General features: G+C 60.0%; 50 protein-coding genes and 8 pseudogenes. 28 read left to right on the top strand and 30 right to left on the bottom strand.

What is annotated here, in order from left to right:
- The first annotated feature begins 357 nt into the window (after positions 1–357).
- The 4 genes and pseudogenes from MTR72_RS35205 to istB all read left to right on the top strand — a co-directional run bounded on the left by MTR72_RS35205 (position 358) and on the right by istB (position 4168).
- Positions 358–513 (top strand): hypothetical protein, encoded by a 156-nt coding sequence (locus tag MTR72_RS35205; protein ID WP_341511994.1) that lies wholly within the window; start codon positions 358–360, stop codon positions 511–513.
- A 1246-nt stretch (positions 514–1759) separates the two neighbouring features.
- Positions 1760–1897 (top strand): hypothetical protein, encoded by a 138-nt coding sequence (locus tag MTR72_RS35200; RefSeq protein WP_280966421.1) that lies wholly within the window; start codon positions 1760–1762, stop codon positions 1895–1897.
- 118 nt (positions 1898–2015) lie between these two features.
- Positions 2016–3311, top strand: a complete 1296-nt coding sequence (gene istA / locus MTR72_RS35195) for an IS21 family transposase (RefSeq protein ID WP_280966422.1) — start codon at positions 2016–2018, stop codon at positions 3309–3311.
- A 20-nt stretch (positions 3312–3331) separates the two neighbouring features.
- A pseudogene (gene istB / locus MTR72_RS35190) lies at positions 3332–4168 on the top strand (IS21-like element helper ATPase IstB).
- Positions 4169–4613: 445 nt separating this feature from the next.
- Here istB and MTR72_RS35185 read toward each other — a convergent pair.
- Together MTR72_RS35185 and MTR72_RS35180 are read right to left on the bottom strand one after the other, a co-directional pair.
- Positions 4614–5387 carry a metallophosphoesterase family protein gene (locus MTR72_RS35185; RefSeq protein WP_280966423.1) on the bottom strand — a complete coding sequence of 258 codons (774 nt, stop codon included), beginning with the start codon at positions 5385–5387 and terminating at the stop codon, positions 4614–4616.
- Positions 5366–6349: a hypothetical protein gene (locus tag MTR72_RS35180; protein WP_280966424.1), complete on the bottom strand. Its 984-nt coding sequence runs from the start codon at positions 6347–6349 to the stop codon at positions 5366–5368. The genes MTR72_RS35185 and MTR72_RS35180 overlap by 22 nt, the downstream gene beginning before the upstream one ends.
- 959 nt (positions 6350–7308) lie before the next feature.
- Here MTR72_RS35180 and MTR72_RS40620 point away from each other — a divergent pair.
- The 4 genes and pseudogenes from MTR72_RS40620 to MTR72_RS35165 all read left to right on the top strand — a co-directional run.
- Positions 7309–7488 (top strand): annotated as a pseudogene (locus MTR72_RS40620) (hypothetical protein); the annotation flags it as partial.
- Positions 7489–7545: 57 nt separating this feature from the next.
- Positions 7546–8027, top strand: a pseudogene (locus MTR72_RS35175) (SOS response-associated peptidase family protein); the annotation flags it as partial.
- Between the two features lie 903 nt (positions 8028–8930).
- Positions 8931–9173 carry a hypothetical protein gene (locus MTR72_RS35170; protein ID WP_280966425.1) on the top strand — a complete coding sequence of 81 codons (243 nt, stop codon included), beginning with the start codon at positions 8931–8933 and terminating at the stop codon, positions 9171–9173.
- A gap of 405 nt (positions 9174–9578) precedes the next feature.
- Positions 9579–9932: a hypothetical protein gene (locus tag MTR72_RS35165; protein WP_280971108.1), complete on the top strand. Its 354-nt coding sequence runs from the start codon at positions 9579–9581 to the stop codon at positions 9930–9932.
- A 33-nt stretch (positions 9933–9965) separates the two neighbouring features.
- Here the strand turns inward: MTR72_RS35165 and MTR72_RS35160 are convergent, their stop codons facing one another.
- The 4 genes from MTR72_RS35160 to MTR72_RS35145 form a co-directional block, all read right to left on the bottom strand.
- Entirely contained in the window at positions 9966–10238 is a 273-nt protein-coding gene (locus tag MTR72_RS35160; RefSeq protein ID WP_280966426.1) for a hypothetical protein, read from the bottom strand.
- 68 nt (positions 10239–10306) lie between these two features.
- The gene (locus tag MTR72_RS35155) at positions 10307–10483 is read right to left on the bottom strand and encodes a DUF3606 domain-containing protein (protein WP_280966427.1); all 177 of its coding nucleotides are present in this window, start codon (positions 10481–10483) and stop codon (positions 10307–10309) included.
- A 210-nt stretch (positions 10484–10693) separates the two neighbouring features.
- Complete coding sequence (locus MTR72_RS35150; protein ID WP_341511999.1) at positions 10694–10903, bottom strand: ATP dependent DNA ligase; 210 nt, start codon at positions 10901–10903, stop codon at positions 10694–10696.
- A gap of 1990 nt (positions 10904–12893) precedes the next feature.
- Positions 12894–13280, bottom strand: a complete 387-nt coding sequence (locus MTR72_RS35145; protein WP_341511993.1) for a hypothetical protein — start codon at positions 13278–13280, stop codon at positions 12894–12896.
- 726 nt (positions 13281–14006) lie between these two features.
- On the opposite strand from MTR72_RS35145, the gene MTR72_RS35140 reads away from it, so the two are divergent.
- Positions 14007–15425, top strand: a complete 1419-nt coding sequence (locus tag MTR72_RS35140; protein ID WP_280966429.1) for an FAD-binding oxidoreductase — start codon at positions 14007–14009, stop codon at positions 15423–15425.
- 289 nt (positions 15426–15714) lie between these two features.
- Here the strand turns inward: MTR72_RS35140 and MTR72_RS35135 are convergent, their stop codons facing one another.
- From MTR72_RS35135 to MTR72_RS35115, 6 genes and pseudogenes are all read right to left on the bottom strand, one after another.
- Positions 15715–18804, bottom strand: coding sequence for an ATP-binding protein (locus tag MTR72_RS35135; protein ID WP_341511992.1), 3090 nt, complete (start codon positions 18802–18804; stop codon positions 15715–15717).
- Positions 18805–18876: 72 nt separating this feature from the next.
- A pseudogene (locus MTR72_RS40615) lies at positions 18877–19002 on the bottom strand (double zinc ribbon domain-containing protein); the annotation flags it as partial.
- Between the two features lie 146 nt (positions 19003–19148).
- Positions 19149–19310 (bottom strand): CBS domain-containing protein, encoded by a 162-nt coding sequence (locus MTR72_RS35130; protein WP_280966431.1) that lies wholly within the window; start codon positions 19308–19310, stop codon positions 19149–19151.
- Positions 19294–19593, bottom strand: coding sequence for a CBS domain-containing protein (locus MTR72_RS40610; RefSeq protein WP_280966432.1), 300 nt, complete (start codon positions 19591–19593; stop codon positions 19294–19296). Before MTR72_RS40610 ends, MTR72_RS35130 begins: the two co-directional genes overlap by 17 nt.
- A 369-nt stretch (positions 19594–19962) precedes the next feature.
- On the bottom strand, positions 19963–20664 hold the full coding sequence (locus MTR72_RS35120; RefSeq protein ID WP_280966433.1) for a tetratricopeptide repeat protein: 702 nt from the start codon (positions 20662–20664) through the stop codon (positions 19963–19965).
- Positions 20661–21392: a winged helix-turn-helix domain-containing protein gene (locus MTR72_RS35115; RefSeq protein WP_280966434.1), complete on the bottom strand. Its 732-nt coding sequence runs from the start codon at positions 21390–21392 to the stop codon at positions 20661–20663. Before MTR72_RS35115 ends, MTR72_RS35120 begins: the two co-directional genes overlap by 4 nt.
- Positions 21393–21610: 218 nt before the next feature.
- Between MTR72_RS35115 and MTR72_RS35110 the strand changes: the two genes are divergently transcribed.
- Positions 21611–22057 (top strand): cupin domain-containing protein, encoded by a 447-nt coding sequence (locus MTR72_RS35110; protein WP_280966435.1) that lies wholly within the window; start codon positions 21611–21613, stop codon positions 22055–22057.
- Between the two features lie 195 nt (positions 22058–22252).
- Here the strand turns inward: MTR72_RS35110 and MTR72_RS35105 are convergent, their stop codons facing one another.
- Together MTR72_RS35105 and MTR72_RS35100 are read right to left on the bottom strand one after the other, a co-directional pair.
- Positions 22253–23092 (bottom strand): ABC transporter substrate-binding protein, encoded by an 840-nt coding sequence (locus tag MTR72_RS35105; RefSeq protein ID WP_280971109.1) that lies wholly within the window; start codon positions 23090–23092, stop codon positions 22253–22255.
- Positions 23093–23152: 60 nt separating this feature from the next.
- Positions 23153–24452 (bottom strand): annotated as a pseudogene (locus MTR72_RS35100) (IS256 family transposase).
- A gap of 51 nt (positions 24453–24503) precedes the next feature.
- Between MTR72_RS35100 and MTR72_RS35095 the strand changes: the two are divergent.
- Complete coding sequence (locus MTR72_RS35095) at positions 24504–24665, top strand: hypothetical protein (RefSeq protein ID WP_341512000.1); 162 nt, start codon at positions 24504–24506, stop codon at positions 24663–24665.
- A 210-nt stretch (positions 24666–24875) separates the two neighbouring features.
- On the opposite strand, the gene MTR72_RS35090 is transcribed toward MTR72_RS35095, so the two are convergent.
- On the bottom strand, positions 24876–25010 hold the full coding sequence (locus MTR72_RS35090) for a hypothetical protein (protein WP_280966436.1): 135 nt from the start codon (positions 25008–25010) through the stop codon (positions 24876–24878).
- A 569-nt stretch (positions 25011–25579) separates the two neighbouring features.
- Between MTR72_RS35090 and MTR72_RS35085 the strand changes: the two genes are divergently transcribed.
- Complete coding sequence (locus MTR72_RS35085) at positions 25580–26257, top strand: protein-L-isoaspartate(D-aspartate) O-methyltransferase (RefSeq protein WP_280966437.1); 678 nt, start codon at positions 25580–25582, stop codon at positions 26255–26257.
- A gap of 72 nt (positions 26258–26329) precedes the next feature.
- On the opposite strand, the gene rpsU is transcribed toward MTR72_RS35085, so the two are convergent.
- Positions 26330–26692 carry a 30S ribosomal protein S21 gene (gene rpsU / locus MTR72_RS35080; RefSeq protein ID WP_280971110.1) on the bottom strand — a complete coding sequence of 121 codons (363 nt, stop codon included), beginning with the start codon at positions 26690–26692 and terminating at the stop codon, positions 26330–26332.
- A gap of 354 nt (positions 26693–27046) precedes the next feature.
- Between rpsU and MTR72_RS35075 the strand changes: the two genes are divergently transcribed.
- On the top strand, positions 27047–27238 hold the full coding sequence (locus MTR72_RS35075) for a hypothetical protein (RefSeq protein WP_280966438.1): 192 nt from the start codon (positions 27047–27049) through the stop codon (positions 27236–27238).
- Positions 27239–27506: 268 nt separating this feature from the next.
- Here MTR72_RS35075 and MTR72_RS35070 read toward each other — a convergent pair whose 3' ends face one another.
- Positions 27507–27632 carry a hypothetical protein gene (locus MTR72_RS35070; protein WP_280966439.1) on the bottom strand — a complete coding sequence of 42 codons (126 nt, stop codon included), beginning with the start codon at positions 27630–27632 and terminating at the stop codon, positions 27507–27509.
- 516 nt (positions 27633–28148) lie between these two features.
- Positions 28149–28970: pseudogene (gene ku / locus MTR72_RS35065) on the bottom strand (non-homologous end joining protein Ku).
- Positions 28971–29364: 394 nt separating this feature from the next.
- Between ku and MTR72_RS35060 the strand changes: the two are divergent.
- Complete coding sequence (locus MTR72_RS35060) at positions 29365–29571, top strand: hypothetical protein (protein WP_280971111.1); 207 nt, start codon at positions 29365–29367, stop codon at positions 29569–29571.
- A gap of 478 nt (positions 29572–30049) precedes the next feature.
- Here MTR72_RS35060 and MTR72_RS35055 read toward each other — a convergent pair whose 3' ends face one another.
- A complete protein-coding gene (locus tag MTR72_RS35055) occupies positions 30050–30670 on the bottom strand; it encodes a maleate cis-trans isomerase family protein (protein ID WP_280966440.1) in 621 nt (206 codons plus the stop codon).
- A gap of 633 nt (positions 30671–31303) precedes the next feature.
- On the opposite strand from MTR72_RS35055, the gene MTR72_RS35050 reads away from it, so the two are divergent.
- From MTR72_RS35050 to MTR72_RS35035, 4 genes are all read left to right on the top strand, one after another.
- Positions 31304–32743, top strand: a complete 1440-nt coding sequence (locus MTR72_RS35050; RefSeq protein ID WP_280966441.1) for an acetamidase/formamidase family protein — start codon at positions 31304–31306, stop codon at positions 32741–32743.
- Positions 32744–33002: 259 nt separating this feature from the next.
- On the top strand, positions 33003–34070 hold the full coding sequence (locus MTR72_RS35045) for an SDR family oxidoreductase (RefSeq protein ID WP_280971402.1): 1068 nt from the start codon (positions 33003–33005) through the stop codon (positions 34068–34070).
- 450 nt (positions 34071–34520) lie between these two features.
- Complete coding sequence (locus tag MTR72_RS35040) at positions 34521–35174, top strand: adenylate/guanylate cyclase domain-containing protein (protein WP_280966443.1); 654 nt, start codon at positions 34521–34523, stop codon at positions 35172–35174.
- Positions 35167–37875 carry an ATP-binding protein gene (locus tag MTR72_RS35035; protein ID WP_341511991.1) on the top strand — a complete coding sequence of 903 codons (2709 nt, stop codon included), beginning with the start codon at positions 35167–35169 and terminating at the stop codon, positions 37873–37875. The genes MTR72_RS35040 and MTR72_RS35035 overlap by 8 nt, the downstream gene beginning before the upstream one ends.
- Before the next feature lie 571 nt (positions 37876–38446).
- Here the strand turns inward: MTR72_RS35035 and MTR72_RS35030 are convergent.
- Positions 38447–39433, bottom strand: a pseudogene (locus MTR72_RS35030) (IS110 family transposase).
- Between MTR72_RS35030 and MTR72_RS35025 the strand changes: the two are divergent.
- Positions 39425–39583, top strand: coding sequence for a hypothetical protein (locus MTR72_RS35025; protein WP_280971188.1), 159 nt, complete (start codon positions 39425–39427; stop codon positions 39581–39583). The pseudogene MTR72_RS35030 and the gene MTR72_RS35025 overlap by 9 nt on opposite strands.
- Before the next feature lie 329 nt (positions 39584–39912).
- On the opposite strand, the pseudogene MTR72_RS35020 reads toward MTR72_RS35025, so the two are convergent.
- From MTR72_RS35020 to MTR72_RS35005, 4 genes and pseudogenes are all read right to left on the bottom strand, one after another.
- Positions 39913–41053: pseudogene (locus tag MTR72_RS35020) on the bottom strand (IS110 family transposase).
- A gap of 297 nt (positions 41054–41350) precedes the next feature.
- Positions 41351–43396: an adenylate/guanylate cyclase domain-containing protein gene (locus MTR72_RS35015; protein ID WP_280966445.1), complete on the bottom strand. Its 2046-nt coding sequence runs from the start codon at positions 43394–43396 to the stop codon at positions 41351–41353.
- Between the two features lie 218 nt (positions 43397–43614).
- Positions 43615–44247 carry a tyrosine-type recombinase/integrase gene (locus MTR72_RS35010; RefSeq protein ID WP_341511990.1) on the bottom strand — a complete coding sequence of 211 codons (633 nt, stop codon included), beginning with the start codon at positions 44245–44247 and terminating at the stop codon, positions 43615–43617.
- Between the two features lie 218 nt (positions 44248–44465).
- Positions 44466–45203, bottom strand: a complete 738-nt coding sequence (locus tag MTR72_RS35005) for a Crp/Fnr family transcriptional regulator (RefSeq protein ID WP_280971112.1) — start codon at positions 45201–45203, stop codon at positions 44466–44468.
- A gap of 572 nt (positions 45204–45775) precedes the next feature.
- On the opposite strand from MTR72_RS35005, the gene MTR72_RS35000 reads away from it, so the two are divergent.
- The gene (locus MTR72_RS35000; protein ID WP_280971113.1) at positions 45776–47029 is read left to right on the top strand and encodes a transglycosylase SLT domain-containing protein; all 1254 of its coding nucleotides are present in this window, start codon (positions 45776–45778) and stop codon (positions 47027–47029) included.
- Positions 47030–47340: 311 nt separating this feature from the next.
- On the opposite strand, the gene MTR72_RS34995 is transcribed toward MTR72_RS35000, so the two are convergent.
- Positions 47341–47679, bottom strand: coding sequence for a cupin domain-containing protein (locus tag MTR72_RS34995; RefSeq protein ID WP_280966447.1), 339 nt, complete (start codon positions 47677–47679; stop codon positions 47341–47343).
- A 52-nt stretch (positions 47680–47731) separates the two neighbouring features.
- Positions 47732–48709 carry a Bug family tripartite tricarboxylate transporter substrate binding protein gene (locus MTR72_RS34990; RefSeq protein WP_280966448.1) on the bottom strand — a complete coding sequence of 326 codons (978 nt, stop codon included), beginning with the start codon at positions 48707–48709 and terminating at the stop codon, positions 47732–47734.
- Between the two features lie 124 nt (positions 48710–48833).
- On the opposite strand from MTR72_RS34990, the gene MTR72_RS34985 reads away from it, so the two are divergent.
- Positions 48834–49796 (top strand): LysR family transcriptional regulator, encoded by a 963-nt coding sequence (locus MTR72_RS34985; protein WP_280966449.1) that lies wholly within the window; start codon positions 48834–48836, stop codon positions 49794–49796.
- A 351-nt stretch (positions 49797–50147) separates the two neighbouring features.
- Here MTR72_RS34985 and MTR72_RS34980 read toward each other — a convergent pair whose 3' ends face one another.
- Together MTR72_RS34980 and MTR72_RS34975 are read right to left on the bottom strand one after the other, a co-directional pair.
- Positions 50148–51155 carry an IS110 family transposase gene (locus tag MTR72_RS34980; RefSeq protein ID WP_341511989.1) on the bottom strand — a complete coding sequence of 336 codons (1008 nt, stop codon included), beginning with the start codon at positions 51153–51155 and terminating at the stop codon, positions 50148–50150.
- Positions 51118–51552 carry a hypothetical protein gene (locus MTR72_RS34975; RefSeq protein ID WP_280966451.1) on the bottom strand — a complete coding sequence of 145 codons (435 nt, stop codon included), beginning with the start codon at positions 51550–51552 and terminating at the stop codon, positions 51118–51120. The genes MTR72_RS34980 and MTR72_RS34975 overlap by 38 nt, the downstream gene beginning before the upstream one ends.
- Positions 51553–51631: 79 nt before the next feature.
- On the opposite strand from MTR72_RS34975, the gene MTR72_RS34970 reads away from it, so the two are divergent.
- On the top strand, positions 51632–51826 hold the full coding sequence (locus tag MTR72_RS34970; protein ID WP_280966452.1) for a hypothetical protein: 195 nt from the start codon (positions 51632–51634) through the stop codon (positions 51824–51826).
- A gap of 41 nt (positions 51827–51867) precedes the next feature.
- Entirely contained in the window at positions 51868–52044 is a 177-nt protein-coding gene (locus tag MTR72_RS34965; RefSeq protein ID WP_280966453.1) for a hypothetical protein, read from the top strand.
- A 93-nt stretch (positions 52045–52137) separates the two neighbouring features.
- Here MTR72_RS34965 and MTR72_RS34960 read toward each other — a convergent pair whose 3' ends face one another.
- A complete protein-coding gene (locus MTR72_RS34960; RefSeq protein WP_280966454.1) occupies positions 52138–52290 on the bottom strand; it encodes a hypothetical protein in 153 nt (50 codons plus the stop codon).
- Entirely contained in the window at positions 52287–52904 is a 618-nt protein-coding gene (locus MTR72_RS34955) for a hypothetical protein (RefSeq protein ID WP_341511988.1), read from the bottom strand. Before MTR72_RS34955 ends, MTR72_RS34960 begins: the two co-directional genes overlap by 4 nt.
- A gap of 462 nt (positions 52905–53366) precedes the next feature.
- Here MTR72_RS34955 and MTR72_RS34950 point away from each other — a divergent pair, with 462 nt between their 5' ends.
- The 5 genes from MTR72_RS34950 to MTR72_RS34930 all read left to right on the top strand — a co-directional run bounded on the left by MTR72_RS34950 (position 53367) and on the right by MTR72_RS34930 (position 56489).
- Positions 53367–53600 (top strand): hypothetical protein, encoded by a 234-nt coding sequence (locus MTR72_RS34950; protein WP_280966456.1) that lies wholly within the window; start codon positions 53367–53369, stop codon positions 53598–53600.
- Positions 53601–53739: 139 nt separating this feature from the next.
- Complete coding sequence (locus MTR72_RS34945) at positions 53740–54189, top strand: hypothetical protein (RefSeq protein ID WP_280966457.1); 450 nt, start codon at positions 53740–53742, stop codon at positions 54187–54189.
- The gene (locus tag MTR72_RS34940; RefSeq protein ID WP_341511987.1) at positions 54186–54722 is read left to right on the top strand and encodes an ATP-binding protein; all 537 of its coding nucleotides are present in this window, start codon (positions 54186–54188) and stop codon (positions 54720–54722) included. The genes MTR72_RS34945 and MTR72_RS34940 overlap by 4 nt, the downstream gene beginning before the upstream one ends.
- Before the next feature lie 347 nt (positions 54723–55069).
- The gene (locus MTR72_RS34935) at positions 55070–55546 is read left to right on the top strand and encodes an ATP-dependent DNA ligase (RefSeq protein WP_280966459.1); all 477 of its coding nucleotides are present in this window, start codon (positions 55070–55072) and stop codon (positions 55544–55546) included.
- Positions 55547–56294: 748 nt separating this feature from the next.
- On the top strand, positions 56295–56489 hold the full coding sequence (locus tag MTR72_RS34930) for a hypothetical protein (RefSeq protein ID WP_280966460.1): 195 nt from the start codon (positions 56295–56297) through the stop codon (positions 56487–56489).
- Positions 56490–56624 lie beyond the last annotated feature (135 nt).

Raw genomic sequence — 56624 nt, 5'->3', positions numbered from 1 at the left:
AATGTCGACGGTGAAATTATAGGTCGCATCGCAAGCGCCTCTTTGCGTCACGAAAATGAGGCTCCAGGAACCGTCGAATGCAGAGCGGGCTTGCGCGACGGAGAGGAACGCCACCAGGCAGCCCACAGCCGCCATACACGTGAAAAGCTTTTTCATTGTTTGCTCCTAGTTCCGGTGGGATGTCTGCCACGGGCCCATGAGCAGACCAATGCATCCCACGGGCGCTCACCGTGTAGAAGATCAAATAGATGTTCGTGATGACTTTTGCACACCCGCAGACGCAGTGGTTCAGCGCGGCTCGGAGCTACCACAGATCGACAATTTGCGAGGTGATCATGTTGCCGCTTTGATAGAGGTATGCCTCGCCCTGTACGACGTCATACGCCCACCCACGCCAACGGCCGCCCCGTCAAGATCACCTTCGACGAGATGCGCATGGACGTGCGTGGCATCCTCGTCTATTGCGCCGACTATCGGTGCCGCCATGGCGTTGCGCTGAGGGCTGATCGATAGTCAGACGACGTGCTGCGGCTATCGGATCTTGAGTCGCGGTTCTTGTCAGGCTTGCGGTAGAGGAGGCGCCGAATCCGGCCGGACTTCGATTGGAATACGCCGACAGTGCCAGCTATGGGTTACCTGAAACTCACGACCGAACATCCGTTCGCTGACCGGAAGCGGCAGCCCGCAGGTTGATCGAGTTGGCTGCGGTATCGAGCCCGGCTCAAGACGGTCGCATCCACATCAAGAAAATCAATGCTTCTTTTTTCTACACGGTCAAGGCAAGTGGTGAGGAGTTCAGCGCCGGCACTGGCTCGAGATGCACGAGAGCGGCACATTCGTGCGGCTGACCAAAGCTGGCGCACACGAATAGAAACGGCCCCAGCATAACCCTAAATGCCGGGGCCGTTGGAGGTTTGCTTGGCGGTAATGGGGGCGCCAAGCACCGCGAGACTAGGAAAACACTGCGATTCGTTCTGTTCGCTTTCGAACGAAGGAGGAACACAGTTCGTCAACGTCAGCGCGGGCGACATCGATTCGTAAAATGTGCCCCAATTTCCTATCTTCGGCTCATGCGTATGGCGTACGAGCTCGGTCTGGGGCCGGCGGGGCCTGCGGTACCATGCCGGCTGGAGCAACTCGGGCGATAACCGGCAGCTTCTAGAGGATCGTTCGGGCGATTACCGAGTTTTCCCGGTACACCAAGGGTCTTGGCCCCAGCTCATCATCCCTGATGACCTCAGAGAGCTGGGGTCCTTTTTGTTAGATCGCTGGAGGCAGATTAGGGCAGTCCGCTGACGGTCAGGGATTGCGCGCCGTGGGACGCGGCGGTGCTCTTCTCGAAAATTGAGGGCACCGTTGATTCACATATGTGCTCGCCGGAACCGATGGCCGACCGGAGGAATAGCTATTTGAATTAGGAGAGGCCGATGGTTCAAATCGCGTTCTTGGCCGCTGCAGCCCTAATGACGGCGGCTTGGCTCTATGCTCTGACCAAAGCAATGATTGTCCTGGGCGGTTGGCTGCTATCCTAACAAGAGCGGCCACTCCGCCACTTTGGAGGCAATCTTTGAACGGGCCGCTGCGGGCTGGGCAGCGGTCCTTCATTTTGGATAGGAACGTTCGCGCCGTTGCCAGGTTTTCCCGATGCCCTTAGCCAAGGGCAACCCCGATTGGCCCCAGCTCGTATCTCCCCCTGTCGAGCTGGGGTCTTCTTTTGTTGGCATTACACGCATCCGCGCTTTCGGAGTTTTTCCTAGCGTTGGGTACGCTGGATCTCGAATCGCTCGAGGCGGCCGACGGCCGCCTGACGCTCGTGCTGAGCCAGCCAAATCTCGAAAAGGAACAACACGCCAGCGAGCCCGGCGAGCCCGAAGTAAAGTTTGATCATCGCCAGTGAATGCGCCGCGGGGGCCGATGTTCCTTTGACTGCAGCGCGGAGTGTCGCGCGCCATGGAAAACTGCCCCCTCGGCGTCACGAGGAATTGCCCCTCCTCGGATAGCTGAGGAGAGAGTGAATGAAGCAGGAACGAATCACGGAAGGCTCGCCGTGGAGTGATCCACGGGGGCAGGTGATGAAGACGCCGGATGACGTGGCGGAGATGTTGCGCCTGAGGGCGTGCGGGTGGGGTCTGAAGCGGATTGCGCGGCAGCTGGGCTGCAGCCATCACACGGTGAAGGACTACGTGGCGGCGGGCGGGGTGAAGTCGCCTGAGCGGCCGAAGCGTCTCGACGGCCTTGAGGGTTGGCTGCGCGAGAGGCTCATTCGGCATCGCGGCAATGCCGATGTGGTGCGCCAGGGCCTGTTGGCCGAGAAAGGCGTGACCGTCAGCCGGCGAACGCTGCAACGCGCCGCGCAGCCCTATCGCCAGGCGCTGAAGGCGGAGGCGCTGGCGACGACGCGGTTTGAGACGCCGCCGGGCCGGCAGCTGCAGATCGACTTTGGGGAGCGCCTGGTCGAGATCGGAGGGGCGAAAGTCAAGGCATTCGTGTTCGTGGCAACGCTCGGCCACTCGCGACGGCTCCATGTGCGTGCGTTCCGGGCCGAGAGGCAGGAGCATTGGTTCGCCGGGCTCGAGAGCACATTCACGACCTTCAGCGGTGTGCCGGAGGAAGTGCTGATGGACAATCCTCGGGCGCTTGTCGTGCGCCACGACGCGGTGAGCCAGTCGGTTCAGTTTAACGACAAGCTGATAGCCTTCGCAAAACATTGGGGCTTCCGTCCTCGCGCTTGCGCGCCATATCGGGCGCGCACGAAGGGCAAGACCGAGAACGGCGTCGGCTACGTGAAGAAGAACGCGATCGCCGGTCATTCCTTCCCAAGCTGGGAAGCATTCGAGGCGCATCTCGACAGGTGGGAGCGTGAGGTTGCGAACGTTCGTATCCACGGCACGACCGGAGAGGCGCCGATCATCCGCTTCGCGCGTGACGAGATACATCGGTTGAAGCCGCTCGGCGGGCAGCCGTCGTTCGGATCCTTGCGTGAACTGACCCGTGTCGTCGGCAATGATTGCGCCGTCGAGATCGACACGAACAGCTACTCGGTGCCGTGGCGCCTGATCGGCGAGCGCGTGGCGGTGACGATCGCGGCCGGCGAAGTGCGGATCCGCCATGGATTGCACCAGGTTGCGGTCCACAAGCAATCGGAGGGGCGCCGGCTGCGGATCGTCGACTCCGCTCATCTCGATGGTGTTGCTGGTTGCAATGGCGCGGTCCGCCGAGCGGAGATCGCGGCGGTGCTGGCGCCGTCTCCACCGCCCTCATTGTTACGCCCTCTTGCCGAATGCGAAGCCGTGGTCGGAGGAAGCTTCTGATGGCGCGGGCAAAGAAGATAATGGAAGCAACGGCCGATCCGCTCGATGCCATGCTGGCGCGATTGCAGCTCTCCGGCATCCGCGATCAGCTCGACAGCCTGCTCGACGAGGCGGCGCGCGCGAACCTGTCGGCGCGTGAGACGCTGATCCTGCTGTGCGAGCGCGAGATCGCGCGCAAGGATCATCGCCGCATCGAGTGGCGCTGAAGCTCGCACACTTCCCGGCCGTGAAGGAGCTGGCGGGCTTCGACTTCGAGGCGCAGCCGTCGATCGATCCAAAGCAGATCCGCGACCTGGCCGCGTCACGTTGGATCGCCAACGGCGAACGTGCTGCTGCTCGGACCGCCGGGCGTCGGTAAGACGCATCTGTCGATCGCGCTCGGGCGAGAGGCGATCCTGGCCGGGTACACGGTGCAGTTCACCACCGCGACGACGCTGGTCGCGGGCCTTGCCAAGGCGCATGGCGAACGGCGTCTGGACGAGAAACTTCTCGCGCTCTCGAAGCCAAAGCTACTGATCGTCGACGAGCTCGGCTACCTGCCGCTGGAACCTGACGCGGCACATCTGTTCTTCCAACTGGTCAGCCGGCGCTACGAAACTGGCGCCATGCTGATCACCTCGAACCGCAGTGTTGCCGAATGGGGCGCCGTGTTCGCCGATCCCGTGGTCGCCACCGCGATCCTCGACCGGCTCTTGCACCACAGCCACGTGCTGACGATCCGCGGCGACAGTTACCGGCTCCGCGCCAAGCGCAAGAGCGGCCTCATCCAGCCGCCGCCCGCCGGTGACGGCCCTCCGGTCGGCTCCGCCTCCCTCCGGCCCGTCACCGTCGGAAACAACCTTCAACCGAGATCATAACCCAGATAGTGGGGGCAGTTCTTCATGACGCAAAGGGGGCAGTTCCGGATGGCGTTTGACAATATCGTGGCCTGTAGTAGCGGGGGAGCGCTACTTACGTTCCCCCCGACAGGATTTGCCCCAGTTTCTGATCTCGGTTGCATAGTTTCGGGGCTCTCGCATCTTGCCCGGAGAGCACGGCTGCGATCTTTGGCATGTTTCGCCGGGCGCTCGTCTGGCAAATCCGGAGCATGACCTGAAGTGGATAGCCCTGGGCCACGACGGTCTGGAGCGCCGGATCAAGTCGGAACTCAGGCGCGCGGAGGTGACGCTACGGGGGTCGCCGCGCGTTTGAACGAAGCCATGACTTGATCTGCAGTCGGCTTCGATGGACCGGTAATTGTTGCAGAGCAGTCGGCTTAGGTGTGATCGGTGGGTCGGTCCGGCAGCCCTTATCCCCGTTCACTCACGAACGGCCGAGGAGCTTGCGGCGCCAGCTGTAGTACCGATCACGCCAAAATCCGATACGGTATCCGGCCATGGCGGCTTTCGCTTCCGTCAGAGCGTCATCATACGACACGCGCAGGAACTCGATGGTCAGCAGGACGCTATCGAATAGTGCAAACTCCGCCAATTTCGGTTGAGGCTTGCGCGACGCGTCCAGCGATCCCGGGTTGATGAAATATTCGCGATCGGGATTCAATTTCACGACCCCGTTCGCGGGAAGCTCGCGGATGTCTCCACCCTCCCCGATCTCGAAGATTCTTTGCTGGTGCACATGACCGTAGAAGCAAATCTTGCGACCCGGAAGATCCGCGCGAAGGTGAGCAACGTTCTCCGCGATATGGTGGATGCCGGTCATATACTGCTGCACGTCGCGCACGCCGCCATGAACCAAAACTGCACGATCCTCGACAGGAAGGCTTCGCGGCAGCGAACGGAGGTACTCGACGGTGCCGGGCCGGAGCGAGCGGCGCGTGCGCTTGAGAGCATACATTGCCTTATTCGAGCAGCGCTCAAAACCAAGAATGCCGATGCCGATGAGATCGTGATTGCCCGCGATCGAGACTACCCCGCGCTCGCGCAAGATGGCAGTGCATTCGTCGGAGTCTGCGTTATAGCCAATGATGTCGCCGATACAAAGGAGCCGTTCGGGACCGTAAAGGTCGAGCGCCGTAAGAGCCGCGATCAGGGCCTCGCGATTGCCGTGGATGTCGCCTAGGATGCCGTAGAGAGCCATTGGCGCCACCATGCCATCATCAGTCTGAACAACTTGCGAACCTTCCGCACGAACGCCCGCACGAACACCAATGCAAACGGCGCGGGATCGCTCCACGCGAACACGTTGTAGACGGTTCGCGAGAAGAGGATCGAGGAAACCCAGTCCGCGAGGGTCAACTGCCCTTGCCGCGAAAGCGCGCGATAGGCGTGCCAATCGAGCGGCAGGTAGAGCCAGCGCGTGTCGGTGCGGTAGGAAAGGCGTGGCGGCCGCCTTCCGGCCACGACGTAATTATAGGCGACCTCCATGAGGTTGAGGCCGTTCGCCGCGCCGAGACAATGCCAGAGATTAAATCGCGCATTCACCTCCAGAGCGAAGTGCCGACCGGATAGCGCATCGGTCTTGAAGTCTATTTTGAAGGGGCCTTTCAGAGGTATCTGCTCGGCCAGTCGCCGTCCGAACGCCGCGAGTTCTTCGTCCTCGACCATCTCGATAAACGAGCTCTCGCCCGTGAGCGGCGGCGAGGTCCGCAACTTCCTGCCGACGAAGGAAGCAAGAACCTTGCCCTGCTCGTCGGAGATGCCATGGAATGACCATAGCTGGCGATCATCTCCCCGGATGTATTCCTGGAACACGAGCTGCCCCCGAAGGGGCGCAATGGAAGGATGGGCCATCGCCGCTCCGCCGTTCTCGAAAATGAGGGCCTTGCTGTGGTCGCCGAACAGCCGAACCTGCAGTGGCGAATGGTGCCAATCGGACTTCGAGCGCGGCTTCGCGAGCACCGGACCGACGATCTGGGAAAGCATATCCCAGTCAAGGCTGCGGGGCACGAGAACTCCTCTGGCGCGCGCGAGTTCGTCAAACCGATCCTTCGTCAGCAGCCCGATCGCGACGTCCGGATCGCACAGAAGCAGCAGAAACTTCTCCTGCAAGCGCTCGCGATGCATGCAGATGAGCTCGAGGAAGTAATCCTCGCCATACATCAGAGGAACACGGCGGCCGAGACGGCCCGATAGTCGCTCGCCGGCGTCAAGCAGCGCATCGAGCAGCGCAGTTGGTTCGCTGCGCGGCGGAAGAATGCAGCGGCCGCCGCAATAGCGTGAGGCGAATGTCGGATCATCGCCTTCGCTTGAGGCGACGATCGCCGGAATGCCCGCCATTCCCAGTGGCCGAAGCAAGACGGGGCCTGCCGCCAGCAGAACCGGTGGCCGCTTCGTCGTGATATGGCGATCCCTCACCTCGAGCATGCTGGCCATTGCTCCTGCTCCTGCCCGATCAAGCCGGCCAAAGCGTGTTGACCCGGCCGAGAGACCGCCCGCGCTAGCTGAGAGCGAAACAGCTTAGGAAGATCGTCAGCCAGCAAAGTCCAACTGGCCACGCCGCTTCCGCGCTATAGGACCGCGCGAGGGTAGCGGGAGTGTTGGGCTCGGCTCCAACGATGTTGGTTCGAGATGGGGACGAGCCCCTGGGAACCGGAATTGAACGGCGCTCCTAAAAGATCGTTCTCTAAACCGCCTGAGAGGGTGGGTACGCTCGACGGTTGAGATCGTGATTGCCGCCCATCCGTTTTCCTCCCGGTCTGAACTATGCTCTCAGATTGACAACAGCGCGCAGTCACGATTTCAAACCCCACGCTGTGGCTTAACGTTCGCTCCTCCCGTATGTGGGAGATCGTCGCATACGAAGCTGTGGTCCGCGCTGCGTCGCTACATGGCCGAACGGCGAGCGTGAACTCAAACGTACTTTAAATTATGAGGAGCTTAAATTTAAATTATGAGTTAGTTTTTGACACATATGTCAGCTTTCAGACTGGCGGGGCGCCTGTTTTCCGCAACGTCCAGGTACCACGGACCCGCGCAGCCATTCGAGATAGTAAGCTGATCGATCGAGACAACTGAAACATATTTCGTATTTACTTCGATACGATCAGCGGGGCGAAAAAGTGTTTGATGTCTATCGCAATGATAAATGCGACTTGCTCGTCCTAAGCAAAGGCTCTGCGATACCAGCGCTCAGCTCTAGGCATAAGTGGCGCAAGAGCAGAAAAAGCATTTCCAAAGTCAGCGACGAGATCAGGTTGGCCGTTCAGGGACAAGGGTATTACGTCCGTAGCTTGCGCGTTGATCTAGGTCGGCGTTGTGCAACCTCTACAGCATCACCACCAACCAAGCCGCGATCCCCGCCGCGCACGGGTGGCCCGCCGGTCACCAACATCCGCAATACGTCATCGCCGCACTGGCGCGGCTGGCTCAAGCCCGAGGACCGCTGCTTGGTCCTGCAAACAGCTTTGCAGAGTACGCCCCAGAGCCGAACCCGGAGACCAAGAAAAAGGACGTGGTCTGGTTTGCGCTCAATGAGAATCGCCCGCTGTTTGCGTTCGCAGGCATCTGGACCGAGTTCAAGGGCGACCGAGGTACAAAGTCCAAACCGATCCCGGGACCGCACAATGTCTATGGCTTCCTGACGACAACGCCGAACTCAGTGGTCGCGCCGATCCATCCGAAGGCGATGCCCGTCATCCTGATGACGGATGAGGAACGCGATGTCTGGATGCGAGCGTCGTGGAATGAGGCGAAGGCGCTGCAGCGACCACTAGCGGATGATGTGCTCAAGATCTTGGCGCGCGGGCCGGACAAGGAAGACAAGTCAACCACGATATGAAGAAGTACACTCAGGAACGTCCCTTCCCGGACGCAGAAGCCGCCGCGCGCAAGCTGGTCGAGATCGCCGCCGGCATCGAGCCCGTGCAGGACGCCGCATCCACATCGAAAAGATCAATGCGCCCTTCCTCTGCATGCTGAAGGCCAGCGGCGAGGAGTTCGGCGCCGAGATCAAGTGCGCCGTCGAACGTGGGTGGCTTGACCTGCACGTGAGCGGGACCTTCGTGCGCCTGTTGGCAAAATGATGAGCAAAGAAAGGCCCCAGCTCCGTAGGGGCAATGGGGGGATGAGCTGGGACCAATGCCCTGGGGGGAAGGGCATCGGGAAAACTTGGCAAACGCGCAAATGTTCCTTACCTTTGTGAAGAGCCGGAGGTAGTAGCGTAGAGGGGCCGCCATGGGCCATCGAGCGTCTACACCCGTTCAAGTACTGGTGGAAACGAGCGGAGCAGTTCCGCAGCAAGGCTGACCGCAGCCAAGTCGAGCACGCCAGAGAAGCACTGCACAAGGCGGCTCAAAATTATGAAGAGCTTGCGCGGCGCGCCGAGAAAATCCGCACCGAACAGGACTTAGAGGACCGCCGCCGTCGCGTCATTCAGAACTACGCGATCAGTGGACGATCAGCGCGGGATCATCCACGTTTCGACGGTAAAGAAGGACTTGGTCGGGGGCTGGCGACCCGAGCCCAGTACTGCGCCCCTCTTTCGAATTCATGGCAGCAGGAATTTGCCATTTTTCCCGGTTTCCGATCCTAGTATTCTACTTCGAGTTACCTCACTGCCTTCAACTGCATGCGCGCCGGCTTCAGGATCGACTTACACAAGCAGTGATTAGGAACGACGGGATCGTTGACCCGATTGGGAAGAAGCACGGCACCAAATCCGTGCTTTGCCCAGGAGGGGACGGTGTCAAGATCTCTGGTTTCGAAGGACGATCTCGAGCGTATTGCGCTGCAGGAGGTACGCAGTTTTCCCGGCACCGAAAACGTCCTCTCCGTCGAGATCGAATTTGAGGCCGGTGACCGCCCCGGCATAAACTGGAAACTGCATGTAATTGCGCAGGAGGACTGCGATCTCGCGCGCGTGCAGTATGCCGCAAAGACTACGGCTGGCCGGCTGAAACTTCGCTATGAGATCCGTTTGAACTAGCCTCCCGCGGGGTGCTCCGCAACTCGGTCCGCACCCCGCGCCGGTCTGCATACTTATAAACTTGGTCCGTTTCGCCTTCAGCGGCAAGCTTCAATGTGCCGGAAACGAACGCCGCCAATCTCATTCGTATCGATCAAAGATACCGCGCTTGCGGTCCGCGTGTTCTGCGAGCCTGTCCCACTCGGCCGCGAGACGCAGCCAAGCTTCCTTATCCGTTTCGCTCGCGCACTGGGCGGCTAGGTGAAGGCATTCCTCAGGCTTGCCTCTTGAACCTGTCGGCGTCCAATTGGGACACTGCATCTCCTATCGTCGTAACTTGCAACTATCGACAAGAGTTCCGCTTTTCAGAAGGCGGAACACTGGGTCATGATCGGAGTTTTCGTCGCGGTCATCCTGGAGTTGCGTATGCGTCAGTCACCTTCGGTCGTACCGCTCGATCGTGATATCTATCTTGTGCTGGAAGATTTTGGCGCCCGTGCCGGCTGCGCTTGGCGCGAGACCGACGAACAAGACGCCGACTTTGAAACCATCCTCCGCCATCTTCTGTCCGGCCAATACGCCTTTCCGGTGCGGATCATCGCCTTCAATGCGATCGAAGGGTGGTCGCGTGACGCAACGTCAGAACTCGCCGACGCGATTGCCCAACGCGCCGCTGATGCGGATGTTGACGTCTCGCCTTCGCTGCAAGCTTTCATCGCTGCCAATGCCACGAGACGGTTTGACGCTCAGCTAACGCTGCCCTTCCGAGGCGCTGCTTGAACTCAGAGTGTTGGTGTGGGTCTCCGGCCCTCATCAGTGGCGCGTCATCTTCGGCTCGCCCTCAACTTCTTCAATGATCCGCTCGACGTCGGGCTCGTCGAAGGGGGCGGTCCTGTTGCACGCGCACGGTTCGCCCGCTCCGCATTGACAGCCGAACTCTGCGCTCCAAGCGCGATTGGGGTGGTTCTCACAAACCCAGCCAAGCTTAGCGACAAGCTTTAGAACTTCGACGATCAGGGCTGACAGCGCAAGTGCCGTCGCGAGATCCAGCAGGAGGAGCAGTGACGCGCGCTCGGCGTCCCTCACGTCAGCCCTCGATATAAAGAACGCGCGGGCTTTGCTCCAAAGACCGCAAGCATACCGCGCGCCTCCGGTTATGCCGACAGCTCTTTCCGAACCGCAGCGGCCGAATTGCCGACCTTATCGACGGCTCTCTGCAGCTCCTCCTTCGAAACACCCAGCTCCTTCGTCCAGTTCTTGACCTCGAAGTCCTCATGCATGTTGATCTTGCTACGGTCTCGCTGGTCCTTTTTCGTGAGGTTGTCGCTCATCTTCCTCCTCCATGGCCTGTATGAGCCGTTCGTCATCGAGAACGTCCAACAGGTCATTGATTGTTTTGTTGCAGTCGCACGGGCCGGGCTCGACGTAGCTTGCGAGAATAGCCTGAGCCTCTTTGACGGCTTGCCTTACGCGATCCGGTTTCATGCCGGCACTCCAGTCACCAAGCAAGAAAACTCGCTTAGAAGCGACGCGTTCCTTTGCTAAGCCCTTTGAACGAGCCAGCCCTTAGCAAACCCTCTGCCGTGATTATCCCGATACTCGATGTCGGCATAGAACTTCGGCTCAACCCAAGTGGCCTTCGGCTTCCTGATCGGCTTCGTCAACTTGGATATCGGGCTAACGACGGTATCGAGCTGCTTGCGGGTTTGGCTGGATACTGTGCGGGACCAACCGGTCCCAACCTTGCCAATCTAGACCAACTCTTTGCCTTACTGCTTGCCGAGATAGAGCGCGGCAACACCGGTCGGGTCCTTGATGAACCCAACCACTGGGACTTTTCCCGGTGTATACGGTTTTGACCTTTACCCAAGCTTCTGTTCGCTCTGAACCTAGATTGTTGCCCCTGCGCCTTCCCACATCACTCTCACCCCGGCGGCGGCCTTTTCGCGAAAATACTTCTTAGTGGAGGCCCACAGAGGTCTACACGCGCGGAATTGCCAGTGACGTCCGAGATATCTCCAAACGAGATACGCCAGACGGTGTTCGGATAGCTGCCGGAGCACACCAAATGCGTTGTATCTGATGCGTAGTTGGCGCAGCGTCTTAGACACTGCTTAGCCAGCGCAACTTGGCGCTCGGGGCAGCTCAGGCCAGTTCTCTTGTCTTCAGCCCTGTTGGCATCGTCCTCGAATAAGCAATCCCGCAACTGCGCACTCCGGGTCAACTCTTTCACACATTGATTGGTCGCCTCATCGAGCTGTGCTTGGGTTGGATTTGTCGATGAGCAATGCTGGGGGATCTGACGTGGGGGCACGTAAGTACGCGTGCGCAGCGGGTGGGCGAGCACCGCGCTTTCTCGGAACTTGCCGCTAGGGCGAGAGGACCCGGCGGACGGTATTCGAGGACTCTCAACGCAGGCGACGGGAACGCATCTGGTCCACAGCGGACCCGTGGTCACGCACCGATTACTTTCTGGCGCACAGCCGGCGGGGCAACAGGCCTGGGCAAACGCGGACGATGATAGCAGCGCATATGCCACAATTTGGATTACCAACTGGAGCTCTCGCATTTCATCCAGCCACTCCGCTCGCGCCCAACGTTATGCGGCCGGCCCCCGAAGTGCCGCGGAGCGCTCAGGGCGCCAATTGCGGGTCCGTCAGTGGAGACTGCTGATAGTACGATCAGCGGCCATTTGCTTGGTCAGTCGCAGCGCCGCTCTCTTTGCTGGATCATGCGGCCATCCCGTTCAACCGTAGTGGTTACCGTGCGACAGCGCTGCCGTGGACCTACAGTGACACCACCAGGGCCCACGCCAACCGTTGTATCGGACTCGTGCCGCCCGCGACGATTCCAATCATAGTCCCTATCGCGGTCACGTCCCACCTGAACATCGACGCCTTGAGCAATCTTGACGCCTTGGGCCGTGGCCGGAGCGATGGTTGGGGCAGTAACCAGCACCGCTGAGGCTGCCGCTAGGGCAAGAGCGATCCTCATCATGTGGAAGTCCTCCTCGGGCTTGACAGAGAGGTGAAACGGACAAGAGCACCGAGGGTTCCTCTGGCCGGGCACGGCGCAACGACACCCTAGCTGTTGCTACGGCCGAAATAAAAGCCTGCGCGGAAATCGCCGTTTGTATTCCCGCACGTTCAGCTATCCCCCGAGCTCCAACATCGACGAGAGATAGAGATATCCGGAAAAACTATGCAATGTCACAACCGGAGGGGGCGGTCGAGCATACGCTTTCGGCTTTGCGTTCAAGAGCTGACGTCCGAATGCAAATGACTACGTAAGAATAAGGGCCCCGACGATTTGCACGTTCGGGGCCCTTCAAGATCCTCGGGCCGGTTACATCCGCCGTGCCTGACGATCTAGATGTCGCTAATTACCGCACCTGATCTTGCATAGCGTGTCGTCGGACCGACATCGATGTGATCACTGTGCTCGAATTCCGCGTTTCGAGCCCAAACCGCTTGCGTCGCGTGGCAATGACCCTCCTGGACAACTCGTACTCCAACTGACGCGCGATCATTCGCGCCCGCGTAGCCTCGGCGATAGTGCGTGGAATACCGGAAGGCATTTCGTTGACGATCAGTCGAGCGACGCTTTCAGGCACGTCTTCGGGGCTGCCGAACCAGCCTCGATTCTGTGCAACGTGCGGAAAGGCTCGGCGCCAGGCGGACAGAACTTCAAGTCATCCTCCTTTCTAGGACCGAACGAAGCCCTTGAAGCTCGGCTCAGGCTTCACGGGGGGTACTTGAAATGCGGTTCAGCGGGCGCCTGGGCCGGCGGCGGAACGTGCTGATCATCGCCGCGCGGCAGGGTCCCGGGCGCCGTGCCGGCGATCACAGCATCCGCGTGGGCGCAAAGCAGCTTGGTTACCAACTCCAATGCCGCTAGCACTCCTACGAGACAAGTCGCGACGAACTTGTCGAGCCCGAGAGCGTCGTAGACGAGCGGGACGGCGCGAGCGGCATGCTCGGAAAGTCGCGCAGCCGAATTGTTGAACTCCGCCCCGACGTCCGTCAGCTTGCCAACCAGACGATCGATTTCGGCAGCCGTTTCTGCGCGCAGCTTCTTGTCAGCGGCGTCCTCCTTGGCGCGTTCAAGATCGGCGAGCTGCTGGTTCATCTCCGTCAATGCAGTCTTGAGGGTCGCGGCACGATCCTGGGCGGCGCGCAGTGAAGCCTCCGCAGCATCAAGGCCGGCATCGTCGCTGCTCAGGGCGCTTTCCTTGGCCTGTCGCGTGGCGAGCCATGGCTTGTTCGCATTCGGCGAGCTTCGTAGTGAGCCGGTCACGGTTGGCCGTTGCGGCGTCAATGTCGCGCTGGATGGTCTTTTGGGAGTCGATTTAAAAATGCCCATTGCTGATCCTGTCCTTTCGCGATCACGTTACGCGAGGAAAGGACCGCTTTGCAGGGGGCATTTTCCAACGAAATACAACCGGCGTTATGTCCGCTTTTGGGGCCGGAAGCAGTCGGAGGACGAAACGCGGCGAACGTCCGCGATGGGCCACCTCCGGACTCATGCATCGCAGCAATGACGCGCGATGTTCAGGTGGAGACCATCGTCGGCTCCGGCGCCATCGAACTCGACGGTTCTTAGGATCTGTGGGAACGGTTCGAAAGCTGGCTTGTGCGGAGCGGATTTGCCGAGATCAGGGACGCTAGGCGCCCGATACGGCTGCCGCCGACCGTACTTGATCCGAGCGGCCCGGCAGTTTTGGGGGTCCAGTTTAAGCTCCCTTAGTCGATCCAATGAGTATAGATTTTGGACCGGTAGGAGACGAGGAGCATAAGAAATTAGAACTCAAAATATCGGTGTCCTCCGCAATGGCGTGGAAATTGGAGAGTCGTCATGGCCGATGTTCTCGCCCAGCAGCCCGAGTACAGACTGAGTCAAGCGGCAGTCGCGGACCTTCGTACAGCGCTTCGCGGCGCCCTCCTGCAACCCCCCGACGCTGGATACCGCGAAGCGCGCTCGATCTGGAACGGCATGATCGCCAGAGAGCCGGCGCTCATCGCCCGGGTAAGCGGCGCGTCGGACGTTGTCACCTGTGTGAACTTCGCCCGCGAGAACGGACTGCCGCTGTCTATTCGAGGCGGTGGGCACAATATTGCTGGCACCGCGCTCTGCAACCGCGGGCTGATGATCGACATGAGCGTGCGGCGCGGTGTGCGCGTCGACCTCGGCAAACGCATCGTGCGCGCAGAGGGCGGCGCCACCTGGGGGGATGTCGACCACGAGTCGCAGCCCTTCGGCTTGGTGGTTCCGGGCGGCATTGTGTCGAAGACTGGTGTTGCCGGGTTCACGATGGGCGGCGGATTCGGTTGGACCTCCCGCAAGTACGCATATGCCGCGGACAATCTCATTTCCGTCGATATTGTCACCGCAGACGGCGAGCGCCGCCATGCCAGCGAGACCGAGAACGCCGATCTTTTCTGGGCGCTGCGGGGCGGCGGCGGCAATTTTGGCGCGGTCACGTCCTTCGAGTTTCGGGCACATCCACACGGACCGCAGGCGCTATGCGGGATGGTTGTGTACCCGATGGCGCAAGCGCGCGACGTTGCGCATGAGTTTCGTCGGATCACTGCCACGGCGCCGGACGAGTTGTGCTGTTTGCTCATCCTGCGCATTGCCCCGCCCGCGCCATTCCTGCCCGAGGAACTGCACGGCACTCCAATAGCGGCGATTGCCGTATGCTGGACCGGCGATCAGTCCGCCGGACAGGATGCGATGCGTGCGCTCAAGACCTTCGGCAAGCCGGCCGCCGACACGATCACGATGAAGCCGTTCATCGCGCATCAGACCATGCTCGATTCCGGCCAGCCGTTCGGCCGCCGCTATTACTGGAAGTCGGATTTCTTTGCCGACATGAGCGAGCGCCTGATCGATGCGATGGTCGAGCACGCCGAACGTATTACCTCACAGCATTCCGCTGCTCTCTTCATGCACATGGGCGGCGCTCCCGCCCAACTCGATCGCGGGCTCAACGCCGTCGGCTTCCGGACGGCCCAATATGTGTTGAACGTGCAGGCGGCCTGGGAGGATCCGCAGGAGGATAGCCGTCATATCGAGTGGGCGCGCGAATACTGGGCGGCAATCCATCCGTTTTCGAGCGGCACCGCTTACATCAATTTCATGACCGAAGACGAGGGCGACGCCCGCGTGCGCGCCGCCTATGGTGATCGGCTCTACGCGAGGCTCGCCGAGATCAAGGCCAAATTCGATTCGGGAAACCTATTTCACGGCGCACAGAACATCGCGCCGCGATAGACATGCGTCGACACCGTCGAGGCGACCAGGGCGACTGGAGGGATGTGTCGTGCAGGATCACAGGGTCATCGTCACATCATCACCAGGTCCATCACTGAGTAAGCCAGGTGCTGGCGGCCGGCACGAATTGGCCCGTTGGCTGCATCATTAGCTAGTTGCTGCGTGACCGCAGTGGGTTATCCAACACGCTTTCGCTCGGGGCGCCGCGCCCGCAGCTCCCCAAAAACCGACCTGAGTCTTAAGGCATTGCCTTTGACGCGACAGGCCACAAGGCGACATGCTGGCCGATTTACGTCAGTTCGTCGAGCAATGCCTTTGCGGCTCTTAGGTCGGCGGTTTCGAAGCCCTCAGTGAACCAGCCGAACGTTGGAGTGAGCAACGCGCGGGCGTCACTGCGCCGCCCTTGATCGCACCACAGGTGCGCGAAGCTTAGAGCTGCGCGAAGCTCCAGCGACTTGGCGCCCTGCGTGCGGGTTGTTGCTATAGCCTGCGCAAAGCACGCTTCGATCTCAGGGGCCGAAGCGCCCTGGACTCGCAAAAGTTCTCCCTCGATGCGGGTGAGTTCCCCCTCCCACATGTGTTCCTGATTTCTCGCGACGAGGTCCTTCGCCTCGGCAACGACGCGCAGCCCTCGTTCGGCCTGACCTGCCTGCGCATAGGCTGCCGCGAGCATGCAGAGATACCGGGCTTGATACCAACTAACGCCGAGTGCGGTGCGTTCCGCGGCGTTCTGGCACATGAGCGCAATGCCTGCCTCTGCGGCACCCTGCCGGACCATGACCCAGCCGCGAAGGATCAGACCGTTCACGCGCCAATAGCCCAGGCTGTGCCGATCGGCGAGTTCAGCGATCACATCGGCATGCGCTCGCACGCCCGGGACATCACCGAGCAGCTCGTCCAAGCCGGCGCCAGCGAAATTGTGGACGTGCGCAGTGAGGTTTGCTTGATCCAACTCCGCGGCGCAGCGGAACGCCGCGGCACTCGCATGACGCGCTTGTTCGGGAAACCCGAGAATCCAGAGGACCAGGGCAAGATAGGTGAGGGCCGAGACTTTCGGGTCGTGAACATAATGCACTGGTTGCGATCGATGCTGACGCGCGTCATACAGGCGCAGGATCGTCTCGAACTCGGACCGCGCCTTGGAAAACGCCCCGGAATGCATGGCCGTGATCCCGGCCAAGCGGTGGCTCGCAAAGCGAACTACCGGATTCGGCAGGCGCTCCGATACCTGTCGTGCCTCGTCGCTCAGTCGCTGCATCATGGGATAGTCGCCGCGCACGAAGTAATAGACAAACTCGCCGCTGAGGGTTGCGACCAGAGGCTCCGCCTCACCGAGACGCTCGCAGAGGACACGTGCCCGGCTGTAGGCGGAACCCGTTTGCGGCGCGGAATAGCCGTGCACGGCGATCAGAGGCGTGCCGAGTGCGATCTGATACGCGAGTTCCCGCCGGTCCCGCTCGGGGCTGTCCGGAAGCGTTAGCAGTGCCTCCAACCCGCGGCTCAGATGCCGGATGGCTTCTAGATTGGCCGAACGTTGGGCGGCGCGCTCGCCGGCTTTCAGCCAATAGCCGATGGCGTGCTCGATCCGGCGTGCTTCCATGAAATGGAAAGCCAGAACTTCCGGCTCGCGCGCAACCCGCTCGGGAAAGCATCGCTCCACTGCTTCGGCAATGCGCGCATGCAGCTGTTGCCGATCGCTGCGCAGAAGCGTGCTGTAGGCGGCGTCCTGCACCAGAGCATGCTTGAATGTGTAAACGGACTCCGGCGGCGTCCCGCGTTGGAACACCAGTTCAGAGGTGACGAGCCGAGCCAATTCGTGCTGCAGCTCCCGCTCGGCTCCGCCGGCGATGGCACTGAGCAACTCATAGGAAAACTCACGGCCTATGGCGGCGCCGGTCTGCGCCACTTGCTTGGCACCTGCACCAAGCCGATCGAGCCGCGCCATGAGGGACGCCTGCAGAGTCGAGGGCTGAGCCAGCGCTGAAATGGATCTGCCCCCGGCGCCGTGGCTATCCCCATAGTCCTCCAATACGGCTTTGGTTAGCTCCTCGACAAAGAGCGGCACGCCATCGGTGCGATCGACGATCTCTTTCACGGCATCTGCGGGCAAAGTCTTGTCGCCCGCAACCCGCCGCACGAGCATTGCGCCCTGGTGCTGGGCCAGACGGCGAAGAGCGAGGAACGTGACGTGCGACCGTCCCGCCCATGGCTGCTGAAACTCAGGTCGGAAGGTGATCAGTAGCAGCATTGGTAGACCCGCCACACGATCGTCGATCCAGTGCACGTCCTCGTAGATCATCAAGAGAGGCTGGTGCCGGGTTAAGGCTGCGAGCTGGCGAAGCAGCGCCTCGAATGTCTCCTCCTTCTTTCGCTGCGGATTGAGTTCACTTGGCGTGTACAGATCGCCGGCAGGAATCTGCAGCAATTCGGCCAGTAGAGTCATATCCGCGATTGGCAATGATGTCGGTGCCGGCAGCGTCTCCAGCTTGTGGAACTTGATCTCGGGCGTGTCGTCGCGCTCAAACCCGGCGGCTCGTTCTAGCTGCACGATGGTCGGGTACAGAGCACTGTCCCGGTGATGTGGTGAGCAGAAGTAGCGCAATCGGACGTAAAGCTCATCGGCCAGCCGTTCTTGGAACGCAACGCTCAAGCGTGACTTTCCAATACCCGGTTCGCCCGTGAGTAAGACGACCTGCCCTTTTCCTTCCTTGGCCTGTTTCCAGCGCCGGAGTACCAACTGGATCTCGTCCTCACGGCCGACAAACGAGGTCAGAGTGGCGGCGGAATGCAGAGCCTCGAACCGGCTATCGACCACGCCTTCGCCCCGCACGCGCCACGCGGCCACCGGCGCGGCGAAGCCCTTTAGTTCGCGCTCGCCGAGTCCCTCATAGTCGAAGATTCCGCCCGTCAACCTGTGCGTCCTTGCGTCGATTACCACATCGCCTGGCTCCGCCAAGGCTTGCAGCCGCGCCGCGAGATTCGGTGTCTCGCCCACGACACCGCGCTCGTAAGATTCGCCGGCGCCAACAAGATCGCCTACAACCACAAGGCCTGTGGCGATGCCGACGCGCACCCTTAGAGTCCCGCCCGGCGCAGCCGATACCGGCCGCGGGATTGCCGCAATCTTCAACCCGGCACGGATAGCCCGCTCGGTATCGTCCTCATGCGCTCGTGGGTAGCCGAAGTAGGCCAACACCCCATCGCCCATGTACTTGGCGACGAAGCCATCGAAGCGGCCAACTACCCTCGCAACGTCTTTGTGGTACTCTCCGATCACCTCGCGCAGGTCTTCGGGATCGAGTCGTGATGCAAGCGCGGTTGAGCCGACGAGGTCGCAGAACATGACCGTCAGCTGCCGGCGCTCTGCACCCGCAGACATCAGGCTGCACGTCACCGCCCCCGTGGAAGACCGTGAAAAGGCGCCGTCAGTCAGAGAGGCACCACAATCCCTGCAGAATCCGTTGCCAGCCGGATTCTCGCGACCGCAAGCGCGACATCGCTGACCGAGCGGGACCCCGCAGTGCCCACAGAATCGGTTATCATCACGATTGGCGCTTCCGCAGCTCGGGCATTCCATGGTCGCCCTCCAGCCGGGACGACAGTCTAGACCATTATGCCGACGGCGGCGAGCATCGCTGAACTCGCGCCCCGACCATTGGATGGTCCGGCTTGAGGGTCACAAGCAGACATACGCGAGGGCGACGGCACCGCGCGGTTCGTCCGTCAGCCCCCGGGGCCGTCCTTCATGATGTAGCCCATCAGGTCGTCCACGTTGTGCTCCAAATCCCGGATGATGTTCTTGACGACGTCTCCGATCGAGATCACGCCCACGACCTTACCCGCGTCCAGCACTGGCAGATGGCGAAAGCTACGCTGAGCCATCATTACCCGCGTCCAGCACTGGCAGATGGCGAAAGCTACGCTGAGCCATCATTGCCATGCAGTCCTCCAGCCGATCGTCCGGCTTGACCGTCACCGGGTTGCCCGTCATCACTTGGCCCACCGGCGTCTGCTTCGCATCAAGCCCGGGCAGCAGCACTTTGATGGCGCAGTCACCCTGGGTCACGATACCGACCAGCACGTCGTCGTCGATGACCAGCGCCGACCGGACCCGGTTGTCCGCGCATCTGGCGCAAAGCTTCGACAACCATGTCGCCGGAACGAACATGGATCAGGGCGTCACTCTTCTGGGCCAGAGCGCTTTTTACTGTGCTCATCGATTTCCTCTCGTAGGCCCTGTCCTGCCGGCCTTGATGGTCTGCATTTAAGAATAGTCGAAATATCTTGCGTCGTCAGCACCGCGCGATGTCGCCGGCGAAGCCTGCCACCGATCCCGACAGCGGGATTTTCACCGCCTCGATGGCGTAGCCCTGGTACCCAGGTTCAAGCGGTCTAAGCACTGGCACGGGCTCAAGGGCTGCTATGGGTCAACAGCGTCGGTTTGAGTTTCAGCAGTTGACTTTCGGTCTGCCCCACACTTCGGGCGCAAACAATCGCGAGGGACCAGAACGCGACATCAGCGCCCCACGTCGGCCTACTAAGCCTGCGCCCTTTGGACACTGCTGGCCATCTGCTCTGCCCACGCCGGATTGTGGGCCTTGAGCGGTTCCAGTACGCCGCCGGGCTGCCCTGCAATGCCGGGCATCTGTTGCGCGCAGCGCCGAGCGTCGTCCCACTTTCCAAGCGCCGCATAACAGCAGACGAGCACTTCCTGGCTGGTCCGCCAACTCGGCCGTACCTGTAAAGCGCGCGCTGCGGCCTCCAGAGCCGCTTCCGCGCGTCCGGAGAAGAGCCGTGCCAGCGCAAGAATGTTGAACCAGACGAAATTTTGCGGATCGTAAGGGCTCAGTCGCAGCCCACATTCAAGCGGCGCAATTGCGTCCGCTGCGCGTCCGCTGAACAGGAGAGCCATTCCCAAGACTAGATGACCTAGTGCAAAGCTGGGGCTGATTTCAACCGCTTTTCTGGCGGCGCTAGTTGCCTGCTCGAACTCGCCTGCATACGCACTGACGATCGCAAGCGAGTAATGTGCATAAGGGTTTCGTCCGTCCAGCTGAACGGCGTTCAAAGCCGCTTCCTTGCCCTCATGCAAATCTGCCGCACGATCGTCCGACCAGCCATAGGCAACCAGGCCGGCGCTGACCCGACCGAGCCAGAGATGCCCTTCCGGAAGATCGGGATCGAGATTAGCGGCCTGACGAAATAGCTCTCGGGCTTTCAGATGGTTCTCGTTGGTCACCTGATGAAAATGCCAGGTCCCACGCCGTACGAGTCCCAAGCTGTGATGTTACCGGTGTGTCGAGCCGCTGCTTGCGCGCCTTCCGTTTTGAGCAGCTCCGGTTCAATAGCGCCCGCTACGCGTTCTGCAATTTCGTCTTGAATTGCAAACACCTCGGTCAATTCGAGGTCATAGCGCTCAGCCCAGATATGCTTTGCTGATGTGGCCTCTATCAGCTGTGCAGAAATCCGGATCTTCTGAGCGGACCTGCGGACGCTTCCCTCGATCAAATACTCAATGCCGAGTTCCTGCGCGATCTGCTTTGCGTCAAGCGATTTGTGCTTGTAGGCAAAGCTTGAGTTGCGCGCGATGACGAAAAGCCAGCGAAACCGCGTCAGTGCGGTAATGATATCCTCGGTGATACCATCGGCGAGATATTCTTGCTCCTTTTCGCCACTCAAATTCACGAACGGCAGAACGGCGATGGACGGTCGATCCTCAGCCACGGACGTCTTCGTCTCAGTGGTCCGTTGAATCGGCGCTGTTGCCGGCCCAACGAATCGATAGCCGACGCGTGGAACCGTGGTAATCCAATCTCCCCCTTCTGCAGTAGGCCCGAGTTGCTTTCTCAACGCGGCGATCTGAACCGAAAGGTTGCTCTCTTCGACTGCCGTGTCGCCCCAGGCCGCCTGCATTAATTCGTCTTTTGTCAGCACTCGACCCGGTGAGCCAATCAGAGCCTCAAGCAAACGAAAACCCTTGCTACTGATGGCTACAGGCCGGCCCTCTCGAAGAAGGCTTCCGCGTCGCCTATCAAGGACAAATGGGCCGAAGGCGAAATCTGTAGACATGCCGCGACACTAGCGGATTTTGCAAACTTTCGGAATATTTCGGCTTCGCGTTCAAGACTTTTCGGGCGCTGATGGCAGAATTTACGCGCGTGGATCTATCACCATAGGAGGGCTCGATGACGGTTCTTGAAGCCACCCAGAGCAAGAGCAACGCGATTGCTGCAGCGCATAAAGCCTCTGTCGTGAAGAACGGCGCTGGCTACCGCGCCGAACAAGGCAGCGATTACCAGCCCGGAGTGAGCGCAGAAACAGTGGGCTCACGATCGCTCTGGCTCGGGATGATAACGCTTCCGGCCGGGAAGCGAACGCTTGCACACGTGCACGAGTACCACGAAACTGCGCTCTACATGCTCAGCGGCGACGAAATGGAATTGTGGACCGGCGACCAACTTCAGTATCGCGACATTGTGCGTCCAGGGGATTACATTTTCATCCCCGCAAACATGTTGCACGTTGCGGTGAACCGAGGCGCACAACCGGCCGTGTTCATTGGCTCACGCAACGAAGCGACGGCACAGGAAAGTGTCGTCCTAAGACCTGAGATGGACCGCAAGGTGCCGTAGAAATGTCCACAGGACCCCACTGGATCAAATCTGGCGGGCCGGAGAAAAGCGATGGTCGGCTCAGGGTCAAAATGCGAAGAACCCAGGTTGAGCAGGTCTGGTCCGCTCTGGCTCAATGAGGGGCCTCTTGCAGAAAATGTTCAACTTCGCCGATGGGCTAATAACGGACTCGTGTGCCGCAAAGAATTAGCCCATCTATTCGATAACCTCGTCGGCGGCTGCGAGCAGCGTTGGCGGCACCGTGAGGCCGAGCGTCTTGGCGGTTTTGAGGTTGATGATAAGTGAAAATTTCGACGGTTGCTGTACCCGAAGATCGGCAGGCTTTTCGCCTCTGAGAATGCGATTAATGTAGCTTGTCGCGTCCAGGAACTGGCTGGTCACGTCGATGCCATACGAGAGCAGGCCGCCCGCCGTAGCGAAGAATTTGAAGCCGTAGACGGAAGGTATTCGGTGGGCAGCTGCTAACTTGACGATGAGTTGCCTGTTGGATGATGTGACAGTGTCTCCGGGAATGATCAGGCCGCCGTTCGGGTCGTTCCCTAAAGCCGTCAGAACCGGCTCTATGATCGAGGGATCACTCACCACGACTTTGGTGGTTTCGACGGAGAACTTCGGTGCCGCCTTCTCCGCCGAAAGAGAAATCGCATCGCTGGACGACGAGTTTCCAACCATCACCGACACGCGCTTGACGCCGGGCGCGATCTGCTTGAGCAGATCCACGAACTTCGCCCCTTCCACCGGCTGATTGGTAAAGCCGGTAATATTTCCGCCGGGGCGCGCAAGACTTGCGACGAAACCCGATCCCACCGGGTCAGTGACTGTCGTGAACACAACGGGGACGTTGCGGGTAAGCTCCTGCAAAACTCGCGTAGCCGGGTTCGCATTCGCAAACATCACGTCCGGCGACATTTTGAGCAACTCCGCTGCGGCGGTCCGGGCGCGCTCGGTTTGGCCCCCATACCAGCGGTAGTCGATCCTAATATTGCGGCCTACGGTCCACCCAAGTTCGTTGAGGCGTTCCTCGAACGCCGCGATCCGGGCCTGAGACTCCGGATCTTCAGAGCTATCGCCAAATTTTGGTGACGGCTGGGCCGGTCAGGCGGCGGCGGTTATGGGCTGACGGTCGGTCGGCTTGGCGATGACCTCGATCCCGTCGTTGAATGTCACACCAAGAACGAGTTTTGGCAACTGGTCGGGGCCATCGAGACGGCGCCAGCTTTTCTGTGCGCCCTCGACCAGTTTGAAGACCATGGCGAGCGCGGTCCCGTTCGACAGACACCCCTTCGATCGGATGGTGCGGTGGCGCACGGTGGCGAAGGTGCTTTCGACGGGGTTGGTCGTCCGCAAGTGTTACCAGTGCTCGGCCGGGAAGTCGTAGAACGCGAGCAGCGTGTCTCGATCCTTGCTCAGGCAGTCGGCCGCCTTCTCGTATTTCAGCGCGAAGCTCTCGATGAAGGCGTCGAACGCCAGCTCGGCGGCGACCTTCGTTTCAGCCATCCAGATTTCCTGCAAGCGCGCTTGGCTTTCGGCTGCAGGCTCTTGCAGCTTGGCGAGCACGTTTGCAGTCTTGTGCACCCAGCAGCGCTGCTCGCGCGTTTTCGGCCAGACCTCGCCGGCGGCTTTCCAGAAGCCGAGCGCGCCATCGGCGATGACGAGCCGCGGAGGCACGCCGAGCCCGCGCCCCTTCAGATCAAGCAGCAGATCGCGCCAGTCGTGCGCGCTCTCGCGGGCACCATCGGTGAAGCCGACCAGTTCCTTGCGGCCTTCCGGCGTCGCACCGATCAGCACGAGGATGCACTCCTTTTCGTCCTCGAGCCGCGCCTCCAGATGGATGCCATCGGCCCAGATGTAAACGTAGCGCTTCGCCGACAGATCGCGCTTCTGCCACGCGGTGTGCTCGTCGAGCCAGCCATCCTTCAGGCGACCGATGGCGGATGCCGACAACCCGGCAGCATCCTTGCCGAGCAGCGCAGCCAGCGCCTCCGAGAAGTCGCCAGTCGAGATACCCTTCAAGTAAAGGACCGGCAGCAGCGTCTCGATCGACTTCGAACGGCGCATGTAGGGTGGCAGGATCGACGGAGAGAACCGGATGCGGCCGGGATCGGTGGCGTCCGCCTCGCGATCACGCATACGTGGCTGGCGGATGGCTACGTGGCTGGCGGATGGCGACCGGACCGATACCGGTCATCACCTCGCGCTCCGGCAGGTGACCGTGGCGGACGACGCGCTGGTGGCCGTCCGCGGTCTTCAAATCGGCATGCTTGCCGAGAAAGTCCTCGACCTCGGCCTCGACCGCCTGGGCGAGAAGGGCACGTGCCCCGTTGCGCAAGACTTCTGTGAGTTGATCGGCGACGTTTCCTGGCTGAATCAGCTTGATGATGTTATCTTTCGACACGGCATATCGCTCCTTCGGTGGAGAAGTGGAGGCGTCAAGCACTCCCACGATATGCCGCCTTTCCGATTCCCTCCGTCACCAACTTTCGGCGATAGCTCAGCGCGCCATCCGTTCAACCTCTATGCCGCGAGCCTGCCTGCCGAGGATACGCGGCACCGCGCGCTGGTGGCAGCGCTGGTCGACGATTTCGCCCGGCTCGCCGCGGAGGGCTGAGACGATTGACGGGCGCCCTCGTTGACGCACTCATCCTCATCACGCGCCATGCTCGGAGCGAGCGGGATGCGGACGGCCGACCGCAGGCGATCGTTTGAGGGCGCGATCGAAGCAATCACGTAAAGGAGTAAGCCATGACATTGATCAGCGGCCGCTTCATCGCCCACGAATACGATCTCCCGACAACGCCTCAGATGAAGCTAGCCATCTCTATTTCCTTTTGCCCTCAGCGAAGGTCGGCTGCCATCCCACACCCTTTTGGCTTGGCGCTGCGGCAATGACTTTGATCTTCTTCCTTTTGGGTTTCTTGGCCTCCCGATTGCTTCTTTGTTGACCTTTGGCCATGTCGATCTCCTTGGGGTTGAGGATGACGCAAATTGAAATGCAGGATTGGCCAAATTCGTTGGCGGTGAGCCTCGTGATCAGATCAAGCGTGCAGGCAGCATATTGCCGTCATTGGTGCAGCCAATCTGGATCCCCCGGGCACAGGCGCCGCAGCTGTCAGTGAATTTCCATCTCGGGATATAGGACCAGCTCATTGCGATCCTCCGCTGCCTTCATCAGAGCGTTCCGCGCTGCAGGAGGAGGCGACACGAGCAGCGCGAGCAAAGGAACGGCGCCGGATTGCTGGTAAAACGCCTGCCGACGGCACGGCCGCTGCCGCTCCGCCACGAAGATTTCGGCATGTCCCGCTTTAAGGACAGCTGTCGAGATTGTACAATCTTTCCCGCCCGTTTGAAGGCCTCCCGCTGTCCTCAATGGACCTGCGACGTCTTCAGCGTGTCATGGGCGGCATAGTTCCGCTTGAGGAACCTCTCCGCATTGCCTGCGGGAGGTCGTGACGGGTGGCCAGTTGGTGCAGTAGCCTGGCTAGGCGTGCGCGGGCGTAACGCCATGCGTCGTGAAAGTTGCCAATGCGAGCAGAAGACCTTGAGGCCTTGCGTGAAGAAATGCTCGCGGTCATCGCCGCCAACGCCTATGCGCTGCGTGACACAATTGGCAAGAGTGCCCTTGACGAACGTGTCATGACGGCCATACGCAAAGTGTCGCGGCACGAGTTCGTGCCAGTCGAACTTCAGCCCTACGCGTATGCCAATATTCCGCTTCCAATCGGTTTCGAAAAGACGATCTCGCAGCCATTTATCGTCGCCCTAATGACCGATCTGCTCGACATCAAGGCCGATGATAGCGTTCTCGAAATCGGGACCGGTCTTGGCTATCAGGCCGCCATCCTGGCGCAGCTGGCCCGCAAGGTATACTCCGTCGAAATCATCGAAGAGCTTGGCCAAGAGGCGAGGCGACGGCTCCGACAGCAGGGCTGTAGCAATGTCGAACTCAAGATTGCCAATGGCTATCACGGTTGGTCAGAGCACGCCCCCTTTGACAAGGTGATCGTGACGGCTGCTCCCGATCTCATTCCGCCTCCGCTGATCCACCAATTGAAAGCGGGTGGGAAAATGGTGATACCGGCCGGCCTGCCCAATGTGCAACAGCTCATTCTGGCTGAGAAGCTCGCCAACGGTAGAATGACGATGAAAGAGATTCTGACCGTCCGGTTCTCTCAACTCGAGGGGACTGGATCCGGCTTATAACGATCCCGGTGGCGCACCGTAACGGAGCATGGCCACAATGATCGAGAGCATCAGCGCCGTCACCCTCGCGACCTACGGCACGTCGCTGTTGAGCGCACATTCGCATCCGCTAGCCTTGCCGCGATCTAGCGGCATTGGCACGCGGTCCCGTCCCGTTCTTGCCCCTGGCGGCAGCTTCCTCACCGGAGCGGCGATCAGTCCGTCTCGAATGGCCTGCTTGCGCGCGAGCTTGCGTAGCCGGCGGATGGCTTCCGTTTTCTCTCTCGACGTCCTGTCCGAGGGCTTCTCATAGAAGCGCCTGCGGCGCATCTCCCTGAACACGCCCTCCCGCTGCATTTTTCTCTTGAGGATGCGAAGCGCTTGCTCGACGTCATTGTCTCGAACGAATGCGAGCTCGCGCAGCTCGGCGGGAACTTCCAACTTAGGTTCAGTCATCTTCGTCCCGCCTGTGAAGTTAACAATCATATGACGCATCTTGGCAATTGGACATGGCCTGCCTCGCGCTCTTGCGAAGCCCCCCCCCGCTAAATTCAGCCAGGTTAGAAATGTTTCGAGAGGCGGCGAGGCTTTTGGTGGTTCCCCTAGAGCGCGAAAATCAATGCGGGTATGCGGCACAGCGCCCTTTGAGGATATTAGACTCGAACGATTTCCGGTCTTGCTTCCGTAAATCGTCACTGGTGAGTTTTACCGGTCAGAGGGTTACTCCGGACAGACTCGACTTGGCCACCCGCTTTCCCATAGGTTTCCCCAAAGACTGCTGCTTTCCAATCACAACAACCGGGGAACGAAATGGCTGAAAGAATCGATCTCGAGGTTACCGGAAAATCGCAGTTCGAAGTCGCCTACGAGATGGCGAGATTCATTCTCATCAATATGGAAGGTCGTCAGGTGAAAAGCATAAAGCGGCAAGAGTTCTTGCATTTGGTAGCTGACTGCATCGAGGCCTTGCGCGGCATCAAGATCAAGGAGATTATCAGCTAAAAAGTTGCTGGCACTCTTGCAGGATCCTTTTGATGGGCCACGGCGACTCAGCGGCATCCGCCAACCGAGGCAGCCTTACTGAGGAGAAATTCCAAGCTGTTTGATGGCGATCTTGGCAATGTACACCGGATCGCGAACGCCAGTCGCAGCGATCTCGATTACGCTTCTTGCGACCATTTCGGCAGCAGGTCGTCGCGGCGATCAACCAAGCTCAGCGAGCGCAGCGCGTGTTTGAACAAACGAGTCAAAATCTCAATTTCATCCTGATCTAGCTTGCCTGTTTGGCGCGCTCATGCTCCGACAGCGCTACCCTGGCGTCTGCGGTCTTGAACGCTTTTTGAGCTTCGCGTTGAGCAGCGGTGGAAATCTTCGGCTGGGGTAAATGATTGATCATCTGCTCCCTCCTTCAAGCGCGAACGGTCCCAGCGCTTAAGCAGTGCGCATCAGGACCGCCAACTTAGTGGGTAGGTTTTCCCCGGCTTAGACTTTTGGGGTGTAGTGCCGCAGGCAGGAATTCGACGCCTGACGAGCCCATTGGTTCCATGTATCTGGGCGCCAAATGGGCGCAAGGGTCTCGTTTGTTGAAGACACAACAGTCAACCTGATCGTTCGTCGATATGAGACTGGTCTTCGCCAGTCAGCCATCAGCGTCGAGCAACGTCCCGATAAGCCTCAGGAGCGCGTGCTGTTCTGGACCATTGGCTCCATCCCGGAGGAATTTACCTATAGGCGTGTAGGATACCTGTCCACCGGAGCTAAGATTCGGCTGATGCTTCACGACCGGCATATTGGAGGCCGGGTCGCGGGCCAGAGACCAGGAGTCGCCGTTGCTGCTTTCGTACAGAACACGTTCAGTCATGGGTGAAACCATTCTTTCAAGTAGCTGTCTCCGAGTAGACGAGGCTGCCAGTTAGGCTGACTTTCGTTGCGGCCCGGCCGCCGGCTTCTTCGGTGCCGTCTCCTTGGCGGCCTTATTGCCCTCGATCGGCATCAGCATTTCCTTCTGCCCGCTCGCGGCCTTCCGCGGCTTCTTGGCGGGCTTGGCGGCCTTCGCCGGCGCGGCTTTCTTGCCGACGCTTCGGCGCAGCGCCTCCATCAGGTCGACGACGTTGCCGATAGAAGCTCCCGGACTTTTGGTTCACGATGTGCTTGGCGAGATCGAGCATGTCCTTCGTGACTTTGACGTCCTGGATCTCGTCGAAATACTCCTCCTCGGAGCGGACTTCATGGAGGTAGCGCGGGAGCGTGCCGACGAGCCCCCTGTCGAGAGGTTCGAGCGCGATGATGTGCTCGCGTTCGTCAGCACCACGCGGCCGATCGCGACTTTGTCCATCTCGCCAACGGTCTCCCGGATCACGGCAAAGGCTTCATGGCCGAGCTTGCCGTCGGGCCACAGATAAAGGGGCGGATTAGATAGCGGGGGTCAATCTCGCTGCGGTCCACGAACTCGTCGATCTCGATGGTGCGCGTGGATTCGAGCGCGACGTTCTCCAGCACCTCCTTCGTCACCTCGATGAACGTGTCCTTGTCGAGCGCGTAGCCCTTGACGATGTCCTCATTGGCGACTTCGGCGCCGGTGTCGGCGTCGACTTTGAAATATCTGATGCGGTGTCTACCGGTTGAGCTGGTTGAACGAAATCTTCTCGCTCTCGGAGGTGGCTGGATAGAGCGCGACCGGACAGGTGACGAGCGATAGACGCAGGAAGCCTTTCCAATTGGCGCGCGGGGCCATTTACGCAGAACTCCGAGTTTGGCCGGGCTTGGATTCAAGACGATCCCGGCGAGCATGGTTCCGACACTAGGCCGGCGGCAACTGACCCGCACGCGGGCTTTGACTCCTTGTTCTCTTTCTGTTCTCATGCCTTCTCCCTTTGAATCGCTGAACCAAAACATGCCCGACATCGAATTCGTCAGGTCTGAGATGGAACGCATGCGGGGTCAGGTAGCCCGCCAAAGGAAGGAGATCCTTCAGCTGCAAAGAGCGGGCATCGCCACTGCGTCAGCCGAAGCGCTGCTTGAGAGGATGCTTGCCAAGATCGATCACCTTTGTGCCCGGCGAGATGAACTGAAGAAAAATCAGCCTGCACGACGAAGGGAAAGGTCTTGGGCGGGCGACGGTGGTGACGATGCAAGAGCTGAGATGGTACGACCCGAGTGACGACAACCCACCCTGGATCAAAACGCTTGCGGAGGTTCGCCATTTGGCTCCGCGAGAGCGCTGGTGCTACCAGCACGTCCAAGCAATCATCGTCGCGATCGATCTCGGCAACCGCGAATTCTTTCTCGATCCGCTCTACAGCATCGGAGGAAAGAGAGGAGACGGCGTCCCCTGAATCTGCTTGAGCGAAGTCGACCGCAGCCGAGTCGATAGCAGCTTAGCGGCCGATATCAGGACGACAGCTTTGCTCCCCGACAGCTCCCCTCGGCATGCACTTTGTCGCTAATTGCCAGCAGTCATGGCGCCTTACGCCCCAGAGCTCAACCCTGCATAGGTTGAGCTCTCGGCACTGATCGTTCAATGACCATTCTATAATGCGTTGGTTTGATCCTCAGAGCGCGACGTCCGGTTTTTAAACGGACGCTGCTCGTCCCTCATGCCATTTCAACATAGGGCCATGTGTGGACGGCTCCGGGTTGGCAAGAAGAATCTTCACTTTGCAGCATTGGTCGGAGCAGCCATGTGTTCGGCCTGTTTACGCGGTACGCATGACCGCTGGCCATAATCAAAACGGCGCCCATTCCTTGGCACTCTCGTGCCGGTGGAGGAGCCGTCCACAGCATCAGTATCGGAACGAGCCCGAAGAACTGTCCCTATGAGGGTGGTAGGCCAAACTCGAAGATCCGGCCGTAGCTAGTAACTGGCGCTCGCGTGCCGGATCGGCGCAGAGCACACCAAAACGCGACTTGGTTCGCAGTCAGAACAGGTCGATCTAGAATATCCTCTAGCGCCTTGATCACGCCAATGGCACGGAAGCCGTTACCACCAATGAAAACGCTTTCGGCATTCGGGGGTAGTGGTGAGCGCACCCAATTGTAGAGCTCCTCTGGCTGAATAGATTGCTGGTCTGATGGCAAACCTGCAGGTCCGCTGTAAACGATTTCGAACCCCTGGCTCTGGAAATAGCGGACGCCCTGCTGATCCATTTCAGCCGAGAACCATGGCGGACTGATTAGTGCAACCCGCGTCACAGCGAGTGCAGCTAGTGCGGTGATCGCCGCCGCGCACGGGATGATGACCGGGATACCTCGCGTGCGGGCTTCTAGACGGGATTTGAGCACCGCGTCATCGGCGGCGCCCCGGACATAGCTGCTGCTGGTGAAGCCAAAAACAATTGCATGCAATGGGGCCATTGCGAGCATCTCCGCGGCGTCATCCACCGCAGGCGGGTCCGCAAAGGCCGGTACCGAGTTATCCGCAATGGTCGGATCCATCGTTCCGCCCGGCACCAAAAGGGACGCGCGCGGCGTGGATCGAAATCCCGTCAGGAGCGAGCGCGTTAAATTCCGTTTCTGGAACTACGTCTGCATGAGGCGTGAGAACGCCAATGCGTGTTTGCCCCCAACCGTCCGGCTGCCACATGGTCGTCTCCTTCGATAGGAAAGTCGGCCGCTCAAGTTACGCTCGACTGCGCCTTACCAAAAGGAGGAGGAGCTGGATCACAAGCTGCGATCGAGGACCGGGCGGCTCAAGTCCGGTCTATCCGGGACACCGGACCTGTGAGGCGTTTCGATCCTCTTTGCCTTAGGGCCCAGGAGCAGGCTTGCCGCGATCTCGTGCGCCCAATCGAAGATCCGATCGCAAGCGGCACATTGCCGACCTGGCAGTGCGCTTCGGCGTAGTCCCAGATCGCCTCGGGGTCCGCGCGAAGAGGCACTTCATTTGAGTGGTAAGACGAGTGATGTGGCGTTAGGACAGTGTGGCTGTCGGATCACATCGCTTGCGGTGAAGCAAGGTTGAGCGTTGAATTCCGCGGGTGGGCCAAGCGAGGCTAGTTTGGCGCGGGCGCAATTCTTGCGGGTGACCAAGCCACCTCCTGCCCGGCTAATTCGAGAGGAGTCACCATCATGTGCGCAGGCGATGATCAAACGTGCCCGCAATTTGAGCTGCATCGACAGAAACTGCTTGAGGACCTCGACGATGAGCGGCGCGCATTCCTCAAGAGCGCATTCGTCGCGGGCGGTGGTGCGGCCGCGTGGGCTGCTAGCGGCACGCTGGCCACTCCGGCATCGGCGCAGACTAAGCCCGGCCAGCCGACCTACCACTACTTGCCGGCCAACTCGGACACGGTGCACTGGGGCTATTTCAGCAAGCTATTAAAGCCTCAGCTCGAAGTGGATTCGGGCGATTACATCACCATCGAGGCCGTGACCCACCACGCCGGCGACGACGTCGAACGTATGGTCAAAGGCGATCCGGGTATTGAGAGCATTTATCTTTGGACCAAGGATAAGAAGGGCGTCAATCGCCGTGGTGCCGGTCCGATCGACGGCAAGCAGCTCGGGCGCGGCGCAGGCGAAGGCTTCGGCGTGCATATCTTGACCGGTCCAGTTTTTGTTCGCGGCGCCGAGCCGGGCGATATCATCGAAGTCCGCATCATGGATGTAAAGCCCCGGCCTTGCGCCAATCCGGCGTACCCGGGCAAGTCATTCGGCAGCAACGCGGCGGCTTGGTGGGGCTTTCATTACAATGATCTGCTCACTGAACCGAAGCCGCGCGAGGTGTGCACGATCTACGAGATCGACACCAGCGGGCAGCAAAACTGGGCACACGCGGTCTATAACTTCCGCTGGGTGCCTCAGGCCGATCCGTATGGTGTCGTGCACAAGATCATCGACTATCCCGGCGTGCCGGTCGACCATTCGATCGTGCAAGAGAACCACAACATCCTCAAAAACGTCCGCATCCCGATCCGACCGCATTTCGGAGTCATGGGCGTGGCGCCAAAAGAAGCCGACATCGTCGATTCTATTCCGCCGAGCTATTTCGGCGGCAACATCGATAATTGGCGTATCGGCAAGGGCGCGACCCTGTACTATCCGGTCGCAGTGCCAGGCGGCTTGTTCTCGGTCGGCGACTCGCACGCCGCGCAAGGCGATTCTGAATTGTGCGGCACCGCCATCGAAATGTCGCTGAACGGGACCTTCCAGCTTATTCTGCACAAGCAGAATTCACTGAGCGGTTCGCTCGCCGGGCTGAATTACCCGCTGCTTGAGACGCAGGACGAATGGGTTCTGCACGGATTCAGCTTCCCCAATTATCTCGCGGAGCTCGGCCCTACGGCGCAGCAGGACATCTACAAGAAATCCTCGATCGACCTCGCGCTAAGGGATGCGTTTCGCAAAATGCGTAGCTTCCTGATGACCAGCAACGGACTGACCGAGGACGAGGCGATTTCGCTCATGTCCATCGGAGTCGACTTCGGCGTCACGCAAGTGGTCGATGGCAATTGGGGCATCCACGCGATCATCAAGAAGAACCTGTTTGCCGGTATGGCGACGGCTTGAAGCTCTAGAACCTATGAAGTGACGGGAAGGTTCAGAGTAGCTCGCGATGAGCACAATCAGTCCGGTCTACCCCGAGCAGCTGACAAACGAGCTGACTCGGTAGCAGGTCTTCGTCGGGCCAGACTCGAACATCAGCCCGCTCACTCACCTCGTCGGCGAGCGCCGAGGAGGTTGTCCGGGATATTCAGGCAGCGCCCCAATGCAGGCGACAAGAGCCTAGGACACCGCTACCATCGTAATGGAAAGGAATCGCGCACACATGGGTGAGCACAAAGAGGCCGTAGTCGTCGGAGCGCTCGGAGTGATCGGACGCTACATCGTCGAGCGGCTGCTCAGGCAAGACGACTGGTCCGTCATCGGCCTGTCGCGCCGTACGGCCGGCGCCGTGCCCCGCTACCGCCACATCAGTGTCGATCTACTAGACCGTGAGGACGTGGCGGCGAAGCTCGCCGACCTGACGGAAGCCACGCACGTCTTCTACGCGGCGTTTCAGCCTGCGGCGGGCGCCGCCGCGGGCTATGCATCGAACATCGCTCCAAACCGCGACATGCTGGTTAACGCCGTGACCGCGATCGACAGCGCATCGTCCGCGCTGCGCCGCGTGGTGTTGGTCACCGGCACAAAATATTATGGCTCGCACCTCGGGCCATTCAAAACACCGGCACGAGAGAGTGACCCGCGCCACATGGGTCCCAACTATTATTTCGAGCAGATCGACTGGCTCGCCGCCTTCCAACGCGGCAAGCGCTGGGACTGGGTGGAGCTGCGGCCGCAGACCTTATGCGGCTTTGCGCCGGGCACGCCGATGAGTCTGGCGCCGGCGATCGCGGTCTACGCCGCGATCAGCAAGGAGCTTGGGTTGCCGCTGCGTTTCCCGGGAAAGCCTGGCGCCTATACATCGATCTACCAGGTCACTGAATCCGCGCACTTCGCCAACGCGGCGCTCTGGGCGGCGAGCACGCCTCGCTGCGGGCTCGAAGCTTTCAACATCACCAACGGTGACTATTTCCGTTGGAAGAATCTGTGGCCGAAGCTCGCGGCCGCTTTCGATATGCCAGCCGGCGAGGTGCAGACGATAAGCCTTGCCGCACACATGATAGACAACGCACCACTCTGGCGCATCGTGACAGAGAAATATTTGCTGAAGACCAACGCCTATGATGAGCTCGTGGCCTGGCCCTTTGCCGATTACGTCTTCAATTGCGACTGGGACGTGATGTCGGACGTTACTAAATCCCGGCGCTTCGGCTTCCACGATGTGGTCGATAGCGAAGAGATGTTCGTGCGGCTCATGCGCGAGTTCCGCGCGGAGCGAATCGTTCCCTGAGACACATCGGCGCCGCAAGAACGATCGTCTGCATCACGTCCGCTCAGGGTCTTGGCCGTGGAAAAAGGCGGCAGCGAGCAAATCGGGGAGAATACTATTCGTTCAACCTCGGGACCAGTGAGGAGCATACTGAGCTGCAGCACGACGGCATCGACAATACTCATGCAGCCAAATCAATCGCCGAGCAGACAGCTGCTCCCCGTTCGCTCCCCCGGCTAATCTCGCAAACGCGGAAGGTCCTCTGAGGCAAGCGAGAACGTCCAAGAACCCCAACCTTGAGAGGAGTAGGGTCTTTGGCAGGTCTGCTTTGATAGGCGGGGCGGACAAACCGGGTTCGACCGGGCTTCTTCCGATTTTGGCCCCACAGCGGTCATTCGAGACGCATTACCCTAGACAGGCCGCCTCCGGCTGGAGGATCATGCAGCGCGAGGCGAACCCGGGGGCACCCCCATGGACGTCGGAGGTTGGCTGCAGGGGCTTGGCCTCGAAGAGTATGAGGCGGCATTCCGCAAGAATAACATCGACCATATCATCCTTCCGAAATTGACGACGGAGGATTTGAAGGAGCTTGGTGTCGGGTCTGTTGGGCATCGCCGTAAGCTGCTCGACGCCATCACGGCTTTGCGCGCCGAAGCGGGCGCACTTGCGCCGCTTTCCGATGCTCCTCCGGAAAGTCCCAAGGCCGCCAAGGACACCGCTGAGCGCCGCCAGGTCACCGTGATGTTCTCGGACCTTGTCGGTTCGACGTCGCTCTCCGCACGTATGGACCCCGAGGACCTGCGGGAGGTCATTTCGGCCTATCGGATGTGCGTCGCAGATGCTGTGCGCCGCTTCGGTGGCTTCGTCGCGAAATACATGGGCGACGGCGTACTGATTTATTTTGGTTATCCGCAGGCGCACGAGGACGACGCCGAACGGGCCGTGCGCGCGGGACTGGAAGCGATTGCTGCGGTGCGCGCGTTCAAATTTTCCGTTCCGCTGCAAGCCCGCGTCGGTATCGCAACCGGGCTGGTGGTTGTTGGCGATCGGATCGGGGGACGCACAGGAGCGCGGTATCATTGGAGAAACCCCCAATCTTGCCGCGCGCCTACAAGCCATGGCTGAGCCGAACGCGGTGATCCTTGCCGAGGGCACGCGAAGGCTCCTCGGCAATTTGTTTGAACTAGAGGACCTCGGACCTCAGGAAGTCAAAGGCATCCAGGGCAGCATCAGAGCTTGGGTCGCGCTACGACCTTCTTCAGTCGAGGGCCGCTTCGAGGCCCTACACGCAGATGCACTGACTGAACTCATCGGGCGCCAAGAAGAACTTGAACTCCTGCTACGGCGCTGGTCGAAAGCAAAGACCGGCCAGGGCCAAGTGGTGTTGCTTTCCGGCGAACCGGGCATTGGCAAGTCACGACTCACTGCAGCAGTCATCGAACGCCTTGCTGTCGAGCCGCACACACGGTTGCGTTATTTCTGCTCAGCGCACCATCAGGACAGCGCCTTGCAGCCCATCATCGCGCAGCTCGAACGGGCTGCTGGCTTCGAGCGTGAGGACACGCCCGAGGCGAAGCTTGAGAAGTTGGCGGCGCTACTTGCGCCTGCCGCGCCTCCGCCAGAAGACGGGGCGTTGCTGGCCGAACTCCTGTTACTACCGACCGAAGGCCGCTTCCCGCCTCTCTCGCTTGCGCCGCAAGAAAAGAAAGAGAAGACGTTTGATGCGCTGCTCCGGCAACTTGAGGGCTTGGTCCGCCAGCATCCCGTGCTGATGATCTTGGAGGACGCGCACTGGAGCGATCCGAGCTCCCGGGAGCTGTTCGATCACGTCGTCGACCGGGTTCGCGGCTTGGCTATTCTTCTAGTTATCACGTTTCGCCTCGAATATGCGCCGCCGTGGGTTGGCCAAGTGTACGTCGCGACACTGACGCTCAATCGGCTGGATCGAGCAGAGGGCGTCGCTCTGGTGCGGCGGATCGCGGGCAGCAAGGACTTGCCGGATGAAATCGTGGCAGAGATCGTGGAACGCACCGACGGCGTCCCGTTATTCGTCGAGGAGCTGACAAAGTTGGCGCTCGAAAGCGGCGCGAACGACGATAGCGCGAGCTTCGTAGCCAGAGTGCCACACCCAGCGCTTGCTATCCCCGCGACGCTGCACGCCTCGCTGATGGCGCGGCTCGATCGGATCGGCACCTGGGCCAAGGAGATCGCCCAGATCGGCGCCACGATTGGTCGGGATTTCTCCTACGAACTACTCGCAGCAGTGGCCAATTGTAGCGACGCAGACCTGCGTGCGGCGCTTGATCAACTCGCCGATGCCGGGCTGGTGGTCCGGCGAGGGACGCCGCCGCAGGCCACCTATCTCTTCAAGCACGCGCTGGTGCAGGATACGGCGTACGCCACCCTTTTGCGAAAACCGCGACAGGACCTCCATGCCCGCGTTGCCAGAGCATTGGTGGAGCAGTTCCCGGAGAGGGTCGAGGCGTGGCCGGAACTGCTCGCTCGTCACTGCGCCGAAGCGGGAGCAATCGACGAGGCGGCGGTGTACTGGGGCAAGGCCGCCCAATTGGCCATCCGGCGCTCGGCGATGGTCGAGGCGCGGACCCAATTGACGCGCGCTTTGTCGCTTCTCGGCATCCTGCCGGAGACGCCGGAGTGGTCTCGGTTGAAACTCGATCTTCAAGTCGCGTTGGGCGGTACCCTGATCGCGACCAGAGGTTGGGCGGCGCCCGAGACCGGATCGGCTTTCGCGCGTGCTCTTGAGCTTTGCGAGCGGCTCGGGGATACGTCTCAGCTTCTCCCGGCGCTGTATGGCCAATACGTGTTTCACCTCGTTCGAGCCGAATTAGGAGCGAGCCACGAGGTGGCCCAGAGGGCGCTCGGCGCCGCGCGACGCACGCACGATGCCGCCGCGCTGGTGATCGGCCACCGTTCTGTAGGCATCAGTCTGATCCATCTCGGCAAGCTTGACGCGGCGCGCGAGCATCTAGAACAAGCGATCGGGCACTATGACCCTGTCACCCACCGCGATCTCGCGTTTAGATATGCTTACGATCCGCTCGTCGCGTGCAAAGGTTATCTGGCTTCGCTCACGCTAACGCAGATGGGTTATCTCGATCAGGCACTCAGGAGAATTGACGAGGCGATCGCGTATGCCGAAACGCTGTCGCATCGCCCGAGTACAGCATTTGCGTTGCTGCACGCGTGCTATTGCCATTTCTTCCGTCGCGACGAACGGCTGCTGCGCCAACGCGCAGAGGCCCTGACCGCCGAATGCGCGAAACAAGGTTTCGCGTTTTGGCTCGCGGGCGGCGGCATTTATGCCGGTTGGTCGAAGGTGGAGGGCGGCGACGTCGAAGCTGGGCTGGAACAACTGCGCGACGGAATTGCCAGATGGCGAGCAGCCGAAGCGGCACTGCTCATGCCCATGCATCTCGTGGTGCTGGCCGAGGCATGTTTGAGAGTGGGCCAGGCTAACGCCGCGCTCGCGGCCGTTACGGAGGCTCTCGCGTGCATCGATCGATCGGAGGAGCGCGTTTTCGATGCCCAAGTGCATTGGTGTTACGGCAACGTGCTGCTGGCGCAAGCGGATCGGAACGCTGCCGAGGCGGAAGGGAGTTACCGCCACGCGCTCGAAATCGCACGCGGCCAAAATGCGCGCCTGCTGGAGCTACGTGCCGCCTCCAGCCTCGCCCGGCTCTGGCGCGACCAGGGCAAACACAGCAAAGCACGCGAACTCCTCGCCCCGGTCTACGGCTGGTTCACCGAGGGCTTCGACACGTTGGAATTGAAGGAGGCCAAGACCTTACTCGACGAGCTCGCGTGATGACGGCGCTTATGGCTGCGGCCAGCATGGAAGGTCAGCTTATGGCCCATCGGCGAAGTGGCGGCACGCTGAGGTGCGCTCAGCGGGGTACAGCGGCCGAGATTTGCTCAGATTGAGTTCTTCGCCTTTGGACCCGATGTATGGTCCGGCCGCACGTTGCAACCTGTCAGATGCATTGCATCAATGTATCCGGCCTCTGATTGGAGCGTGCTGTGCTCCGGGCCATCATGGATATCAGCGCGCATTCGAGCTGATTAGCGGACAGGCCTCGAACGGGCCATTCGGGTCACCAGTGTTCGCATGCGCCGGGAAGACCGATCTTCCATCGTCGTCTCATCCTCTCGCAGACCTCGGCGGGTAAGGGATGTTGGTTACGTCATCCCGATAGCTCTTCACTTCGCGCTGTTCCTTTGTTCCTGCCCGGCGCTCGTTCCTTCGTCCCGGCCTGCGCGCGCAGACGCGCCGCGCGCAAGGGGCCGTCAAGGCCGGCCGTCGTGCTGTCCTGACGTCTTGCTCTATGCGGCCAGGCTGCGCCTTGACGGCCCCGAGTACGGCGCGAGGATCGGCCAGGTCAGGACGCCGTCTCCTCAGTCTTGACGCACTCGAAGGCGCGTCCCTTGTTGAGAACCGCCCAAGCGATCCGGGCGAGCTTGTTGGCAAGCGCAATCGCCAGCACGTTGTGATGCAATCGCTTCTTGGCAGCTTCGATCCAAGAGTTGAGGCCGTAGCGCTCCCAGCACTTGACCCTGACCAGCACGACCCATGCGGCTTGGACGAACAGCGCGCGTAGGTAGCGATTGCCGCGCCGTGATATCATACCGAGGATCGTGCGGTCGCCGGTCGATATCTGCTTCGGCACCAGTCCAAGCCAGGCGCCGAAGTCGCGGCCTTTCGAGAACACGTCTCCAGTGCCGATCGCGGCCGCCATTGCACTTGAGATAAGCGGGCCAATGCCGGGCACCGTCATCAGTCGCTCGCAGGCCCTATCTTGACGAGCCAGCGTTTCGATCTCGCTAGACAGCCCCTCGATACGCGCACCCAGCCGGCGCCAGTCGCCCGCCAGATCCTCGATGATGCGTAACATGCGAGGCGAGAGCACATCGGTGCGCGTCGCGAGGATACCCGGCAACTCGGACCGCAGGGAATGCAGGCCTTGCCGGACGGCGATACCCCGCTCCAGCAGGAACGCACGGATCTGATTGATGACGCCGGTACGCTGACCGACCAATCGATCGCGGACACGGTGCAGCGCCTGAAGGTCGAGCTGATCGGCTGTCTTGGTCGCGACGAATTACATGGTTGGGCGTTGGACAGCCTCAGCGACGGCTTCCGCATCTCGGAAGTCATTCTTCTGTCCCTTCGAGTAGGGGCGCACGTATTTCGCCGGCATCAAGCGCGCATCGTGGCCAAGCATTTGGAGCTTGCGACTGAGGTGATGCGCGCCGACGCAAGCCTCCATACCGATCACGCACGGCGGCAAGTTGGCAAGCCGTGTTTCCACCTGACTGCGTGACCACTTCTGCCGCAGCACGATGGCACCGCGGTGATCATGACCCACGAGGTGGAACGAATTCTTGCCGATATCGATGCCGATCACGGCGACCGCTGTGTTGAGGTTCTGAGACATGGCGTGCTCCTTGACCTGAGCGCCCCTTGCCAGCTTCTCGCACTGGCGGGGCCGGAGCACGGCCGGACCATTCCATTCTGATGTCCCCAGTCAAGCACACAGCGCACGGTTTCTCATCTCCACGAGGACTCATCGTGAAGTTCTTGTGCCGATGGATCGTGCAGAGGAGAAGGCGGGACTCAAAGACGTCGGTGAACAGGCTCTGATGCGCGGGTTGGATACCGCATTTCCGTTTTTTCGTCTGGGGCTGTCCCTGGTCTAGCGTCGGGCGTCGATCGGATGATCGGCCACAGAATGGATTTCAGGATTTCCCCTGCCGTGGTCCCGCCTTCACTTCTGCACGATTAATGTCTGCGACTGCCCCCTGATCTTGATTGCACAAGGGGGGCTGTGGGCCGGTCGAGCGCACCTCACGACTCGAGCGGTCCACAGCCCCCACGCCTTCGAGGTGGGATGAGCTCGCGATTGATCGCCCAAATGAAGGCGGATAGCTCGCGGGCAATCGCCGTGACGATTACGGTCCGCCGCTTCTCCCTGCTCGAGTGAGCGGAAGCGTCCGCACAATCTGGTTTGCGCTTTCCACGCAATCTCGCGCGCGACTCTCGGTGCGGCCTCCACCTTTGGCTGCTTGTCTCGGCTCACGCGCGGCGGATATCGATAGCTCCAGGCCGCCTCCACAAGAATACGTCGCGCCCGCCCATTACCGGCTTTGGTGATGCCGCCTCGCTTGACCTGGTCGCCAGTCGAGTTTTCTGTGGGCACCAGACCCAGATAGCCCATCAGCTCGCGCGGATTTTGAAAGCGGGAGAGATCACCGATCTCGGCCAGCACCCCCACAGCGGCAATGAGATCAATCCCACGCACCGCCTGCAGGGCCGACACAACCTTGGCGAGCGACCACTCGGATACTACCTCGCGGATGGCATCTTCCAAACGCTCCATCCGCTCACTTTCCTGGCGTATCCCCTCAAGTAACTCTTCGAATGCGATCCGCTGCTCGCGATGCTCGAGCTTCTGCGACATCAGCCATCTCATGTGGGCTGGTCCCCAGGTTGTCTTACCCGGATAGATGCGTCCCAGCCGCAGCATCAATGACGAGATCTGTTGACGCTTGCCCTGGAGGTCCTTCTTCACTGCCTGACGGGCGCGCGAGAGATCGCGCATAGCCTCGTGGCGCTCGTCCGGCACCCACACCGCCGTGAGCTCGTCTGCGCGCAACAGCTTGGCGAGGCTTACCGCATCGCGCCGGTTCGTCTTCACTCGATCGCCGGCCTTCTTCGGAACGAGCGAGGGGGCCACCACCAGGCAGTCATGGCCGAGGCTCTTGAGCAGTCTGTAGAGACCATATCCTGTCGGCCCTGCTTCGTAGCAAAACGTCAAATGACAGCGTCTCGCTGCAAGCTTTGCCACCAGCTTTCGGATCGCTGCCTCCGTGGCAGGAAACTCCCCGAGATATCGTACCTCGCCGCCACGGCCGCCATCGGCAATGGCTATAGCATTGCGCGATTTTGACGTATCGATTCCGACAAAGACCTCGGTATGATGACCCACGACTCGCCCTCCTTGTTTGAGGCTCTGCCCGATCCATCCGGGCAACCCTCGTCGCAACATCGAGGGTGAGTCGCCTCATTTTGTGGGGGGACATACAGTCTAGCGGTCGTCGCACCGTGTTGCTCCCCATCCTCTGATCCCGGCACCAGGTGCGCTTTAGCGCGATCCAGAAAATTCGATTGGAGTAACGGGGCAGCAAGCCGCGCGAAGACAAACAACGTAGGGGAACGATCCGGTTCTGTCAGCGAGCGGCCGGCTGGGCGCGAAGCGCTTTGGCCGAACGAAGCCATCAGCTATTCAGCGTTGCGACCCGATTGCCGTGAGGTCGCCCCGTCGCGGGCCATCTTCATCAGCCTCCTCCCGCAAGCCAGCAAGCCTAAGCGCCTTTACCATCCTGCCCCGGAAGTCGGCATCGAAGCACCATAGAGCGTAGAGGCGATCAGCTTCTCGCACGCTGATGTTGGGCCTGAGTTTCAGCAACGGCGGGATTTGGGCCTTAGCTTCGTCAATTCTTCCGAGATGAGGGAGCGTGTAGACGAGGTGCAGACGGTCCAACCAGTTCTGCTCAGAGTAGGACCGTTGGAAGACCTCAAGAGCCTTGGCATACTCACCCTTCCGATAGTGGTCCTTTGCGACCACCCACCACCACCAGGATGGTGCCGCCGTCCCTGCAAGTGCCAGGCCCTTTTCTGCAAGCTTTCGCCCGTAATCCCAGTCTCCGGCATAAGCCAGAAGGTTGCCCATTGAGCCGAGGGCGTTGGCGTCATTCGGGTTGATGGCCAAAACGCGGTCAGCTTCAATCCGCATTCTCCCCGCCTGACAGGTTACGAAATAGGCATTGAAGAGTGCGAAATGCGCTGCTTCATCTTCGGGTGCAAATTCTACGGCGCGATTGCCCGCCTCAAGGATGCGGGGAACGAGATCGCTACCCTTCTCATTGTCGTCGAGCCCGGTACCCCAACTATATTGAATCTGCAGAACGCGCGTAAAGATCGCCCACGCCTCGGCATAATTGGGGTCGCGCTTTACAGTGGTCTCCAGACACGCACGGGCCCGTCGCATTGGCTCTGCGGCGCTCTGTGCCGCACTGGCCTGATAACCCTGAAGAACGCACTCATAGGACGAAAGCTCGGAAGCCGACTTTGCACGCGACCGCTCTAGCTCTGCTTTTGCGACTGCACCAGTCCGGATGTCGCCGACTGCAGCGCCTATATGATGGGCGATATCATTTTGTATGCTGAGAAGGCTTGTCGACGTCGTCGGCCGCTCAAAAGTCTGCGCCCAAACGTGGGTCCCCGAGCGCGCATCTATGAGCTGCGCAGTGACGCTAATCTGATCGGGGACGCGCCTGAAGCTGCCCTCGATCACATACTGGGCCTCAAGCTGCCGGCCCAGCTCTTGCATTTCCATGGCTTTCTTCTTGTAGGCGAAGGTTGTGTTGCGAGCCAACACCCGCAGTTGATCGAAGCGGCTTAGGACAGTGATGAGCTCATCGCTGATGCCATCCGAGAAATATTCCTGATTAGGGTCGCCGGATAAATTGTCGAACGGAAGAACAGCAAGCGTGGGCCCCCTGGGCTGGATTGAAGGTGCGCCCGCGATGCTGACGCTCACTTGGTTGGGGGCGCGGTGTCGACTGACACCTTGCCAAACGACCACGCCTGTGACCGAAAGCGCCGCAATCAAAATGGCAGCCAAGCGCGCTGAGCTCATTCGCGGCCACACTGGGGGAGCCTTTCCAAGCCATCGGAAGCCCGTTGGATGTGGCTCGTCATGAAGGCTCTGTATTGTCGTGAGCTCAGCAATAGCTTCAGGGCCCAGTTTATGAATACGAACAGGTCGCACGATATTTTTCAGCCGCTGCTCGCCACAGTCCTCGAACGGAAGCTCAAGTCTGCCGGCCAGATCCTCGTAAACTCGACTGGAGATACAGACTCCCCCAGGCTCGCTTAAGACTTCAAGCCGCGCTGCCACGTTAACCCCGTCACCGAAGATATCCTGATCGTCGACGACGACATCGCCCTCGTGCACACCGACCCGGAACTCTAGTCGTTGGTCCACCGGTACCTCAGCGTTGCGCCCGGCCATCGTTCGCTGGATAGCCACCGCGCAGGCTACAGCCTCCACAACGCTGGGGTACTCGATGAGAATGCCGTCGCCAGTCGTCTTGACGACGCGGCCATGATGCTCGGCGATGTTGGGGTCAACGATCTCACGCCGAATGACCTTAAGCCGGCGAAGGGTTCCGCGCTCGTCTTGACCCATCAGTCGGCTATAGCCAACCACGTCCCCTACGAGGATGGCTGCGAGGCGGCGCTGCTGGTGCATTTGCTGCACGGCCATTCTCCCCCACCCGAACGGCAGAGCAGAGACACGCTAGACCACCGGGCGGTAGCGTGGGCAACACCAGCTTAGCACCTTTCGGCATGGTAGGTGCAGAAAGTTGGGATTTCGACCACGACCCCGGCTCCTCGCAACCCACAGGTTGCCTCATCCGATGTCGCATTGGCCCGAAGCCGTCTGTGAGGGCAGCGCAGAGTGCGTCTGCTCTGCCCCCGGAGTCAGACGTCAACTTGTTCCGCTATCGCGAGGGCGTCGTCGACCTCGATGCCCAGATATCGGACCGCACTCTCGATTTTGGTGTGGCCCAGAAGGAGCTGCACGGCTCGCAGGTTGCCGGTTCGGTGGTAGATCAAGGTCGCGTTGGTCCGGCGAAGGGAATGCGTCCCGAACAGATGCGGGTCTAGTCCAACGTCCGCGATCCAGTGAGATAGAAGGCGGGCGTCCTGACGGGTCGTCATGTGTCCAGTCCGTCGCAGGCCAGTGAACAGGTATTCGCCTGAGTTCCTGCCTGTCACCCGCAGGTAGTCATCGATCGCCTGGCGCGTCGATTCCGTTAGTTCAAATTTGACCGGTCGGCCGGTCTTCTTTTGTCGAACGGTCGCTCTATCGACGGCGTAGCCGCTCGGCGCGACGTCAACGACTTTCAATGCTACGACGTCGCAACCGCGCAGCTTGCTGTCGATGGCAATGTTGAACAACGCCAGATCGCGGATCCGGCCTTCGACCTGGAGCTTAGTTCGTATAGACCAGACGTGCTTCAGACGGAGCGGCGGCTTTGCGCCGACGATCTTCCCCTTGTTCCAAGGAGTATGTTTCGAGGCGGCAGGGGTGGTGCTCGGGATATCGGTCATGTTGACCTCCTCAGCTCGTGAGGCTGGTCATTTTGGCCCGGAGCCCTGCCGATCTTACGTCCGCTTCCAGACGTTGAAGACGTACTTGCGTCCAATTCGAGCAAAGTGGGACCGATTTTGACCCAGAGCCGAATTCGATCCTGCCATCGTCTGCCAAAGTGGCGCGCGCGGCCGAACGATTTCGGGCGGGACGTTCGGGTTACATCTTGGTCGGCGCGTTAGCTGGCCTGCATCTGCCTCGCGGCCTTACCCGGGATGATCTGATCGGTTTGACGGCGCATGATGTCGTAACATTCACAGGACGCTTGCTCGAGACGCCCCCTATCGATTTCGATCAAGCCCCGCCGATCTGCTCTGATAGCGCCCGAGGCGCGGAGTTTGGCAACCTCCAGTGTCACGGTCGTTCGTCGCACCCCGAGTAACTGCGAAAGCGTCTCCTGAGTTAATGATAGAATGTTGCGTTCCGCCCGATCATGCAGGTGAAGCAGCCACCGGGCCATGCGGGCCTCGACGGAGTGCAGCCCATTGCAGGCTCCGACGTGCTGGAACTGCATGAGTATCGACCTCGTGTGCGTCTGGACCACATGTCTGATGGCGCTGCTCCCCATGTAGGCTGCTTGAAAACGCTCTACGGAGATTTGCGATGCGGTGCCGCCCACCCGCACGACCGCGGTCACGGACGACAGGGAGGGGTCTCCACCCAGCACCGAGAGCGCACCGAGGGCTCCCTCGCGCCCGATCACGGCGGTTGCAATCGTTTCCCCGTTCGGCAGGCCGAGCATGAAGGAGATGGCGCCGCTATGGGGAAAGTAAACACGGTCGCGTCGATCTCCCGATCGCGCTACCACGACATCCTGTTCAAGGGATACTTTCTGGAGATGCGGCGCGAGTAATGCGAGGTCTTCCGACGGCAATGCAGCTAGGAGCTGATTACCAACGCTAGCAGGGCGCTCCATCATGGGAGCCCCCGAGCGCATATTTAACTCAACTTTCGTCGTGCTGATTGGAACACCATACGGGTCGAAATCGAGGAGGTTCCCGCGATAACCGACCGACGGGGCCCTCGCTGGGCAAGCCGTCTAAGGCCGCCTTGTCAAGCAGAACATTTAAGCAAGCACTCCAATTCGTCACCGAATTGTGGAGCCGGCTTTTGGCTTTTCGACCGAACCTGGCGCTCGTCTTCATGTCTGCAGGGCCCCGGCACAGCCAAATCGACGCGCATGACCCAACTGAGACATTCGCGCATCAGTCTACTGTTGTGCAAGAATGCAGCAAGCGCTGTGGTAGGCTGCAACGCTCCGGCCCGAGCGGAGACAACGGTCACGGCAGACCTGAGCTTGGCTGGACCGGCTCCACTGAGACCGACGCTAGCGGTCATAAAGCGGATTGCGATTGTCCATCCCAGCGAACCGTCCTCGGAGGTCTTGCGACGTCGCGGCCTCGAGATGCTTGGGAGCGGCGTGCGCGCGGGCGCCGGTCTCGATGCGCTAACGCACGAAGATGCCTTGTTTAGCGATAGTTGCGCGACATGGCGCCCGTCCCGTTCCTCGGTAGGAGGCGCATCACGACCGCAACTTCCAATTTAGGCAATCTTGGCGACGCGGCCGAGACTGGCCGCACCTGCGCCACAGGTGCGCCCCATTGCCATCCCCCTCGCCTCCTTAATCTGCGTGCCAAGTCGGGGCATGAATGGGGGACCGCGGCCGCGCGGCTGGCGACATTGAAGATTTGGCAAGCAAGCTGTATTGCCGGCGCGCTGACAGCGACTTCGCTTGCCGCGATTGGTCAGATCGCGGTACCGCGCCAAAGCATCGCAACGCCGAATGCAAGAGTGGCTGATGCATTCAGCGGCATCCCGCTGAATGTGACGATGGTCCTGACAAATGCCGGCGCCGCGTTTCCGGCCCCGGCCATCGAGACGAAATTCGATACAGGATTATCGGCTAATGCGATCGTTGCGGCGGGATTCAGCGCCGCGGCGCCGGACTCGGTGCTGCCGTCTGATGTAGCCAGTTCGCAAGGGCCAATGTTGCAGGTCGCCAGCCTCGAGGCGGCGCCGCCCGAGAACTCGACAATGCCACAGCAGGACCATCCGCCCGCGGCCTCGCCCAATCCGGGCGAAGGCAAACCGTCGTATCTGAAGTACTACGTCTACTCGGAAATTCCGCCGCCGGAGAAACCCGCGAAGATCGCCTTGTCGGCGTTGAGCGGCGTTCCGCTCGGAACGCCAGTCCAGGAGATCGAACGCGCGGCCGAAGCGTTCGGTGTCGATGTCAATTTCATGAAGGCGGTCGCCAAAATCGAATCCGATTTCAATCTCAAGCAACGCACCGGCTCCTATATTGGTCTGTTCCAGCTGAGCAAGTTTGAGTTCAACAAATACGGATCGGGCGACATCCTCAATCCTCGTGACAACGCCATGGGTGCCGCCTACAAGTTCCTCAGCGAGGCCGCGCTATTCGAAATAATGACGCAGAAGAAGCCGACCTTTTCCGATCTCTACCTGATCCACCAGCAGGGTTGGGAAGGAGCCGCACAACACATCAGCCATCCGCAGCGGATTGCCTGGAAGTCGATGTGCGCAACCCAGGAGGGCTCTGAAAAAGGCGAGCGATGGTGCAAGCGCGCCATCTGGGGCAACACGCTGCCGGCCGTCAAACGCGAATGGAAGTCGGTCGATCGCCTCACCTCGGGTGCGTTCGTGGCGATGTGGCGGGACCGCGTCGACACGCTCTATGCCCGCTATCCTGTGCTAACTGCGGCGGCCGAACACTCGAGATAGAACAGCTTGCGACTGCCCCCACGCACACCTCTTGGCCCACATTCGTTTCGTCGAGAAGCTCTGTCGGCGATCGAGTTTCCGGCGCAGGCAGGTTTGCGTTCCGCTTAGAGACTGGTGGTTGTTCGGCTCCGGCGGCGGGATTGACCCAAACACCTCGACCAGTGCCGCTCCGCGACCCGGACTCCTAGAGCGTCAAGTAGGCGGCGCAGGTCCGGTGTCAGGGGGTAAACCGGACATCCATCTCGTGATCCTCGACCGTCACTTTTGACCCGATTCGGACCTCGGTGCCGCGGTCTGCTATGTCCTGCTGATCAGGAAAGTCCGACAAAGTCGTAGTCGCCGAGCCCCTGCAGCACTAGAAACACAGCGGAGCTGTCGCTAGCATTCGTGACCCGGTGCGGTCGGCCAGGACGTACAGCGTAGGTTTGGCCAACGCTAAGACATACCTCCTCGTCCGGATCGCGTGTCGTGACGTGGATTTTTCCACTAATTACATAGAACGTGTCTTGTACTTCGTTGTGATGGTGCCAAGGCACGCATTGTGTTGGGCTGATCTGGATTTCGGCAATCCGGAATCCGGGTCTCGCTGCGTAATAGGATCGGCGTTCGACTTCGTAGATTCGGCTGGTATCGCTCACTGCTTGCTGCATGTCAGCGTCTCCCTTGCAGGCTCATTGCCCATCGACGGGTTATCGAACTGGATTAGTCCACAGGCTTGATGCGCGCGTCGCGAATGACTTTTGACCAGCGTGCTACCTCCGATTTGATCTGTGCGGCGAAACTTGCCGGCGTATTAACGACTGGTTCGAGGCCCAATGAAGTCAGCCGGTCCCGGACTTCGGTCAATGCGACGATGCCTGCTATTTCGCGATACCAGCGAGCGACGATGTCCTGTGATGTGCCCGCGGGGAACAGGACGCCTTGCATGAAGATCGACTCTTGATCCTCATATCCGGCCTCCGCCATCGTCGGAACCTCGGGAAGCAGTTTCGACCTCGCATTGCTGGTGATTGCCAGTCCGCGCAGCTCGCCTTCCTTGATAAAAGTGACTGCGGCCGGCAAAGAGATGAAGGCAATCGGAACGTGGCCGCCTACCACCGACATCATGGCAGGTGATGCGCCATTGAAAGGGACGTGCACAAGATCAAGACCGGCAGCAAGTTTGAATAGTTCGCCAGCGAGGTGTGACGACTGGCCGGTACCTGCCGAGGCATAGCTGTATTTGCCTGGATTCGCCCGCACGAGGGCGACGAATTCCTTGAGATTGTTCGCTGGGAAGGACGGATGCACGATCAAGACATGTGGCGCCGCTGCAATGACGGTGACAGGCGCGAAATCCTTCACTGGATCGTACTGAAGCCTGGCGTAGAAGCTCGGGTTGAGCCAGAAGCTCGATGTTACGATAACGACCGAGTAACCGTCGGCTGGCGCGCGTGCCGCCACGGCAGTGCCGACATTGCCTGCACCAGCGGGAATGTTTTCGACATAGAACGCCTGCGCCCAACGTTCGGATAGCTTCGCGGCGATGATGCGGGCGACAGTGTCGTTCGGACCTCCCGGCGCGTACGGCACAATGATACGAACCGGGCGAGCTGGATAAGATTGCGACCATCCAGGTCCGGACACAGCCTCAATAAAAGCGGCCGCGGACAGGCTGAGAAACGCTCGACGGGCAATCATTGTGGTACCCCGTGTTCGATTGGCCTCGGTGTACGACTGCGCCAGTGAATTCGTCATTGCGATCGTACATCGGTGGGCTATAAGGAGGACCCGGTTTCTGCCTCTAGCCTTATAGGTGGCAGCTATGGCTGGCGTGACGATGGAATGGGAGAGCCGTCTCGGGCGCCGCCTGCGGGTGCGGGACCTCTACATCCTTTCGAGCGTGGTGAAATGCGGCGGCATGGCAAAGGCTGCTCGTGAGCTCGCAATGACCCAGCCGGCAGTCTCGGATGCCATTGCCAATCTCGAACTCTTGTTGCGTGTCCGGCTGTTAGACCGTAGCCCGCGCGGAATCGAGCCGACGCAGTACGCTGACGCGCTGCTCAAGCGCGCATCCACCGTATTTGACGAACTCAAGCAGGGCGTCCGCGACATCGAATTTTTGGCTGACCCAACTAGCGGCAATGTCAGGGTGGGATGCGCGGAATCGTTCATGGCTGGGTTGTTGCCGGCAATTATCGAAAAGCTGACGCAGCGGTATCCGAAGATCACGATTCATGCAGACTACGCGCAGCACGCAACGGCTGAATTCAGAGAGCTTCGAGAACGCAACGTTGACCTAGTCATCGGACGGATTTCCGAGCCGTTCCCTCACGATGATCTCACTACAGAGCCTCTCTACGAAGAGCGGTATTATGTCGTTGTGGGTGCTCAGAACCCCTGGGCGCGCTCCCGTAAAGTCTCTTTGGGAGATTTGGCGAATGAACAGTGGATTCACATGCCGCCGAACAACATCATTAGCGATTTGATCTCTGCGGCATTCGCGAAGCAAAGCGTTCCGGTCCCGCAGGAAAGAGTAGCGTCATTGTCGATGCACTTGCGAACACAGTTGGTTGCCAATGCCGGCTTTATCACGATCATGCCCAATTCAATGTTTCAGTTTAATGCCAAGCGATGGGGGCTAAAGGCACTCCCGATTGATCTTGGGATCAAAGGACGAAACGTCTCGATCGTTACACTCAAACACCGTACCCTGAGCTCTGTGGTTCAGGTGTTCATTGAGCATGCGCGTTTGGCGTCTAGGCAACTACGTCAAGAAACCAACTAGACACTTCTGCTTCTGACCCAGAGCGTCGATATTGGCATGTCCGCTTTTCCGCCGCTTCTAGGAGTAAACCGGACATAGCTCGGATTGGCCACGACTTCCGCGTCTGACCCTGGCTGTTCTCTAATTCCGGGCCTGCGGTCAAGACTCTCCAAACACATCCTTGCCGGGTTCATGGTTCTCTCCGCGGTCGGGGCATGCCCTCCGCATGATGGCGTAGGATGACGCTGGCGGATCAATGTGTGAAGCGCGCTTGCTTTTTTGAGGCATCGCAAAGCCAGGGGCGATCGCACCAACGCCAGCGTCCCGGCAGGGACATTGGCTCCCGGCGCAGGTCGACGGGATTCGGTAATCTTACGCTGTTTGGTCGGCAGTCTCCTTTGATGACCATTTGAAGTCGGTACCTTCAACCCACATCCGGTGCAGAATGACGGCGAGTTTTCGGGCAACGGCAACCTTGGCTTTGCGCAGTCCGCTTCGCTTCGCGAGCCGAATGCCCCAGGCTTTGAGCGCCGACCATTTTGCTACGCGGGTGAGCAGTACGTTGGCTGCTTCGTAGAGATAGCTGCGCAACATCTTGTCGCCACACTTCGAGATTCGACCCGTCCAGTCGATCTCGCCGGAAGCGTACCGTCGGGTCGTTAATCCGACATATTCTCCGACGCTTCTTGACCTTCTAAAGCGCCTAGGGTCATCGATCGTTGCCAGAAAGCAAAGAGCCGTGACAGGGCCGATGCCAGGCGCCGTCATGAACTGTCGCACTTGAGCATTGTTGCGCGCGAGCTTCATGACCTTGCGGTCGAGATCCGCAATCTGCTGCTCGATGGCCGGGCAGTGAGTAGCGGCATTACCGCAACGGCGAGTTCGGGCCGATCTTCGGTGAGCTCCGCAGCACGCAATGCGAATGTGTTCATCTTCGCTGGGCCAATAATCAGCCCGAGGTTCTTTAAGAGCCCGCGGATTTGGTTCTCGAGATCCCGCTTGATCTTGACGAGCAGAGCCCGGGAGAGCCTTGACCGCGTGACTGTCGAGGTCTTTGACGCACACCTCCTTATACCATCCACATTGCATGATGCGGGCGATGCCTACGGCATCGTTGCGGTCGCTCTTGTTGATCTGCATTTTCAAAACGGCCTTGACGTGCCTGGCGTCGATGCAGATGACGGGCAGCCCCAACTTCTTCAACTCGGTCCACAGCCATGTCGACGTCGCTCCGGTTTCGAGTCCGATCCGCGTGACATGCGGCGCATTCGATTTGATGAATGCTGCAATCGCTTCCGGGTCGGAAGGAACCACGCCTTCACGTTGAATCTTTCCCGTTCGATCAACAATGCAGATCGCTGTTAGCTTCCAGTCCGACATATTGCTCCATTGCAGCTCTCCTGTTTGCAGGGCCGAGGTGGGCCTCATCGATTCTTGGAGAGCTGATTCCCAGAGCCTTAGTGTGGCTCTGGCCCGGAATTACCCCATGTTCTCTCGAGCTCATAAATCGGCCCTGCGCCTTTTCTGCCTCGAGGAGCCTACCGTATTCGGCGTTACGAACCTCATTGAGCCCGTTGGGCCCGTAAATCTCGTCGTCGTGGGCGTGGGACGCCTCCCAGGCCTGGAAAATCTCCTCCTCGAGCTGTAGGAGCGCGCGGTCGTCATCCGGCGAGGCGAGCGCGGTGGCGGGAATGGCCATCGCAGCGCCAGCCGTGGCCGCCGCCAGCCATTTAGAGAAGGTCCGCCTTGTGGTAGGTGTCGAAATAGCCTGCTTCATGGCTCACTCCATGCTGTGGGTTAGAGCCGGCGGCAAGGTGCCCGCCTTGCCCCGGCTTGCTTTCATGATATCATGAGATATGAGCAAATCAACTCGCGATATCACGAAATCAGCTAAGAAGAGACCCACCGAGGCCGGTGCCGCGGTATTGGTGAGGCTGCAGCCGGAACTGGCAAAACCATTGGATGATTGGCGACGTGCTCAAGAGGACCTACCCAGCCGCCCTGAAGCAATCCGCAGATTGGTTGAGATCGCGCTGAAGGCCAAGAAATGACCGGGGGCTTACAGAAGCCGCGGAGTTGAGAGGAGGACAGGATGGCCGCTATTTCAGTTCTGATCGGCGTGTTGATTATCGTGGTTGTCGGGGCGATCTGTTTTTGGGCGATCGACAGATTTGCGCCGGACGGTCGACTGGCACAATTGCTGAAGCTCCTGGTCGTGCTCGTCTGCTTGGGCGCGATCGTGCAGCGGCTGTTGGCGCTGACCTATTAAGGCTTGTCGAGATAGGGCTGAAGGCGAAGGGGAATATAGTGGATCCTAAACTTGAGACCATCGAACAGCGAACTGCGTCGAACTGATTACGCCTCAGTCATCCCAAAGACCACGAGAAACGGAATCGCCGCGAGTAGCTGTGCCGTCCTCGAAGAGTTGTTCGTCCAGCGACACGAGCAGGCTGTCGCCAAACTTGCGAAACTTCGTCGGAAATTCGCGCTCCTGTTCGCCGACTAATTTTTTCACCGCGCGCGGAACGTCATCGCGACCGATCGTCCTTGCACAAAGCTCCGCGAACGTATTCTGCACGATCTCATCGCGAGTGGCGAAATCCACTTCGGCACGAAGGAAGCAACCCATTCGAGATCGCCAGCACGAAATAGGAAGGGCGGGATGTCCTTGCGAGCCGGTTTAATGACTGCAGACGCGGCGATCACGAGTTTGGCGTTCGCGGGGACGATCTTGAAATGTACGAGCTTACTTCGTGAGTTTGCGCTAGCGATGTTCTCAATGATGAAGCGGTCGAGCTCAGGCTTGGCTATCCGCCGCATCTTCAGCGTATTGAAGCTGCAAATCCTCGGCAGATCCGGCGAGCCGCGAGTGATATCGTTCAGATTGAAACCGGCCTTCACGGCCTCGACGACGCGGCGCTCCTGCTGAGGCGTCATCACGGGAGGAGCTGACGTCTCTCGCCAACGATGGCAAGTCCTGCAGTACCGCTCTGGCCGATCAGTGGTGAATCCGATCCGGTGCCCGACGTTGTCTCCCGCGAGTAAATGGCCGCGCTTGCAGTGAGTTCGAGTGAGTAGGCGGCTGACGTTCTTCCTCGCCGAAAGAGCATTCTTTGCCACGAGCGCCATAGCCCTCTGCCCCCATTCTGGAAATTCGCGACAGTGAACGAGGAAGGCCTCTCGGCTTCCGATGCCGCGGCGCCGCACGCCATCTGGAGCAAACTTGCCTGTCACCACCGACGTTAGAGAAAAGCCGGCTTCTCGCCGAGCCATGAAACGCGGTCGGATCCTTCAGTCCCATTGCACCCTCCGCTAAGCGCAGAATTGCGCTGCGGTAGCGCGATCCTGAGTCGCGGCCAGTCTAAGGCTCGGGCGTCTCGATCCACGGTTTGTTGTTGTGGTCGCCCTCTTGCGCATACTGGCTTGTTGCGCGAGCGTTCAGCGGCGGCCGGTCGAGATCGGGGTTCAAAGCAAAAGCAATGAGGTGTTAGAAATGTTCTCTGGGCTGCAGCTACCACACTGGTTGATCGTCGCAGGGAACGTTTTTGTTATCATAGGAGCACTCGGTCTCCTCTTTGGACGTCGGAAGTGATGAAGAACAAAATCGAGATCGAGCACGAAGTCGCGGCCAAACAACTCTTACGGCGCGCAGCCAAGCGCACTCGTCCTAGCCAGGCCCTTTCAGTAGTGCCACACGCCCGGGAGACAGACGCCAACCGCGAGTTTGCGCCGGATCGCGACTCGGATGCAGTTCTATGGTTCCTCATTGCTCTCCCGATTTTCATGGTCGCCCACGCAATCTGCGTGAAGATTGGCGCCATCTAGCTCAAGGCAACGAGCTAAGTCGCGACAGCAATGGTTGCTTGAAGCCGATTTATCTATCTATGGTCGTATGGTCGCATTGACAGATCAATCAAAGTTAGGCGTTTATAGCCCATTTCCACTATAAATGGATAAATTGCTTATGGATCCCGTTCGAAACCCCTACGCGCCCGGCGCCGGCATCCCACCCCCGGAACTGGCAGGTAGGTCGGAGCTGATCGACGACGCGATCGTCGCCTTGCGGCGAACCGGTTTAGGAAGGCCGACACAAAGCCCCATCTTAGTCGGCCTGCGCGGCGTCGGGAAAACGGTCAACGAGCTGGCGGACAAGGAAGGATTCCATACGATCTCGGTCGAAGCTCACGAAGGAAAAACGCTCGCTGAACTGCTGGCACCGGGGCTGCGCAAAGTGCTGCTGGCGCTCAGCGTTGTAGAGGCTTCAAAAGAATTCGGAAGGCGCGGGCTTCGAGTGTTTCGAAGCTTCCTGAATGCCGTGAAGGTAAAGATCAATGATGTCGAAGTAGGTCTCACCATTTCTCCAGAAGTGGCACAGCGGACAGCGGCGACATCGAATTCGACCTTCCCGATTTGATGCTCGCCATTGGTCAGGCAGCAAAGGCGGCGAAGCGTCCAGTCGCTCTTCTGATCGACGAACTGCAATATCTTTCAGAGAGCGAATTCAGCGCTCTGATTTTGTCCATTCACAAGCTCAACCAGAACTCTTTGCCGGTGATCTTGGTTGGTGCTGGTTTGCCACAAATACTCGGCCTAGCTGGGGCGTCCAAGTCTTACGCCGAGAGGCTCTTCAAATTTACCGAAATTGGTGCGCTGGATGAATCAGACGCTGTGAACGCCATCGTCAATCCGGCGAGAGAGGAAGGAGTTCCAATCGAGCGGGCGGCAGTGGCTCAAATCCTCACACTGACCGAACGCTACCCTTACAACAGTGGGCGCATGAAGCATGGAACATCGCCGACGGCAAGAAGCTGGTCGAGTTGGCCGCGAGCATCGATCCATGCGCCGTTCCTGTACACGCTAAAGGCCAGCGGACCGGAGTTCGGCGCCGGCCTCAAGTACGCCGTCGACAATGGCTGGCTCGAGTTGCACGAGAGGGTGCTGTCCTAGTTAGGACACTCGCAGAGGCAAATTAGGACATTTGATTGTTTCGGGAAAAAGTGGCAATCAGGTGCGCCCTGCATCAATGGGCAATTCAACAGAAGGCCTCAGCCGGTCCAGCCCCGGGCTGGGGTCTTTTCATTACCGCCAACAACATAACGCCGCCCGCTTGAAATGATCGCAAGCGGCGCTGTCCAGCCCCGGGAGGGTGACGGCAAAATCCCGGAGCATGTCAGTTTGGTACAGGTGTTCGGATCTGTCTGTTCGATACCTGACATTCGCGGGGGTCCCTTGTCCCCACCCCCGGGGACTAGCTAGAAGGCCTTTAAGCCTTCCCGCCATCAATTACCCGGAAGTTGCGCTTTACCCGAACCGGCCGGTTTGGCTCCAGCGGCAGCACGATATCAATAGGCAACATCGCCGAGGCCGCGCTGAAGAACCGGCAGAAGTATTTCGTCATCGATGGTGAAGCCGTGGTGCTTGGGGTCGACGGGATATCCGATTTCAACGCGCTCCATTCCCGCAAGCACGAGCACGAAGTCCAGCTTTATGCCTTCGATATCCTCGCCATGGGTGGCGATGACCTTCGCGCGCTGCCGCTGCAACTCCGCAAGACGAACCTGGAGCGCCTCCTAGCCCGCCGACCGGACGGCATCACCGTGGCGCCTTTCGAGCGCGGCGAGATTGGCCCCGATCTATTCCACGCCGCATGCCGCATGGGTCTCGAGGGCTTGGTCTCAAAGCATCGCGATCGGCCTTATCGTGGCGGCCGGCAGAAACACTGGATCAAGATTAAAAACCTCGCTCATCCGGCGCTGAGCCGAGAGCTCTGAAGTCCCCAGCAGCGGCCCCACCAACGCATGCAACATATGGCGGGGCCGCCTGCTCCTTCGGGCTTTGAAGCAGGGGGGCCGGAGTCCGAAGGGACGCGGCATTTTACGTCCGGCTGCAGGGATTGACGATTGCTCGAAAGAGGCACTCCCTTGGAGTGTCTGCGGGCCAGCCACATTCGGCTATGAGCCCGCGACCCCTTGATCCATCAGCACCACCGCTGCCGCGGCGGACGGCGCGTGCCGCGCCAGGATCGGCCGCAGGACCGTCTACGCCATGGTCGTGGTGTGCTTGGTCATTTGGCAGATTCTTGGCTCGCGCTGGCCGCGTCTGACCGGGTTGTCGGAGTAAGTGAACCCGCTGGACTAGCGTTTGCCCTAATCTGGAATCTATTCCGCAGATAAAGCGCCCAGCATTCGTCCTCAACGCGCCCGAATCTCGATCGCATTCTTGGGGTGTTGGAAGCTGCGCTGGTAACGATGCTTCTGGCTACCGCTCCATCGCTAGACCTTGGCCCACAGCCCCAGCGATGGAGCGGTATATCACCAAGCGTGATGGGTAAGCCCGGTCCCCGCTAGGGGTAGCGGGGCAAAGACGGCCCCAGCCGTGGGGGCTTTTAAGGGATCGTGGGCCGGGGTCGTTTGGAGGTTGCTTGGACAACTTGGGGAAGCCAAGCGACTGCGAGCTTACTCACGGCGCCGTTCTGTTCGCTTCAGCACGTTGGCAATTGTTCCTTCCCGGAACAACTTAATGGTTCCGGGACTGCACCAGATCAGCAAGGTTGGCTTTGGCTCGATCTATTCTGCGAAGCGCTTCTGCCTCGCGCATGCAGAAGCCAGTTATGGTGAGGTCACGCCGCGCGGCCTGCACCTCGTGCAACGCATGATCGATTGCCTCGGTAACATTGTTGCCAACCATATCGGCTGTCCCTCGCTTCGAGATTAAGATCCGCCACTATCGATTCCGAAAGCGTCGATACCTTTGCGACGGCAATTCAACGTTCGACAAGTCGTCTTTACCTAGGAGCGCAGGAACGAGTTCGTCGTTCACAACCTTCTCCATCACGAATCGCACAAGCTT

This window comes from Bradyrhizobium sp. ISRA442, assembly GCF_038085055.1.
GTDB lineage: Bacteria > Pseudomonadota > Alphaproteobacteria > Rhizobiales > Xanthobacteraceae > Bradyrhizobium.
Note: the sequence above shows the minus strand (reverse complement) of the source record. Positions and strands in the feature narration are given on the sequence as shown.

Coding starts and splice junctions, on each gene's coding strand:
- MTR72_RS35035 (WP_341511991.1), top strand. CDS start 35,167: ATGGCTGAGCCGAACGCGGTGATCCTTGCCGAGGGCACGCGAAGGCTC.
- MTR72_RS35095 (WP_341512000.1), top strand. CDS start 24,504: ATGCCGCCTTTCCGATTCCCTCCGTCACCAACTTTCGGCGATAGCTCA.
- MTR72_RS35045 (WP_280971402.1), top strand. CDS start 33,003: ATGGGTGAGCACAAAGAGGCCGTAGTCGTCGGAGCGCTCGGAGTGATC.
- MTR72_RS35025 (WP_280971188.1), top strand. CDS start 39,425: ATGACCCACGAGGTGGAACGAATTCTTGCCGATATCGATGCCGATCAC.
- MTR72_RS34985 (WP_280966449.1), top strand. CDS start 48,834: ATGGCTGGCGTGACGATGGAATGGGAGAGCCGTCTCGGGCGCCGCCTG.
- MTR72_RS35135 (WP_341511992.1), bottom strand. CDS start 18,804: ATGTCTGCGGGTGCAGAGCGCCGGCAGCTGACGGTCATGTTCTGCGAC.
- MTR72_RS35145 (WP_341511993.1), bottom strand. CDS start 13,280: ATGAACCAGCAGCTCGCCGATCTTGAACGCGCCAAGGAGGACGCCGCT.
- MTR72_RS35050 (WP_280966441.1), top strand. CDS start 31,304: ATGTGCGCAGGCGATGATCAAACGTGCCCGCAATTTGAGCTGCATCGA.
- MTR72_RS34965 (WP_280966453.1), top strand. CDS start 51,868: ATGGCCGCTATTTCAGTTCTGATCGGCGTGTTGATTATCGTGGTTGTC.
- MTR72_RS34930 (WP_280966460.1), top strand. CDS start 56,295: ATGGTTCCGGGACTGCACCAGATCAGCAAGGTTGGCTTTGGCTCGATC.
- MTR72_RS35110 (WP_280966435.1), top strand. CDS start 21,611: ATGACGGTTCTTGAAGCCACCCAGAGCAAGAGCAACGCGATTGCTGCA.
- MTR72_RS34975 (WP_280966451.1), bottom strand. CDS start 51,552: ATGAAGCAGGCTATTTCGACACCTACCACAAGGCGGACCTTCTCTAAA.
- MTR72_RS35090 (WP_280966436.1), bottom strand. CDS start 25,010: ATGGCCAAAGGTCAACAAAGAAGCAATCGGGAGGCCAAGAAACCCAAA.
- MTR72_RS34970 (WP_280966452.1), top strand. CDS start 51,632: ATGAGCAAATCAACTCGCGATATCACGAAATCAGCTAAGAAGAGACCC.
- MTR72_RS35085 (WP_280966437.1), top strand. CDS start 25,580: ATGCGAGCAGAAGACCTTGAGGCCTTGCGTGAAGAAATGCTCGCGGTC.
- MTR72_RS34990 (WP_280966448.1), bottom strand. CDS start 48,709: ATGATTGCCCGTCGAGCGTTTCTCAGCCTGTCCGCGGCCGCTTTTATT.
- MTR72_RS35005 (WP_280971112.1), bottom strand. CDS start 45,203: ATGGAGCGCCCTGCTAGCGTTGGTAATCAGCTCCTAGCTGCATTGCCG.
- MTR72_RS35060 (WP_280971111.1), top strand. CDS start 29,365: ATGCAAGAGCTGAGATGGTACGACCCGAGTGACGACAACCCACCCTGG.
- istA (WP_280966422.1), top strand. CDS start 2,016: ATGAAGCAGGAACGAATCACGGAAGGCTCGCCGTGGAGTGATCCACGG.
- MTR72_RS35010 (WP_341511990.1), bottom strand. CDS start 44,247: ATGACCGATATCCCGAGCACCACCCCTGCCGCCTCGAAACATACTCCT.
- MTR72_RS35140 (WP_280966429.1), top strand. CDS start 14,007: ATGGCCGATGTTCTCGCCCAGCAGCCCGAGTACAGACTGAGTCAAGCG.
- MTR72_RS34955 (WP_341511988.1), bottom strand. CDS start 52,904: ATGGCGCTCGTGGCAAAGAATGCTCTTTCGGCGAGGAAGAACGTCAGC.
- MTR72_RS35000 (WP_280971113.1), top strand. CDS start 45,776: ATGGCGCCCGTCCCGTTCCTCGGTAGGAGGCGCATCACGACCGCAACT.
- MTR72_RS35205 (WP_341511994.1), top strand. CDS start 358: ATGCCTCGCCCTGTACGACGTCATACGCCCACCCACGCCAACGGCCGC.
- MTR72_RS35155 (WP_280966427.1), bottom strand. CDS start 10,483: ATGAGCGACAACCTCACGAAAAAGGACCAGCGAGACCGTAGCAAGATC.
- MTR72_RS34995 (WP_280966447.1), bottom strand. CDS start 47,679: ATGCAGCAAGCAGTGAGCGATACCAGCCGAATCTACGAAGTCGAACGC.
- MTR72_RS34980 (WP_341511989.1), bottom strand. CDS start 51,155: ATGTCGGACTGGAAGCTAACAGCGATCTGCATTGTTGATCGAACGGGA.
- MTR72_RS35015 (WP_280966445.1), bottom strand. CDS start 43,396: ATGGCCGTGCAGCAAATGCACCAGCAGCGCCGCCTCGCAGCCATCCTC.
- MTR72_RS35130 (WP_280966431.1), bottom strand. CDS start 19,310: ATGATGGCTCAGCGTAGCTTTCGCCATCTGCCAGTGCTGGACGCGGGT.
- MTR72_RS35185 (WP_280966423.1), bottom strand. CDS start 5,387: ATGGCTCTCTACGGCATCCTAGGCGACATCCACGGCAATCGCGAGGCC.
- rpsU (WP_280971110.1), bottom strand. CDS start 26,692: ATGACTGAACCTAAGTTGGAAGTTCCCGCCGAGCTGCGCGAGCTCGCA.
- MTR72_RS34945 (WP_280966457.1), top strand. CDS start 53,740: ATGGATCCCGTTCGAAACCCCTACGCGCCCGGCGCCGGCATCCCACCC.
- MTR72_RS35165 (WP_280971108.1), top strand. CDS start 9,579: ATGCGTCAGTCACCTTCGGTCGTACCGCTCGATCGTGATATCTATCTT.
- MTR72_RS35040 (WP_280966443.1), top strand. CDS start 34,521: ATGGACGTCGGAGGTTGGCTGCAGGGGCTTGGCCTCGAAGAGTATGAG.
- MTR72_RS40610 (WP_280966432.1), bottom strand. CDS start 19,593: ATGTTCGTTCCGGCGACATGGTTGTCGAAGCTTTGCGCCAGATGCGCG.
- MTR72_RS34950 (WP_280966456.1), top strand. CDS start 53,367: ATGAAGAACAAAATCGAGATCGAGCACGAAGTCGCGGCCAAACAACTC.
- MTR72_RS35055 (WP_280966440.1), bottom strand. CDS start 30,670: ATGGATCCGACCATTGCGGATAACTCGGTACCGGCCTTTGCGGACCCG.
- MTR72_RS35070 (WP_280966439.1), bottom strand. CDS start 27,632: ATGATCAATCATTTACCCCAGCCGAAGATTTCCACCGCTGCTCAACGC.
- MTR72_RS35180 (WP_280966424.1), bottom strand. CDS start 6,349: ATGTATGGCGAGGATTACTTCCTCGAGCTCATCTGCATGCATCGCGAG.
- MTR72_RS35075 (WP_280966438.1), top strand. CDS start 27,047: ATGGCTGAAAGAATCGATCTCGAGGTTACCGGAAAATCGCAGTTCGAA.